Annotated in this window: 50 protein-coding genes (2 of these 50 running past the window's edge); 11 read left to right on the plus strand and 39 right to left on the minus strand. The window is 44.3% G+C overall.

All coding sequences use genetic code 11. The features are described 5' to 3' along the window. From HFA01_RS14205 to pgsB, 8 genes are all read right to left on the minus strand, one after another. On the minus strand, nucleotides 1-72 hold the start of the coding sequence (locus tag HFA01_RS14205) for a tyrosine-protein phosphatase (protein ID WP_146817364.1). Its footprint begins 699 nt before the window's first position; the window shows 72 of its 771 coding nt (coding positions 1-72); its start codon is at nucleotides 70-72; the stop codon falls past the left edge of the window. Nucleotides 73-294: 222 nt separating this feature from the next. After that, on the minus strand, nucleotides 295-993 hold the full coding sequence (locus tag HFA01_RS14210) for a CpsD/CapB family tyrosine-protein kinase (RefSeq protein ID WP_146817366.1): 699 nt from the start codon (nucleotides 991-993) through the stop codon (nucleotides 295-297). Next, nucleotides 983-1,741 carry a YveK family protein gene (locus tag HFA01_RS14215; RefSeq protein WP_146817368.1) on the minus strand — a complete coding sequence of 253 codons (759 nt, stop codon included), beginning with the start codon at nucleotides 1,739-1,741 and terminating at the stop codon, nucleotides 983-985. The genes HFA01_RS14210 and HFA01_RS14215 overlap by 11 nt, the downstream gene beginning before the upstream one ends. A 344-nt stretch (nucleotides 1,742-2,085) precedes the next feature. Continuing rightward, nucleotides 2,086-3,726 carry a gamma-glutamyltransferase gene (gene ggt, locus HFA01_RS14220; protein WP_146817370.1) on the minus strand — a complete coding sequence of 547 codons (1,641 nt, stop codon included), beginning with the start codon at nucleotides 3,724-3,726 and terminating at the stop codon, nucleotides 2,086-2,088. Between the two features lie 234 nt (nucleotides 3,727-3,960). Further along, complete coding sequence (locus tag HFA01_RS14225; protein WP_146817372.1) at nucleotides 3,961-4,344, minus strand: hypothetical protein; 384 nt, start codon at nucleotides 4,342-4,344, stop codon at nucleotides 3,961-3,963. Nucleotides 4,345-4,459: 115 nt separating this feature from the next. After that, nucleotides 4,460-5,605 carry a CapA family protein gene (locus HFA01_RS14230; protein ID WP_146817374.1) on the minus strand — a complete coding sequence of 382 codons (1,146 nt, stop codon included), beginning with the start codon at nucleotides 5,603-5,605 and terminating at the stop codon, nucleotides 4,460-4,462. Between the two features lie 12 nt (nucleotides 5,606-5,617). Then, complete coding sequence (gene pgsC / locus HFA01_RS14235) at nucleotides 5,618-6,067, minus strand: poly-gamma-glutamate biosynthesis protein PgsC (RefSeq protein ID WP_146817376.1); 450 nt, start codon at nucleotides 6,065-6,067, stop codon at nucleotides 5,618-5,620. 14 nt (nucleotides 6,068-6,081) lie between these two features. After that, nucleotides 6,082-7,263 carry a poly-gamma-glutamate synthase PgsB gene (pgsB, locus tag HFA01_RS14240; protein WP_146817378.1) on the minus strand — a complete coding sequence of 394 codons (1,182 nt, stop codon included), beginning with the start codon at nucleotides 7,261-7,263 and terminating at the stop codon, nucleotides 6,082-6,084. 396 nt (nucleotides 7,264-7,659) lie between these two features. On the opposite strand from pgsB, the gene HFA01_RS14245 reads away from it, so the two are divergent. Next, on the plus strand, nucleotides 7,660-9,600 hold the full coding sequence (locus tag HFA01_RS14245) for an InlB B-repeat-containing protein (RefSeq protein WP_146817380.1): 1,941 nt from the start codon (nucleotides 7,660-7,662) through the stop codon (nucleotides 9,598-9,600). A gap of 121 nt (nucleotides 9,601-9,721) precedes the next feature. On the opposite strand, the gene HFA01_RS14250 is transcribed toward HFA01_RS14245, so the two are convergent. The 15 genes from HFA01_RS14250 to HFA01_RS14320 form a co-directional block, all read right to left on the minus strand. Then, nucleotides 9,722-10,177 (minus strand): RDD family protein, encoded by a 456-nt coding sequence (locus tag HFA01_RS14250; protein WP_146817382.1) that lies wholly within the window; start codon nucleotides 10,175-10,177, stop codon nucleotides 9,722-9,724. A 243-nt stretch (nucleotides 10,178-10,420) separates the two neighbouring features. After that, a complete protein-coding gene (gene gnd / locus HFA01_RS14255) occupies nucleotides 10,421-11,833 on the minus strand; it encodes an NADP-dependent phosphogluconate dehydrogenase (protein ID WP_146817384.1) in 1,413 nt (470 codons plus the stop codon). A gap of 39 nt (nucleotides 11,834-11,872) precedes the next feature. Beyond that, nucleotides 11,873-13,318, minus strand: a complete 1,446-nt coding sequence (gene zwf, locus HFA01_RS14260) for a glucose-6-phosphate dehydrogenase (RefSeq protein WP_146817702.1) — start codon at nucleotides 13,316-13,318, stop codon at nucleotides 11,873-11,875. A gap of 719 nt (nucleotides 13,319-14,037) precedes the next feature. Next, entirely contained in the window at nucleotides 14,038-16,062 is a 2,025-nt protein-coding gene (locus HFA01_RS14265; RefSeq protein ID WP_146817386.1) for a sigma-54 interaction domain-containing protein, read from the minus strand. A gap of 91 nt (nucleotides 16,063-16,153) precedes the next feature. After that, a complete protein-coding gene (iadA, locus tag HFA01_RS14270; protein ID WP_246139339.1) occupies nucleotides 16,154-17,314 on the minus strand; it encodes a beta-aspartyl-peptidase in 1,161 nt (386 codons plus the stop codon). 18 nt (nucleotides 17,315-17,332) lie between these two features. Then, nucleotides 17,333-18,790: a Na+/H+ antiporter NhaC gene (gene nhaC, locus HFA01_RS14275; RefSeq protein WP_146817388.1), complete on the minus strand. Its 1,458-nt coding sequence runs from the start codon at nucleotides 18,788-18,790 to the stop codon at nucleotides 17,333-17,335. A gap of 396 nt (nucleotides 18,791-19,186) precedes the next feature. Then, a complete protein-coding gene (locus tag HFA01_RS14280; protein WP_174787835.1) occupies nucleotides 19,187-20,269 on the minus strand; it encodes a glycosyltransferase in 1,083 nt (360 codons plus the stop codon). 11 nt (nucleotides 20,270-20,280) lie between these two features. After that, on the minus strand, nucleotides 20,281-21,723 hold the full coding sequence (locus tag HFA01_RS14285; protein WP_146817390.1) for an O-antigen ligase family protein: 1,443 nt from the start codon (nucleotides 21,721-21,723) through the stop codon (nucleotides 20,281-20,283). Between the two features lie 16 nt (nucleotides 21,724-21,739). After that, nucleotides 21,740-22,636 (minus strand): PIG-L deacetylase family protein, encoded by an 897-nt coding sequence (locus HFA01_RS14290; RefSeq protein WP_146817392.1) that lies wholly within the window; start codon nucleotides 22,634-22,636, stop codon nucleotides 21,740-21,742. Further along, nucleotides 22,633-24,159: a murein biosynthesis integral membrane protein MurJ gene (gene murJ, locus HFA01_RS14295; RefSeq protein WP_146817394.1), complete on the minus strand. Its 1,527-nt coding sequence runs from the start codon at nucleotides 24,157-24,159 to the stop codon at nucleotides 22,633-22,635. Before murJ ends, HFA01_RS14290 begins: the two co-directional genes overlap by 4 nt. Nucleotides 24,160-24,688: 529 nt before the next feature. Next, nucleotides 24,689-27,070, minus strand: coding sequence for a cell wall-binding repeat-containing protein (locus tag HFA01_RS14300; protein ID WP_146817396.1), 2,382 nt, complete (start codon nucleotides 27,068-27,070; stop codon nucleotides 24,689-24,691). Nucleotides 27,071-27,090: 20 nt separating this feature from the next. Then, nucleotides 27,091-27,969: a DUF4050 domain-containing protein gene (locus tag HFA01_RS14305; protein WP_146817398.1), complete on the minus strand. Its 879-nt coding sequence runs from the start codon at nucleotides 27,967-27,969 to the stop codon at nucleotides 27,091-27,093. 35 nt (nucleotides 27,970-28,004) lie between these two features. Continuing rightward, on the minus strand, nucleotides 28,005-30,230 hold the full coding sequence (locus HFA01_RS14310) for a cell wall-binding repeat-containing protein (RefSeq protein WP_146817400.1): 2,226 nt from the start codon (nucleotides 30,228-30,230) through the stop codon (nucleotides 28,005-28,007). Nucleotides 30,231-30,817: 587 nt separating this feature from the next. Further along, nucleotides 30,818-31,528 (minus strand): WecB/TagA/CpsF family glycosyltransferase, encoded by a 711-nt coding sequence (locus tag HFA01_RS14315; protein ID WP_146817402.1) that lies wholly within the window; start codon nucleotides 31,526-31,528, stop codon nucleotides 30,818-30,820. Between the two features lie 12 nt (nucleotides 31,529-31,540). Further along, complete coding sequence (locus tag HFA01_RS14320) at nucleotides 31,541-32,818, minus strand: nucleotide sugar dehydrogenase (RefSeq protein WP_146817404.1); 1,278 nt, start codon at nucleotides 32,816-32,818, stop codon at nucleotides 31,541-31,543. A gap of 502 nt (nucleotides 32,819-33,320) precedes the next feature. Between HFA01_RS14320 and HFA01_RS14325 the strand changes: the two genes are divergently transcribed. Then, a complete protein-coding gene (locus HFA01_RS14325) occupies nucleotides 33,321-34,337 on the plus strand; it encodes a GNAT family N-acetyltransferase (RefSeq protein WP_146817406.1) in 1,017 nt (338 codons plus the stop codon). A gap of 37 nt (nucleotides 34,338-34,374) precedes the next feature. On the opposite strand, the gene HFA01_RS14330 is transcribed toward HFA01_RS14325, so the two are convergent. From HFA01_RS14330 to HFA01_RS14365, 8 genes are all read right to left on the minus strand, one after another. Further along, nucleotides 34,375-35,460, minus strand: a complete 1,086-nt coding sequence (locus HFA01_RS14330; protein ID WP_146817419.1) for a glycosyltransferase family 4 protein — start codon at nucleotides 35,458-35,460, stop codon at nucleotides 34,375-34,377. Nucleotides 35,461-36,046: 586 nt separating this feature from the next. Continuing rightward, a complete protein-coding gene (locus HFA01_RS14335) occupies nucleotides 36,047-36,607 on the minus strand; it encodes a hypothetical protein (protein WP_146817421.1) in 561 nt (186 codons plus the stop codon). Between the two features lie 70 nt (nucleotides 36,608-36,677). Then, nucleotides 36,678-36,917, minus strand: a complete 240-nt coding sequence (locus HFA01_RS14340; protein ID WP_146817424.1) for a helix-turn-helix domain-containing protein — start codon at nucleotides 36,915-36,917, stop codon at nucleotides 36,678-36,680. A gap of 445 nt (nucleotides 36,918-37,362) precedes the next feature. Continuing rightward, the gene (locus tag HFA01_RS14345; RefSeq protein ID WP_146817426.1) at nucleotides 37,363-38,553 is read right to left on the minus strand and encodes an AraC family transcriptional regulator; all 1,191 of its coding nucleotides are present in this window, start codon (nucleotides 38,551-38,553) and stop codon (nucleotides 37,363-37,365) included. A gap of 82 nt (nucleotides 38,554-38,635) precedes the next feature. Beyond that, nucleotides 38,636-38,770 (minus strand): anti-repressor SinI family protein, encoded by a 135-nt coding sequence (locus HFA01_RS14350; protein ID WP_146817428.1) that lies wholly within the window; start codon nucleotides 38,768-38,770, stop codon nucleotides 38,636-38,638. Between the two features lie 253 nt (nucleotides 38,771-39,023). Further along, nucleotides 39,024-39,479 carry an IDEAL domain-containing protein gene (locus HFA01_RS14355; RefSeq protein ID WP_146817430.1) on the minus strand — a complete coding sequence of 152 codons (456 nt, stop codon included), beginning with the start codon at nucleotides 39,477-39,479 and terminating at the stop codon, nucleotides 39,024-39,026. A 297-nt stretch (nucleotides 39,480-39,776) separates the two neighbouring features. After that, a complete protein-coding gene (locus HFA01_RS14360) occupies nucleotides 39,777-41,483 on the minus strand; it encodes a phospho-sugar mutase (RefSeq protein ID WP_146817432.1) in 1,707 nt (568 codons plus the stop codon). Between the two features lie 446 nt (nucleotides 41,484-41,929). Beyond that, the gene (locus HFA01_RS14365; protein WP_146817434.1) at nucleotides 41,930-42,169 is read right to left on the minus strand and encodes a hypothetical protein; all 240 of its coding nucleotides are present in this window, start codon (nucleotides 42,167-42,169) and stop codon (nucleotides 41,930-41,932) included. 451 nt (nucleotides 42,170-42,620) lie between these two features. Between HFA01_RS14365 and HFA01_RS14370 the strand changes: the two genes are divergently transcribed. From HFA01_RS14370 to thrB, 3 genes are read left to right on the plus strand one after another with little or no spacing between them, the layout of a single operon-like run. Then, nucleotides 42,621-43,913: a homoserine dehydrogenase gene (locus tag HFA01_RS14370; protein ID WP_146817436.1), complete on the plus strand. Its 1,293-nt coding sequence runs from the start codon at nucleotides 42,621-42,623 to the stop codon at nucleotides 43,911-43,913. Between the two features lies 1 nt (nucleotide 43,914). Then, entirely contained in the window at nucleotides 43,915-44,970 is a 1,056-nt protein-coding gene (thrC, locus tag HFA01_RS14375; RefSeq protein ID WP_146817438.1) for a threonine synthase, read from the plus strand. Next, nucleotides 44,967-45,878 carry a homoserine kinase gene (thrB, locus tag HFA01_RS14380; RefSeq protein WP_146817440.1) on the plus strand — a complete coding sequence of 304 codons (912 nt, stop codon included), beginning with the start codon at nucleotides 44,967-44,969 and terminating at the stop codon, nucleotides 45,876-45,878. The genes thrC and thrB overlap by 4 nt, the downstream gene beginning before the upstream one ends. Before the next feature lie 88 nt (nucleotides 45,879-45,966). Here thrB and HFA01_RS14385 read toward each other — a convergent pair whose 3' ends face one another. Continuing rightward, nucleotides 45,967-46,413: a VanZ family protein gene (locus tag HFA01_RS14385; protein WP_146817709.1), complete on the minus strand. Its 447-nt coding sequence runs from the start codon at nucleotides 46,411-46,413 to the stop codon at nucleotides 45,967-45,969. Between the two features lie 192 nt (nucleotides 46,414-46,605). Between HFA01_RS14385 and HFA01_RS14390 the strand changes: the two genes are divergently transcribed. Then, nucleotides 46,606-46,986 carry a hypothetical protein gene (locus tag HFA01_RS14390; RefSeq protein ID WP_146817442.1) on the plus strand — a complete coding sequence of 127 codons (381 nt, stop codon included), beginning with the start codon at nucleotides 46,606-46,608 and terminating at the stop codon, nucleotides 46,984-46,986. 32 nt (nucleotides 46,987-47,018) lie between these two features. On the opposite strand, the gene HFA01_RS14395 is transcribed toward HFA01_RS14390, so the two are convergent. Beyond that, nucleotides 47,019-47,513, minus strand: a complete 495-nt coding sequence (locus HFA01_RS14395; RefSeq protein ID WP_146817444.1) for a sigma-70 family RNA polymerase sigma factor — start codon at nucleotides 47,511-47,513, stop codon at nucleotides 47,019-47,021. Between the two features lie 163 nt (nucleotides 47,514-47,676). Here HFA01_RS14395 and HFA01_RS14400 point away from each other — a divergent pair, with 163 nt between their 5' ends. The 3 genes from HFA01_RS14400 (at nucleotide 47,677) to HFA01_RS14415 (ending at nucleotide 49,483) form a co-directional block, all read left to right on the plus strand. After that, nucleotides 47,677-48,153: an RNA polymerase sigma factor gene (locus tag HFA01_RS14400; RefSeq protein ID WP_146817446.1), complete on the plus strand. Its 477-nt coding sequence runs from the start codon at nucleotides 47,677-47,679 to the stop codon at nucleotides 48,151-48,153. A gap of 43 nt (nucleotides 48,154-48,196) precedes the next feature. Next, nucleotides 48,197-48,481 carry a hypothetical protein gene (locus tag HFA01_RS14405; protein WP_089652072.1) on the plus strand — a complete coding sequence of 95 codons (285 nt, stop codon included), beginning with the start codon at nucleotides 48,197-48,199 and terminating at the stop codon, nucleotides 48,479-48,481. Between the two features lie 441 nt (nucleotides 48,482-48,922). After that, on the plus strand, nucleotides 48,923-49,483 hold the full coding sequence (locus tag HFA01_RS14415) for a transposase (protein WP_146817450.1): 561 nt from the start codon (nucleotides 48,923-48,925) through the stop codon (nucleotides 49,481-49,483). A gap of 23 nt (nucleotides 49,484-49,506) precedes the next feature. Here the strand turns inward: HFA01_RS14415 and HFA01_RS14420 are convergent, their stop codons facing one another. The 5 genes from HFA01_RS14420 to HFA01_RS14440 all read right to left on the minus strand — a co-directional run bounded on the left by HFA01_RS14420 (nucleotide 49,507) and on the right by HFA01_RS14440 (nucleotide 53,885). Next, nucleotides 49,507-49,770 carry an HPr family phosphocarrier protein gene (locus HFA01_RS14420; protein ID WP_146817452.1) on the minus strand — a complete coding sequence of 88 codons (264 nt, stop codon included), beginning with the start codon at nucleotides 49,768-49,770 and terminating at the stop codon, nucleotides 49,507-49,509. 15 nt (nucleotides 49,771-49,785) lie between these two features. Then, nucleotides 49,786-50,682 carry an AEC family transporter gene (locus tag HFA01_RS14425; protein ID WP_146817454.1) on the minus strand — a complete coding sequence of 299 codons (897 nt, stop codon included), beginning with the start codon at nucleotides 50,680-50,682 and terminating at the stop codon, nucleotides 49,786-49,788. Nucleotides 50,683-50,943: 261 nt separating this feature from the next. Beyond that, complete coding sequence (locus tag HFA01_RS14430) at nucleotides 50,944-52,224, minus strand: TRAP transporter large permease (RefSeq protein WP_146817456.1); 1,281 nt, start codon at nucleotides 52,222-52,224, stop codon at nucleotides 50,944-50,946. Then, on the minus strand, nucleotides 52,221-52,760 hold the full coding sequence (locus tag HFA01_RS14435) for a TRAP transporter small permease (protein ID WP_146817458.1): 540 nt from the start codon (nucleotides 52,758-52,760) through the stop codon (nucleotides 52,221-52,223). Before HFA01_RS14435 ends, HFA01_RS14430 begins: the two co-directional genes overlap by 4 nt. Before the next feature lie 75 nt (nucleotides 52,761-52,835). Then, nucleotides 52,836-53,885 carry a TRAP transporter substrate-binding protein gene (locus HFA01_RS14440; protein ID WP_146817460.1) on the minus strand — a complete coding sequence of 350 codons (1,050 nt, stop codon included), beginning with the start codon at nucleotides 53,883-53,885 and terminating at the stop codon, nucleotides 52,836-52,838. Nucleotides 53,886-54,232: 347 nt separating this feature from the next. Between HFA01_RS14440 and HFA01_RS14445 the strand changes: the two genes are divergently transcribed. Beyond that, entirely contained in the window at nucleotides 54,233-55,090 is an 858-nt protein-coding gene (locus HFA01_RS14445) for a MurR/RpiR family transcriptional regulator (RefSeq protein WP_146817462.1), read from the plus strand. A 14-nt stretch (nucleotides 55,091-55,104) separates the two neighbouring features. Further along, the gene (locus HFA01_RS14450; protein WP_146817464.1) at nucleotides 55,105-56,586 is read left to right on the plus strand and encodes a gluconokinase; all 1,482 of its coding nucleotides are present in this window, start codon (nucleotides 55,105-55,107) and stop codon (nucleotides 56,584-56,586) included. A 69-nt stretch (nucleotides 56,587-56,655) separates the two neighbouring features. Here HFA01_RS14450 and HFA01_RS14455 read toward each other — a convergent pair whose 3' ends face one another. Next, nucleotides 56,656-57,671 carry the 3' portion of a sodium:solute symporter family protein gene (locus HFA01_RS14455; RefSeq protein WP_146817466.1) on the minus strand. 646 nt of this gene lie beyond the right edge of the window, so the window shows 1,016 of its 1,662 coding nt (coding positions 647-1,662); the start codon falls outside the window, past its right edge; it ends in the stop codon at nucleotides 56,656-56,658.

Consider the following 57,671-nt stretch of genomic DNA (forward strand, 5'->3'; position numbering starts at 1 on the left):
CTGAATGCTTTCTTCAATTGTCTGCGCCCCATCATCGACACCTGGTAGGATGTGACTATGAATATCAATCAAAAGACTTACTCCCCTCTTTATTTTCTACACCTATGGTTAATATTTTCTATCTCTTTATATAATCTGTTTTTGATTATACCAATTTTAGACATTCTTTTGAAGAGGATTTCTCGTTCTTTTTGAAAATAAATAACTATTTTTTAAAATTCTTCATCTCGCTGTATATACACCTATATAGATTCTTATAAAAAAAGAAGAGCTGAACTCAGCTCTTCTTTTAAACTATTGTCCGTAATAGTAGTAATAATTGCTGGATTTCAAGTCTTGATCATTAAGGACAACACCTAGAATATTCGCCTGGGCTTGTTCCAATGATTCTTTCGCTTTCACAGCCGCTTCCTTCTCTGTCTGCTTGCTGCGAACGACAAGTAAGACGCCATCTACAAAGTTTGATAATACTTGAGAGTCTGTTACCGCTAGAACAGGTGGGGTATCAAAAACAATCATATCGTACGATTGTTTCGCTTCTTCAATAAATCGCTGCATTTTCTTCGATCCAAGTAGCTCGGATGGATTCGGAGGAATCGGTCCACATGTCACAACATCCAGGTTATCGATATGTGTCTCACTCGCTAATTTGAAGACTTGCTCATTCCCTACGAGGTAATTGCTCAATCCACTCGTATTAGCTACACGGAAGGTATAATGGATCGTCGGTTTTCTCAAATCCGCATCGACTAACAATGTCTTCTTCCCTTGCTGGGCAAAGACTACAGCCGTATTTGCCGTCGTGATGGATTTTCCTTCTGCAGGGCTTGCCGATGTAACGAGCATGGATTCTAATTCTTGATCAACGGAAGTAAACTGTAAGTTCGTCCGAATGGTCCGGAACTGTTCGGCAATCGGTGATTTCGGATTGTCGCCAGCAACGATGTTTCTAGCTCTTGAATTGACGGTTTGGTGCTTCTTTTTACGTGCCAACGGACTCACCTCTCATTTCTGTAACGTTCGACTTTTTTCTGGAACGGCCTTGGGCGGGAAGGTCATCAATTGTAATCGTTGAAACAACTCCCAGAACGGGCAGACCAAGGTTTTCTTCGATATCTTCCTCGTTTTTAATCGTATTATCTAAGTATTCTAATAAGAAAGCAATTCCGACACCTGCCATAAGGCCGACCACAAGAGCGATGGCAATGTTCAATGCCGGGTTCGGACTGAGAGGAGATGGATTAGGTCCGACTTCCGCATTGGAAAGCACGTTGACGTTATCTACGTTCATCAATTGCGGGACTTCTTCCTTAAATACACGTACGGTTGTATTCGTTAAATCTGCAGCAAGTACCGCATTGCTGTCTGTCGCTGTGACGCTTACCACCTGGGATTGTTCAGAACTGGACACTTGCAGCTTGTTTGCTAGTGTACTTGAGGAGTAATCCACCCCAAGCTCTTCTACGACGATATCTAAGATGCGGGGACTTTTAATAATGTCATTATAAGTATTGATCAATTCCACATTCGTCCGGATGTCATTAATATCGTAAGGGGCGTTTTGCTGTTGATTCTGAGACTGGCTGACAATGAATTGCGAAGATGCTTGATACGTGGGAGTAACAAGAAAAAAGGTGTACGCCGCACTCAGTCCTGCAGCTAGAATGGCTAAGCTGATAATCAGCCCTATACGTTTCTTCAGTACCTCGAAAATCTCTTTCAAGGAAATCGTTTCCTCCATGAATAAACCTCCTGTTGGTTGTCGAATAAACAGATATCGACATTATAGCATAAGATATCTTTCTAGCGACTGTAGATTTAGGAATCTTTAACTATTTCTTTACAATATAATGCTCTTTCTATCCTCAATTATCGGGTTTATTTGAGAAAATTGTAGGGTAATAGAATTGATATTGACAAAACACGACAAATTCCCCAGAACTATTTGCTTTTTATGTATGGAGAATTAATGACAAGAAGTTGCTTAAAAAGCGTACACTTGAGTTTACTATTGATGGCTCAGACGTTATTAGAAGTTTTTCTCAATAAAGAGACCACACAAGATCACTCATGTGGCCTCTGAACTTATTCCTGATTTACCTGCCATGTACCATCACGGCGGCTGTCTGCCCCACCATACATCGTCGTATTGGCTCGATCGACGACCAGCGCCTGGACACCTCCGTAATAAAAAGGAGAATCTTTTAGGTACACATTGTATCCACGCGCTTCCAATTCACGTCGAACCCCCTTATCAAACTCTTTTTCTACGAATATATTATTGTCTTCGATATAAAACCTTGGAGCTTGGATCGCTTCTTCAATTGGTTCATTGAATAAAAGGTTTTGAGTGAGGACTTGGGTCAGCACCATCGGAATTCGTTTTCCGCCTGGAGTACCGATTCCTATGACCTTCTCACCATTGGTTAGAATCGTTGGGGCTGTGAAACTTCTTGGCCTCTTCCCCGGTTCCTGGTTGTTGGGGGGAAGTCCACTAATACTGAAGTTCCTCATCGTATCATTGAGGAAAATGCCTGCAATGTTACGTCCGGATCCGAAGAAGTTACTCAGTGTATGCGTTGCAGAAACCATCATGCCATTTTTATCGACCACTACAAAGTGGGTGGTGTTGTCATGGTCTTCAATGTCAGCCTCTGAATCATTCACTTCGTACTGATCGGAAAGTTTATCCATAGAGATGGTGGAGGCAAGCTCTTCGGAATAAGGTTTAGTCGTCAGTTCTTGAATGTCGTTTTCATAAAAACGCGGATCTCCGATCTCACTTAAACGATCATCATAGGTCCTTTTAGAGATCTCACCAATAAGATGGATGTAATCCGCCGGATGTCCTTTGGTTTGTTCAATATCAAGCATTTCAGCCATTTGCAATGATTGGATCAACGTAACACCGGCTAGAGGCGGAGGAGAAGAATACACCTGGTATCCTGCAAATTCCCCTTGGACCGGTTCATTCTTCACCACTTCATAGCTCTCAAAATCTTCCTTCGTGATGCCTCGGACTTTAGAGACAATTTCATCGGTGATTTCGCCGGAGTAAAGGGCATCCGATCCTTGTTCCTGGATTTTTTTCATGGTACTTGCCAGTTCAGGCTGGCGCAGCTTCTCATTTGGTTCAATCGCCGTTCCGCCTGGATAGAAGTTGTCAAGCTCGTCAATTCTCATCCGATAGGCCGCTCCTTTAAGGCGTCCTGTTAAAAACGCATCGGTTTGGAAACCGTAAGAGGCATACTGAATCGCCGGATCTAATAGTTGCGCCATCTCTACCGTACCAAAATCTTCATGGACGGCTTCCATCCCTTTGACCATTCCTGGAACAGCGAAATTATAAGTTGGGCTGCCACCGGAAGGCGGGGCAATTTCTTTGTATTTATAATTGACTGGTTCTTCGTTACCACTCGGGAGGACAAGCATCTCTCCTCCTCCACCGATACCAGAACCATAAGGCTCAACAACCCCCAGCATATAAGAAACAGCGACAGCCGCATCGACTGCATTCCCACCGTCTTTTAATACTTGCATTCCCACTTTCACTGCAAGCGGGTGGGTGGAACTGACTCCATATCCCTCCGATGTCTCTAAAGGAGGAGTCGCTTCGACTTCATAATCGGGAATGTCCGTTTGAAACGTGCCCTGACTATAGTACACCCAACCGACACCAAGCGTCACTACAATAAACAAAGTGACAAATATACCTTTGTTCTCCATCACAAGCTCACCCTTCTGTCCTCACCATTCCATAGGCATGATGACCTAAGTTATCCGTATGTAATCTATCCATCTCTGACTCTATGTAACTATCCTTTGTAAAAAACGACCGTTATCTATTATAAAGGAATGCCCCGTTGGCTACAACAGAGAGAAAGGAAAGCCTGAAACAAATTCGTTTCTTCCTCCTAAAGAAAGCCACACTGAACGTTTCAGTGTGGCTTCTCCTTTTTATTATGAACCCAGTTGGTATTTCTCGTAATATTTTGTACGGTTTTGTTCCCAATCAGTCAGGGAAGTTTCATAGATCTGTTCCCCTGCTTGGTTATAGACACGTACGACGGTTCCGTCGCTTGTAATAGCAAAGCTCTCTTCCTGATCAGCCTCAGCCGTCGTCATAGAAACCGGTTCAACCACTTCTGTCTCTGCAGAAGCTGTTAAGGTCTCTTCCTTCGTAGTCGTTTCTTCTTCTAATTCCGCTTGAGCCAGAGCTTCTGTGAATAGATCGATTTCGGTCTCCTCAGAAGCCGTCAACGTTTCCAACTGCTTGAATTGAGTCATAAAAACCATCGCTGCCAACAACAGAACAAAAGGAACTACAGATTTTACGATTTTCATCAACAATACACTCCCCAAATTCCAATTTAATAGTATGCAAACCTAGTTTTATGTAAAGAGCTCTCCATTTGGAGAAGCCCTCTTTCAAAAAAACAATCAGTTCTTTGTGCCTAGCTTACTCTTTCTGGTCAAGGATAGAGGAATGATCCACTTCAAAGACCAGTTTTCCATTCTCTTCTTTAAAGGTTTCTTCCGGCATATCACGGGTCAACTGGAAGAAGATTTTCTTCGTGTTATACGGGTTTTCCGTCAGGGAAGGACGAGCTTCACGGATTCTCATCGGCAGAATTTCAAAGCGACCTGTCCCGTCTTCCTGAAGGTCATATTGAACGAGAGCACTGTCCCTCGTTCTAGACCAGCCCTGGTCGAAAATGAAGTTCCCTAAGCTATAGAAAATGACGGAATCCTTATAGACTTCAACAGGAGACAAGACGTGAGGGTGATGCCCGATGATGACATCTGCTCCTGCATCAACAATAGCCTTAGCCATATCACGCTGTCTTGGATGAGGTTCGTTGTCGTACTCGGCTCCCCAGTGAACATGGACCATGACCATATCCGCATTGGACTCTGCTTCTTTAACTAATGGAAGAAAATCTTCAGGGTCCGCTTCCGCCACACCCGCACGATACTTCAATGCAGGCGAACCTGCTACAGGAACATCATTGATCCCAAGCGTTGCGACGGTCAGTCCTTTGACCTCCTGATAATCAATCGTCTGGGCTTCTTCAATGTTCTCCCCGGCCCCTACATAGGAAAGACCTTCGTTTTGCATTGTCTTGATGGTATCCTTCAACCCTTTTTCTCCATAGTCCATCGAGTGGTTGTTCGCCAGGTTGACGTTGGTGAAGTTCATGTTCTTCAACGTTGTTACAGGACTTTCATCCGACTGCAGGTGAATCGATTTATCAAGAAGGGTGTACTCTTCTTCTGAACTGAGGGTCACCGCATTTTCAAAGTTTCCCGTGACATAATCCGAAGACTGGAAGTAAGGAGCTACTTTTTCAAATAAGAAAGGTGTCCCGTTCTTCTCAATCACATCCGTGACGTGCCTGCCGAACATCATATCGCCTACAAACGTAGCTCGGAATTCGGACGTGTTCTCTTCAGCCTCAGGAACCGGCTGTTTGTAAAACGTTTCAAAGCCTGCGATGAAGAGGAATGTAATCAGTAACCCGATCCATACGTGCTTGTTCGTCGACTTCTTATCTTTTTTAATTCTTGTGAGTATCTTTTCTTGAAAAGTTAATTTCTTAGACATTTGTGATCCATCCTAAATGAGGTAGTATAACGTCATAATCAAGAACGTAAGACCACTGAGAAGCAATGTACTTGCGGTTGTGATAACAAGCCCTTGCTTCTGCATCGTATTAGCGATCAAACCAGGTACAATAACACCGATCCCTCTGAATTCCATGATTTCAAATGGAACAATAGGATAAAAGAAATCAAACAGTAGTTTCAATACAATTCCTGTACTGAGCATAGCGGCGAACTTTCTTCGACCGTACAGAATCGTAAACCTTGAAACACCATAGGTTACAATGACATAAGTTAATAAACTTAAGAAAAACACAACAGCCACGAATATCGGCTGGTCAAATACTAATGCCAAGTACCCCGGTACAACGAGACCTGCAGGGAGCACCCCTGTTTTTTCTGCAAATATTAAACTGAGTATAATTCCAAGTACAAGAGAGATATATAAATCAGAACCGAACATTTAATGTTTTCCTCCTAGCTGACATTGGGTTGAATTTTATAATCTTGTAGTCTTTCAATCATCGGTTCCGCAGCTCCGTGAATGTTCCCCACGCCATAAATGACACGGTCTTTCATCATGCCGGACAGCACCTCAATGATTTGATCCGTCGTCTGCCCTTCAAGATCAAGCAGGTTGTCGACTTTAATTTTTCCTTCTTCTACAGCCGTTACAATCGGTTCGGTCGTTTCACCAATCAAAATAAGGGTATCAGTAGGAATATAAGGAAGAACATCTTCTGCGAACTGCTCTGTTCGATCGACCCGGTCTTCCCGGCAGTTCATGATAACGATAGGATTTTCTGTCGGGTAGCCTAAAAATTCGACCCTCTTCCAAATGTTGATCGTTGACACCGCGTCATTGGCTGCAAATCCATTGACGAAATAAGAAGGACGTTCGTAATTCCCCATTGGGAGAATTCTCATAGCTCCCGGGTCGGGCTGTGCATTGAGCATGCCGCGATAAGCTGTGTCTTCATCAATTCCAATCGCCTGGGCAACACCCAAGGCAAGCGACGCATTTTCAGGGAAGACCATGTACTCGAACTTCCTTAAGTAGGAGTCTGGAATTTTACTGTTATCCGCGACAATCACCTCTGTATTTCTCTTCGCTGCTTCCTCTTTATAGAAATCAACGTAAGGGCCTTCCGAAATGATGAGGTGCCCATTATATGGAATCGTTGCCGTAAAGGATTCCGCCACTTCATCCAGTGTCGGTCCCAAAACATCCATATGGTCTTCGAGTACGTTAACGATGACACCAATGTTTGCCTGGAGCATTTTTTCCTGGAAGGTCACTTGATAATCAGGGTTTACCGCCATACATTCACTGACGAGTGCCTCTGCGCCCCGATCGACCGATTCTTTGACGACCATCCGCTGTTCACGGATATTCGGTCCTTCAGGGCGACGTTTAATCGGTAATTCTTCGGGCGTATCCCAAAAGATCATTCTGGCTGATGTTCCTGTTGTTTTGCCTATTGTTTTATAGCCCGCTTCTTTCACAATTCCAGTGGTTAACCGTGTGACCGTGGACTTTCCCCGTACACCGTTAATGTTCACCCGAATAGGAAGAGCTTCTATATTCTTCTTATGCTGGCGCCATTCATAGAGGCCAATCATAAGAATCGTGATCAACACAATAGGAATTAATAGCATGTGTGTTCACTTCCTCTTCTCGTTTTCTATTAAGCTTCACATAGTATAAGTTAGTCGAGTATATTCGACAACCGTATAATCGAATATTTTACAAAAAAAAACATCTGATGATGTCTGAAACTAGTAAAATTTACCCGATTAAAAAAAACACTGGTAATAAAATACCAAACAACCCTGGTAGTGTAAAGCACTTGTAAACGTTTTATTAGAAAAGATATACAATTTTTCGACCTCTACCCCAAGATTACGCTTACAAGTTACATCTCCCTCGTGATTTCCAAATAATCAGAACTATAACTTTATAAAACTACAAAAACCACGAAATTTCTACCATTTTTTTCATAGTTTCATGTATAATACAAGCATATCTGACCCAGGAAGAAAGGCGGGAGCAAAATGAATGTAAAAGTTATGCTTTTACTCGTTGCCGGTGTATTAATTATCGGGGGCGGCACTTTTTTTACATACCAGGCCGTCGGGGCCAACTCGATCGACAGTACGTATCAAAAAGCTGTGGAGGCTTATAAGGAAGAGTCCTACAAAGAAAGCGCTGAACTATTCGAAGCGGTTATAAGGAAAGAACCGGGACATGTCGATGCAAGACTTGGACTTGCAGACGTCTACATCGCCATGGGCGGACATGAGCAGGCTGTTCAGACACTAACAGAGGGTTTTTATGAAACTCCTGATGAGGAGCGCATTTATCTCCGTCTTGCTGATATCCATTTCAGCGAGAACGATGCACGCAAGGGTTACGAAGTACTCCAAAAAGGAATGGAGCTTTCCCCTGGGGAAACTCAGGAGATTCAAAAAGCTATGAAAGAATTTGAGGATAATCTCTCTATCCAAGCTGAGAGGAAACGAGTTCAGAAAGACCATTCCATGGAACTGGCGTTAACATGGGAAAATCCGAAGGGGGAAGCTACCCCATTGGAAGCTGACTGGTCAATCGAGAACGAAAACACTAGCGAGCTCCAAGAGGGAACAAAAGAGGTGTCTCTTCAGGCTGCGCAGCTTGGAGAGGTTGAAGTGTCTGCGGCTTTCGGTTCATATAAGAAGATTGTAACCATCGAGGTCGTTCAACAATTGCTTCACAGCATCGAAGTCACTCCTGAAGAAATTGATCCGTTATCTATTGGAGAGTCCGTGGAGCTGACTGTCAAAGGTTTTGATGCAGATGCTAACGATATGGAAATCAAACCAGAGTGGTCGATTGCGAAAAGCTTATTTGACATCAATATTCGCCCGGACCAAACCGCTGTACTGACAGCACAGGAAGAAGGGAAAGATACACTAACCATTAAGTTTGAAGATTTTGAAGAACAAATGGATGTGTTTGTAGAAGGCGCAAACAAATATATTCAAACAAAAGTGGATGGACAAGGAGTCGTAACTGTTTTTCCGAATAAAGAAAACTACACGCCTGGAGAGGACATCAGCATAGAAGCAAGCCCTGCGACAGGATATGAATTTGTCCGGTGGGAAGGGGATGTATCGGGAGCCAGCAATCCACAACATATGACCATCGAAGATCATATGCGTGTCACGGCCGTGTTCGAACCGATTAAGCATAATCTTGCCCTAAGCAAAGAAGGGCAGGGAGATATTTACAGGGACACTTTAGAAACCACCTTTGCCCATATGGAGAAGGTTTCTCTCCGCGCCCGCCCAAAAGAAGGATGGACATTCGTAGGTTGGGAAGGGGCTCTTAATGACACAAACCCTAACCTTGTCATCGAGATGGATGCCGACAAAAGCCTACACGCTGTATTCAAGAAAAAAGAACAGCCGACAGAAAATGACGCAGATCCCGTTGATGAGTCTCAACCTTCTGAAGAACCGGAAGAGCCGGAAGCACCAGCTACTTACCAGTTGAATATCAAGAAGGATGGAGAGGGACACGTTCAAAAGAATCCTTCCGGAAGTCAGTTCAATAAAGGCACGAAAGTACAATTAACAGCTGTACCGGCAGAAGGATGGGTATTCAATGGTTGGAGTGGATCTGTCACACATTCCAGCACCAATCTATCGGTCACGATGAATGGAAACAAGACTGTCACGGCTCATTTCAAGAAAAAGCCTGAACCAAAACCTGAACCCGTAACCTATATGTTGAACCTTTCCGTGGTTGGAGAAGGAACCGTTCAAACCTCTCAACGTGAATACAAAGCCGGTCAAACGGCTCAAATCCAAGCGGTCCCGGCAGAAGGATGGACGTTTGTACGATGGAAAGGGAGTCATACGAGTACATCTGCCAGTGCTTCCATTCTCATGGATACGAATAAAGATATGATTGCCGTATTTGAAGAACAAAAAGAAGAGACGGCACCTGAATGAAACATTCATTTGAAAGCTCCCGTTTATGAAACGGGAGCTTTTTTTATGAGATTCTGATCTTACGTCAACTAAATCCGCAGCAGACAGACGTCATGATTTGCTTTTTCTACCTCAGGGACCATTACTGAGAAACTTCATTTCCTTGTACATAGGTACTGGTAGACTTCTCGGGAACGTGATGAGTGACATACGTACCTGCGATAAAATCATGAATTGCTCGCTTATCCTCACGAATTCCCACCATACACGCACTGACGATCAGGCCAATTCCTAAAGTAGTCGCATAAACCAGGGTTCCGATAAGCTCTCGCAACAACATCTGCTTGATCCCTACCTCTGAACCATCCTTCTGTACTATACGAATTCCGGTTGCTTTTTTCCCTACCGTATACCCGTACCATACAATCGGCAGAACAATGAAATATACTGTGTTCAAAATATCTAGAGGGCTGTAATCTCTAAAGAACTCTCCATAAATGACATAAGTGAGCAGGGAGAAGATAACACCTAGGATAATCCCATCCAGTAACCGGGCAGCAAAGCGTGCCCAAAACCCTGCAGGTTGTTTGATGTCCATGCTTCCATCTCCTTTTTCGTAGTTAAGGTGTATATACCACATTTTGGAATTTTTAGTCCTTTCCATATGGTCCCCTTATCACGCACCTAGGAAATGTAAAAGTACATATAATAATTCAATCCTGACTTAATATCCGTTATTGTGTGTGACTGACCTCCTGTGTGAGCTTCTTATCCTCTTACGCGCGCGTTTGAAATAAAAAAAGCGCAAGCCCTATTACAGGCTTGCGCTTTTCGATTTGTACTATCCGTTAATCCAATCGGTATGGAATGTACCTTCTTTATCAATACGCTGATATGTGTGCGCACCGAAGTAGTCACGCTGTGCTTGCAGCAAGTTCGCTGGAAGCTTGGCTGTACGGTAGCTGTCGTAGTAAGCTAGGGCACTTGAGAATGCAGGTACCGGTACACCGTTTTGAATCGCAAGAGCGAGTGTTTCACGAAGCTCTTTTTGATAAGAAACAGCGATATCCTGGAAGTAAGGATCGAGAAGCAGGTTCGTCAGGTTCTCGTCTTTATCGTAAGCGTCTTTGATCTTTTGCAGGAACTGGGCACGGATGATACAGCCGCCTCGGAAGTTCATCGCGATGTCTCCGTACTGTAGGTCCCATCCTTTTTCTTCGGACTGTGCACGCATCTGTGCGAAGCCTTGCGCGTAGGAGCAGATCTTGCTCATGTACAACGCTTTGCGAAGAGACTCGATGACTTCTTCTTTGTTTCCGTCAAATGTGACTTCTGGACCCGTCAGGTATTGGCTCGCTTTCTGGCGCTCTTCTTTCATCGCTGAAATGAAGCGTGCGAATACGGACTCTGTGATGATTGGGAGTGGGACACCAAGGTCAAGAGCACTCTTACTTGTCCATTTTCCTGTTCCTTTTTGACCGGCCGTATCAAGGATGACTTCGACAAGCGGCTTACCTGTTTCTTCATCTACTTTTGTGAAAATGTCTGCTGTAATCTCGATCAGGTAGCTGTCGAGTTCTCCTTCGTTCCACTCTTTGAAGACTTCATGAAGCTCTTGAGCAGAGAGACCAAGAACATTTTTCATGATGAAATATGCTTCACAGATCAACTGCATGTCACCATACTCGATGCCGTTGTGAACCATTTTCACGTAGTGGCCGGCACCGCCGCGACCCATGTAAGCTGCACATGGTGTGCCTTCAACGTTGGCTGCGATTGCGTCGAAGATCGGCTTAACCTCTGCATACGCTTCGCTTGGTCCACCTGGCATGATGGATGGTCCTTTACGAGCTCCTTCTTCCCCACCAGAGAATCCTGTTCCGATGAAGTGGATGCCTTTTTCTTCTAAGTAGGATGCACGGCGTTCAGTATCTTCATAGTACGTGTTTCCGCCGTCAATCAGCATGTCGCCTTCTTCTAAGTGAGGGACAAGGCTCTCGATCACTTTATCTGTCGTTTCTCCTGCTTTGACCATCATCAAAATTTTGCGTGGTTTTTCAAGGGAAGCGACGAATTCTTCAGCGCTGTAGGCACCAGAAATGTTCCCTGTATTCTCATCATTTCCGACCAGTTCGTCCACACGGTCTGTCCAGTAATCGTAGACAGACACTGTGTAGCCGTTGTCCTGGATATTAAGGGCAAGGTTCGCCCCCATAACTCCTAAACCGATGACTCCGATGTTCTGCTTATCCATGTTCCGATCAAATCCTTTCCATTCTATCTGTAAAAGTTTTTACCACCATGTATAGCCGTCTTCGTTCAAGAGCTTCTCAGCTGCTTCCGGCCCTTCGGATCCGGCTTGATAACCGTGAAGAGGGAGAGCATCGTTTTCGAACGCCTCCAAGATTGGCTGAACCCACTTCCAGGAAAGCTCCACCTCGCTCCAATGAGCGAAATACGTAGAGTGTCCCTGCATGGCGTCTTCCAATAGGTTTTCATAAGCCTCTGGTTGGGCATCCAGGTTTTTAGAGAAGTTGATGTACGCAGGTTCGAATTTCTCATTCGAATCGTCTTTCAAGTTGATGCGCAGTCCTACACTTTCGTTCGGATTGATTTCAATCATCAACAAGTTGGACACCGCACCAGCTGCATCTTCATCCGCCGCAACTTCGTTCTTAAACTCAATAATAATGCGTGTCGATTTTTTCTCCAGACGTTTCCCTGTACGGATGTAGAAAGGAATGCCTTTCCAATAATCGTTATCGATGTACAAACGAGCAGCGAAATACGTGTCGTTATTGGAGTTTTCCGCTACACCGTCTTCTTCTAAATAACCAGGAATCGGCTCTGCGTTCATTTCACCCGCTTCATACTGTCCACGCACGACATGTTTAGAAATTTCATCTTCCTCTACCGGGCGTAGCGATTCCATAATTGCTTTTTTCTTCTCTTCAATTTGTTTCGGCGTCAGTTTTTCCGGGTGGTGAAGCGCGGTCATCATCACTAGCTGAAGCAAATGATTCTGTACCATATCACGAATGGCCCCAGCCTTATCATAATAACCGGCTCTCGTTCCAACACCGACCGTCTCACTTGCTGTAATCTGAACGTTCGCAATCTGTTCATGGTTCCAGAGTGCCTTCAAAATCGGATTCGGACGAATCAACGATTCAAGGTTCTGCACCATCGGTTTTCCAAGGTAATGGTCAATACGGAAAATCTCTTCTTCTCGGAAAACTTTCGTAAGCTCTGCATTCAAATGACGGGCAGAGTGCAAGTCACTCCCGAATGGCTTCTCAACAATCAGACGCTTCCAACCGCTTGTATCTGTAATTCCATTCTCGTGAAGAGAGGCCGAGATCGGCTCAATCAACTTCGGTGCAACCGAAAGATAGAACAGACGGTTGTCTGGAATGGAGAGCTCACTTTCTCTTTCTTCAATAAAGGCTTTCAATCCCTGATAGGATTCATCCTTCATCGCATCAAAAATGAAATAACGGAAAGAGGATAGGAACTCGTCCAAGTTTGATTCGTCTACATCTCTTCTTGAGAAAGTTTCCAGAGACTCTTTAATGATGTTATGGAAATCTTCCTGCGTGTAAGGTCTACGTCCAAGGCCTACGACGGATAGGGAATTCGGCATTTTCCCCTCGATATATAAATTATAGAGAGCGGGATAGATCTTACGTTTCGCCAAATCACCGCTTGCTCCGAATAAAACAAACGTCATGTCGTCCATCATTTCTGCGGTATCGATTCCATGACTATTCATGTTGTGTTGGTCCATGATTCGTGTTACCTCCTGTACTTTTCAGCTTTTATTAGTATAAAGCATGAGTATCAAATATGTAAGTGAACAGGCTTGCGCCAGGAACACTGTTTTATTGTTTACCTCATTCATGACATTTATGAAATGTGTCTAAAATGTGTAGTTTGCCATGAAAATTATTTTACTGAAAATTCGGCTGTTTTTAAAGAGGCAACAGGAGGCACACAGTCCGCATCAGGCTTAATTTCAGCGATGTGAGAAACGTGACGCTTTGTATGTCGGCTATACTCTTAGTGTGAGCGTTTTCACTCTTATTTGCAATAGATTGAAAAAAATTTTCATATTATATTTGATTTAAACCCGTTCATTACAAAGAATCTGAACTCATAGGTACGCTTTCTTCTTACCAGTGTGAAACATCCTTAAAGTTTTCAATTCCTTTTATTATTTTCTTTTTTGCTCGTGTCTGCTTTCCTAACTAAGTAAATACATCCTTCAGCTAAAAGAATACCTGTGAAAGTGGCTGGAATGGAAAATTGTGCTATAAATACAAAACCATCGATGTGGCCATTTATATTTTCATTTGAATAAGTTAAAAATGCAAAAACACAACAGAGGTTAACACTGTAAATAAAAGAATGGTCTTAATTTTAAAAGCTCGTAAACGTAATAGCACACCCTGATTTTTTTCATACATTTATATTTTCTTTCACATAAATACGCCCTTCTTCTGTAATTGTACAACCCCGAATGCCTTTATTTACATCGATCCATCCTTTGTATTTCAAAGAATGAATGATTGATTTCACTTTCCCTTCTCCGATATGAATGCCTTTTTGCTTCAGTTCCTCCACAATCTTTCTCCTACCAATGCCAAATTTCTGGTAAACCACAAGCAGGACTTCCTCTTCTTCTGATAACATAAAAGAGTTGTCGGCTTTTCTATTTCCCTGATCCGAAGCACCTTCTCTCTTTATATACGCAGGTAGCTCCTCATAAGTTAGTTTCCCACTGACGGAACGCATGTTCACGATAAATTCCACCACGTTCATTAACTCCCGCACATTCCCCGGCCAAGGATGACTCTCAAGAAAAGAAATCGCCCCTTCATCTATGTACTGACTCAATCCATATACTTGTTCTTGTGCAAAATGATTCAAATAGTATTGAACAAGAGGAAGAATGTCTTCACGTCGTTCTCTAAGAGGAAGAGTTTCTATCGGCAGAATGTTGAGACGATAATAAAGATCTCTTCGAAATGTCCCTTCGCGTACCCGTTGTTCGAGGTCTTTATTTGTTGCGGCAATAATTCTTATATCGACTGGGACTTGTTCTGTTCCCCCAACTTTACGAACAGCTCCTTCCTGAAGAACCCGCAATAATTTCACTTGTAGCTCAAGAGGAGCATCACCAATCTCATCCATAAAAATCGTCCCTGTATGCGCCTCTTCAAACAAGCCTTTCCTTCCCCTTTTATGTGCTCCTGTGAACGCTCCACTTTCATATCCAAACAGTTCACTTTCTAAAATCGAAGAAGACAAGGCTGCGAGGTTCACAGCTACAAAGGGGCGCTTTGAACGAGCGGATTCGTTATGAATCGATTGAGCCAGGATTTCTTTCCCTGTTCCACTTTCCCCTTGTATAAGAATGGTTGAATGCCCCCGCGCCATTGTCTTGGCGAGGCCAATCATTTCTTTCATCGCTGGATTTCGCGTGTGGAGGTGCTCGAATTTATACTGCGCTGTGTAAGCATGTGATTTCAACTTCTTTCGCAACTCTCGATCCACCTGTTGGAACGTATCATAGTTTTCGACCTCTAATAAATACGTGATCACTTCGTCATGGTCTTCAATCTTCTCAACAGATGTAATTAACGTCATATCGCGCACATGTACAATATGATCTCTTTCTGAATAGGCTTCCGTTAACACAAAGTCATCACCGAATAAATCTTGTACACCAAACTCCTGCATCTCCCGCTCCTGAAAGATGTGTGTCATTTTTTCATTAAAATAAGTAATCTCCCCTGCTTCATTACAGAATAGAAGTGCTTTTGGGAACTTATCCAGGATGGTCGTAGTAAGGAAATTTGAGTAATCCAATCGCTGGTTCAGCGTTGATAGGTGTTTCGTCACGTTCATGATATCTTTCACATATTCAGCTGAAGCGAGCGAACCAGACGTCTCAAGCACCCCTAGCTCCACCAGCACCTCGGTGATTGTTGTGATATCCATCTGTCTCGTACCAATATCAATCACTTCCTGCACACGCTTTGGAATAAGGTGAGGCTCACCTGGAGTGATGGCGACCGGGCAGGGTGTGTACTCTTTCATCCCTGGAAAATAAGGATGATACGTGAATGAATCAAACCCATGCCGTTTCAGCTGATCAATGGCTTCCGTACAGCTCTCTTCTGTATCGTTCACAAGCAGGACGTTTTCGTTTTCTTTAATGGATAAAAGTGGCTCGATAAACTCGTATCGAAGCGCTCTTCTTGCGATGATGACTTTCTTAGCCGTTTGAACCTTCTCATAAACAAGCCGGTAAACCGTGACCCCGGTCAATACCACGACTTCATCGTCAAGCGTTTGTTCCATCCCTCTCTCTAAAGAGAAACCACGCACCTCCACTTCTTCCCCTAAATACCGGCGTAATTGTTCAACGACACTATGTAATGTATTCTCCCCTAATGAAATCACGCTGATTGTTCTCATAAGGTGCCTGCTCCTTCATGTGTTTTTCTTTAAGTATGAAAGAGCTCCCGAGCTTTGTCTAGTTTCCTAAACAAGGCTCGGGAGCTCTGATTTACTCAAACATTCCTTTTCTAACAATCTCTCCTTTATGAACGAACGATGTCCCGTTGATCAGGACATCAGATATGGATAGGTCTTCTTCATTCAACACCAACAAGTCCGCATAACTTCCCTGCTTGAAGTGACCGCGCTCTTTCAGTCCAAGACCTTGAGCCGGATTGGTTGTAAATGGCTTGATTGCGTCTTCAACGGATATCCTCTCGTCTTTTATAAGACTACGAAGTGCTTTTAATGTTGGTTGGAAGCCGGCTACCTTCATCCCTGTCAACTGTCCATCATCATTAAACACAGGCAAACTTCCATTTGCATCTGAACTGACGGTGATTTGGTCAATTTTCACTCCCTGATCTAATAAATGAAGCAGACTTTCAGCCGGAGTCAGGCTCTTCCCTTCGCCCTTCATTCCAACGTTCGAGGTGATATCCACAAGACCGCCCCGCTTGGCAAATTCTACAGAAGCCTCCAGCAGACCAGCTGTCCTATTCACGTGTGTGGGGCTGAATAAACTGATAGGCAGATCGGTTTCCTCAAGTATCCGATACAGCTGCTCATAATGCCCTTTTCCACTTCCCATGTGTAAATGGATAAAGCCTTTCTTTTTGGCAAGCATGGAAGACACACGCACATAGGATGCAAGCCGTTTCAATTCTTCCGACGTAATATAGGAAGAACGATGGTCTTCGATGGCGAGCTTTAACCCTAGAACCTCTTCTATAAATAAAAGATCTTCCCGAACTTCCCCTGTAATGGTGTTTGAAGGGTACCCATAGCCTCCGGTAAGCATATAAGCATTTAACCCTTCTTCCCGTAGGGCCTTGGTTTTCGCTAACAGGTTCTTTGGCGTTCTCCCAACATCGTTCGTACCGAGCAGCCCCACAACGGTGGTGATTCCACTTTCGACCACGTGACTTAACTGAACCTCCGGTGTACTCGAGGCGAATCCTCCTTCACCTCCGCCACCGGTTATGTGCACATGACGATCGACGATGCCGGGCATAACGATCGTATTTGAACGATCGAGAACGTCCACCTCCACGCCTGTTACTTGGATGGAGTCATTGATTTCTACGATTTTGCCACCAGCAAGAAGAATGTCCTTCTGGCCAATGGATTGTGGTGTATAGACTTGAGCATTTTTCAATAAACGAAGCACGATAGGTCCCTCCAGCATCTATTTAACTTTGTATAGTGGTTGATCATGGTAGTCTTCTACAGGATTTTGTTTAGACGGAGTAGTACGTTCAATGGAGAACCCTGTAAACCCGAAGATAATGGCAAAAATAAATCCGACGTAACACATGATTGCCCAAGGTAAATATTCCATGACCGGCACGCCTAGTGTCGTGGACATGTAAACTCCGGCTAATGACCAAGGTACGATTGGAACGACCACTGTTCCTGAATCTTCTAGTGTACGAGATAAGTTCTTCGCATGAAGGCCACGTTCCTGGTACACCTTCTGGAACAACTCACCCGGAACCAGGATGGACAAGTAAGAGCTTCCTGTCGTAATCGCCATCGTTAAACAAGAGAGAACCGTTGATAGAATAAGACTACCCGTTGATTTCGCAACATCATTTACTTTTTCAAGAACCACTTCAAGAGACCCTGTCTTACTTAAAACCCCAGCAAAAGAAAACGCACAAAAAGCAATCAGCGTCGTACCCATCATTGATTCCATTCCCCCGCGGTTTAATAGCCCGGAAACATCCTCGGAGATAGTAGACAGAGAAGATGCGCCACCCATCATCGTCACATCAAACCCACTCACACTTGCTACGAAAGCACTCTCAAGCGTTACGCCCTGCATCGTCACACCAATGACAATAGCCGTTACTACGGAAGCTAACATAACAGGAATGGTAGGAAACTTCATGATCGACCCAGCAAGAACGATAATCACCGGAAGAATCAAAAGAAGGTTCCAGTCATATAAAGCATTCAGCGTCTCCGTCATCATCGCTAGTTTCTCATCAGCGTCAGCTCCACCTCCAGCAGCTCCGCTGCCAGCGATAACGTAAATGATCAATCCGACCACAGCAGCTGGGATCGTTGTATAGAGCATATGTTTGATATGTTCATATAAATTGCTCCCAGCAGCCGCTGGAGCTAGATTCGTTGTATCTGATAATGGAGACAGTTTATCGCCAAAGTAAGCACCAGCCACAACAGCACCAGCTGTCATCGGAAGGGAAACGTCTTGCACGAGGGCAATCCCCATAATCGCAACACCCATGGTACCTGCTGAGCCCCAGGAAGTACCTGTAAAGACAGAAACAACAGCGGTAACGACGAACGCCGTGACAACTAAAAATTCAGGATTAATTAATTTCATTCCGTAATAAATCATGACAGGAATAGTCCCGGAGACCATCCACGTCCCGATTAGAATTCCAACTGTAATCAAAATCAAAATCGACGGCAAGGCTTTTGCTGTGGTTTCGACAATGCCCTGCTGCATTTCTTCCCATTTCACTCCAACTTTCAGGCCTACGAGAGCTGCAATAATCGCTGCAATAATAAGAAGCGGCTCTGCCTCCATATGGAATACCCCATATCCGATACCTAACAGAAGCAGCATCGATACGATTGGCGTAATGGCTAATAAGAAACTCGGTTTTTGTTTCATCCCTTTTCCCCCTCAAAATTTTTTAACGCATATCTACATACATGCAATTTTTATGCCAACTTAAAAATAACAGAATTTTTCGACGTAAATAGAGTTTATCAGATTTTCCTCTTCATATTTATAGGGACAGAACGGGATACAATTGGGATCTATATCACTTATATCCCACCAAAATCAGACACACAGGAATAGACTTTATGCATCTTTAATTTCTCATGAATGGAAGGAAACTAATTTTTGGATGACCAGGTCTTACATTTTTATCCATAAATCCACTCTGAAAACTTGATGGTATTTTCTCATAAGAAAACACCTTCACAATTGTCAGTACAACTGTAAAGGTGTTCCATTAAAGGTTATTGTCCCATGTATTTACACGAGAACTTTCTCTCACATTTACGTTTCATAAAGGGTAACAATGCGCTCTAGGAGAACGTTGCTATCATTCTCTTTTGCTGCGGCTTCCCCTTTTTCAATCATCGATTCTCGTAAATCCGGCTCTGTGAGAACACGCTGAATTCCATCTCTCAATGAATCTGCATCTTTCGGCTCAACAAGAACACCGGTCCCATCGCGTAGCAGATAGGAAAGCCCACCTACATCTGACCCGACGACTGGTGTATGGCAGGACATCGCCTCAAGAGCGACGAGTCCGAATCCTTCAATATGAGAGGGCAGGACGAAAACGTCAGCCGCTGCCATCCATTTAGCCAGCTGTGCTTGATCTTTCGTACCATGGAAATGAACGGCTTCCTTGTACTCAGGACGTATCGATTGCTTCAATTCTTGGAGAAAGCTTTCATCTTTCACACTGCCAATGAAATGAAGCTCGGCTTTCTCTACATTCAAGTCTTGAAACGCTTGTAAGAGTTCCTGAAGTCCTTTTGCTTTAATATGGTTGCCGACGAAAAGGATGTGCTTCTTGTCTGTGGAGAGCTGCAACTCTTTTTTCGCTTCATTCGCATTGCGCGGTTGGAAGACATCACGGTCGACTCCCATATTGATAACCGATACTTTCTCTGCCGGGACTCCGAATTCACCCGTCACTTCCGACTTTAAAGCTTCTCCGACCACAATGACAGCGTCCGCTTCAAGTAGAATCTTTTCTGTCGCTTTGCGGATCAACCCGCCCTTTTTCGCCATTTGGTCCAAATCACCGCCATGGGATGTGACGATCAGCTTGGTTCCGAACAACTTTTTGAAAAAGAGAGCGGGGAGACCGCTCGGGAAAATATAATGTGCATGAACGACGTCATATTTTCTACCTTTCGTAAGAAGGGCGAATAGGATTTTCACAAACCACAAGGCATATTTTCTTAAAAGGTTCAGCTTTCCGGAACGATTGTCCTTATTTACAGCGGTATCGATGTGAAGGCCTTTCTGTTTTAGAGCTTCGACTTGGTTCTTCACGAAGATGCCGTAGGTCGGTGTTTTCCGGCTTGGATACATATTGCTGATGACCAGCACGCGTTTACTCATCTTCCTCCCCCTTACATGTCGTGTTCATGCTCGGACCTCATATTCAAGAGATACCCAAGCATCGCGAAGTAGAAGATCGTAAAGGAATCGCCTTCCCAAATGTTATACACCATTCCAGCTGCATACGCTCCAATCAGGACAGCAAGTAGGAATGGAGCAAGCAGGGTTACGTTTCTGCGTTTCCAAATCAAATACAACATATTCAATAGGAAGATGGCGAACAGAACGACACCCACGATTCCTGTCTGGGTGATCACCTGGATATATTGATTATCTGAATAAAATTCCCTGTCGATGTTGTAGTCATCGTAGATCGGGGATCCAAAACTTAACGTCGCCCCATCACCGAAGGTCGCAAATCCGGTTCCGATAATCGGGTGATCAAGGAAGATTTCAAATCCTTTATTAACAATCCATAATCGGCCGGACTGACTGCTCTGTTCACGGGTTTCTTTATCGAACGTCGATCCCATGCGATCACGGAAACTTCCTTCACTGTCGTCATACTGCGACTGGCGTTCTTTGCTTTCCTGTCCGAAATTCGTATTTTCGACAATGGATGTGCCGACACTGACTGGAACGGCAACCAGCACGATACCAGCTACAAGAGCAAGGAGCATCGGTTTCAGGAAATTCCATGTCCTTGTCACCAACAAATAGATGAGCAAAGCGACACCGAAGGCAATCCATGTTCCTCGTGAGTACGTGAGAGACCATACGCCAAACATGAGCGCAATGCTTACATAAAGGAATGTGCGCCATTTTCCTGTGAAGATCTCTCGGAAGTAAAGCACGAGAACAACGGCAAAACTCAAGTAATAAGAAAGAACATTGGGGTTTCCGATCATGCCGTAGATGCGGATTCTATTTTTCGAAGACAGCGGCATGTTCTCCCAGCTCTCTGGAAGCAGCCAGCTTCTTAATGAAAGCTTCTCAATGATTCCGTGAATACTGACCATAAGAGCTACAATCAGCGTCGTGAAGATGAACTTACGAATATCTTCTCTTGTGATGTGCAGCCTTCTGACAATATAGAAAACGAGATAGAATAGAAGAATTCCACGAATCTGGAAAATGATTGCGACAGGAGATACGCCTGTAATCAATGCAGAGACGGCTCCAACACCACAAAACGCGAAAAAGGCATATTCAAACCAGTAAAAGTCGAACAGCTTCTTCCAGTCTTTCCGGTACATGATTAATATCCGGAATAATAGAGCGAAGATAATGATGTCCCCGATCCCTTTCAATGTCGGGTTGAATTCCAATAAGAACGGACGGACCGGGAAATACATGAATAAAATGATCAATGAATTCTTCGGCTTAAATATCGCATAGGCGGCAAAAGCCAGCATAATCGCTAGATCGAGAATCGTCACATCCACGTAGGCGCCTCCGATAAGGAGCAGGAGCGTCAATGGAACGAAGTAAAGTTTTTTGATATCAATTGGCATGCGGTGCACCTCTTTTCTATGTTGAAGGGTTTGACGTTTTTCGGTACAAATCTTTCTTCATGGCGTAATTCTTAAAAATCGCCCATAATAATGTATCGGTCCTGTTGACCTGTTTGAAGCTTCGTGGGAAATTGTATTCCATCTTCTCCAACGTTTCGCAGTGGTTAATGAAACCACGGCGGTCCCATTGGACAAAACCTTCTGCTGTTTGAACATTCGGTTCAGCCAGCTTCCCTTTGTATTGATTCAGTCTGAGAAAACCATCGAAAGCGATCGCCTGAGAGTCAAACACCTCTGTCGCTTCGACTTTTTTCGCATGTTGGGCCGATGTATCGACAAGAACATTAATGGCACTCGGTGGGAACGCACAGTTGATTTCGTACATGCGAATGTTCCCTTTGAAGTTTTCCATCTCCTTAAGCGTATCGCTCAGAAGTTTCGCTGTAGCCGTATGATCTACATGCGCATCGATATACGGTGTACAGTAGATAAGTTCAGGCTGGATCGTGTTGATTTTCTCTTTCAACAGTTCCATGCTTTCTCTTGTACTCTTCACTTGTCCATCCGGCTGGTTCATGTACGTGACACTCGCCAAACCAAGGATTTCCTGGACCTTGTCAATCTCATTGCGACGGAGAGCCATCAGCTCTTCCGCACTACGGTCGGAAACACTGCTGCCCCCGTCTGTGATGAACAGGCAATGGATGTTCGCGCCTTGTTCCGCATGCTGTCTCAGCGTCCCTCCTGGCCCGATCGTCTCATCATCCATATGAGGAGCGAGGACAAGCACATTATTTACTTTCTCATTTTTGACTGCTTCCATGTCCCCGCTGTAATGCCGGCCCAGAATTACGTTCGTGACCGGCGCATTGACGGGTCTTACAGCGTTCATGAGTAGTTCTTTTTTATTCATGAGACTCCTCCTTTCTTTTTGCGTCTTCGCACTTGATTCAATAAGAACAGAAAGGCATCCGCTTTTAATAGGAAAGCCGTTGTTGCAAAAGCGATTGCACCTACAATGGCTACGAGGATGATCTGGACAAGGTTCGGGAAGTTGCCGATTCCCTGCTGCAGCCCAAGAACCGCTCCACTCATGACGAGTGCTGCTGCTGTAATTTTGGTATAATCGATCGTGATGTACTTAAAGTCTAGTCCACCCACGAGTTTCACAAATACAATCAGGCAGGCCCCTGTATAGAAGAGAGCCATCAGAGATGCGGCAAGCGGGATCCCTAAGTACCCAAGCCATTCTGCGAAAATAAAGTTGAACACGATGTTTAATAGAATGGAACCGAGGCTGATGATCAAAATCAGGTGACCTTTTTTCATCGTATAAAAACCTTTGTTGATGATGTTATTCAAGCTGAAAAACAACACCGAACCAAAGTAAAAGTAGGCAACCTGAGATGTAGCAGCTGTCGCTGAATTGTTAAAGGCTCCTCGTTCATAAAAAAGCTCAATCAGATTCGGCATCAAAAGCATCATGCCGATGATCGCAGGCAGGAGGACGAGGTACATGGTTGTGAGGCCTTTCTCGATCCCTTTTTTAAACTGCCCTGTATCGTTTGTCGTAATCGCTTTGGATAACATCGGGAAGATGATGGTGGCAATGGTCACACCAAAAATCCCCTGAGGCATATGCACAAGGTTCTTCGCATAGTTGATATACGTGACGGCCCCTTCGCCTTGGTAACTGGCGAATATAGATCCGACCATCAGGTTCACCTGGCCAACCGCTACTGTCAATCCAACGGGCAGGAACACCCAGTAAAACTTCCTGACCTCAGGCCAATCCATCTTTTGTTTCAGTGACAGCGCCCTTTGCGGGATGACAATGAAGGACTTGAAGATCAAAGAGAAGATTGTTCCGGCCAGGTACCCGAAGGCCAGCGAATAGGCTCCGATTTGATTGGCAAACAGAAAAGCTCCGAGAATGGAACTTAAAATAACGATAATCTGGGAGACAATCGATAAGGCAAATTTGTTCTCCGCATCGAAAAAAGCTTCTAAAACGGAATTCATTCCGACAAATGCGATACAGGAGAAGAAAATCACCGTTACCCATGTCGCGATTTCTGTCGCTGGTTCACTAAAGTCCGGGTAGAATAGCCGGATCATCAGCGGGGCAAGGAGCATTCCGAGAATGGAAAAGACGAATGCTAATCCTGCTGTCCCTTTAAACACTTGTCCCAAATGGGATTTGCCGCGCTTTTCTTCTTTGGCATCGATATAACTGGGCACGAGTGCATTCTTCATCCCGTTCTGCATGAACAAAATCAGCATGTTCGGAATGATGAAGGCAGCCAGGTACGCATCGGCGATGTAACTGTCACCGAAGTAGTAGGCGATGACCATGTCACGGAGCAGTCCGGACACTTTAAGGATCAAGGTCGCGCCGATAAATAGTATACTTGCTAAGCCTAATTTAGATTTCAATTTCTAACCCTCTCTTATTGCAAAACCACTGGAGTAGAATGCTATGTATAACTATAGTCCATACTTTTCGATTTTACCATAACCTTAATGGAATCGTAATCGTTCGGTCATATCTTTTCCATTATCATACAAAACCACCACAACCATGCACCCACTCCGTATTCCCACGCCGCTCTAGTCTAAACCTTCTATTTACTATCTCCCCTGTAGTTTTTGAGAGTCTCTCTGTTATAGAGGACCTTGTTTCAAGACTTTTAATGAGTAGATAGGGCTTCGGGGAATGACTCGCTTCCCGCAGGAGTCTCGCCATTCCCCTCCGTCCTTTTGCCATATAAGCCCCTCGAAACCACTGACTGATAAGCCGTTTTCCAGCTTGAGATAGGTGCTGGAATTCAAACAACCAAACCAGGAGTATCGGTTGTGAGAGCTTTATAATCACGTCTATTACTTACCAAAGCCAGTTTATAAATCTGAAGATTAATAGTAGATAGAAAAAACGACCTTCGTGAGGAAGGCCGTTCTTGGGTGGTTAGCGGATTTTTAGGAGCTCATAAGCTGTGTCATCAGAAATGGCTGCGTCTCCGCCTAAGTAATATTGTTTCGGACTGATTGGCAGCCCCTGGATATACTTTCTAACACTTGATGGGACATTGTCCGTTCTTGTCAGAATGATTGGTGACTCATAGGAAGCTGCCATTGGAGAAGCTGCCAGGGCGTCTACAATCACTTGACCTCTTGCGAAAAATACATCTTCAATTCTTCGATCGTTGAAATAGCGATCGGCAATTTCAACACTTGTGCTGTAGCGATCGTCGCCGGATACACGCTCGACTTCACTCACTACAGATTTCAACTCTTCTTCCACCTTCTTGTGAACAGCTCCTGTTCCACCGATAATCGTTGCTTTTTCAACGCCATTTTCTTCGATGAACTTCACGATCTGGTCTTCCAGTCGATAAGGAAGTGTTATAAGAATCGGTGTGTTTTCCTGTCCTGCATACGATGCGATGGACAAAGCATCTGGAGAGGTCTCATCAGATGTCGTGATGAAAATTTCATCCACATTGATATTGCTGCTCAACTCATCAGCGACTTCATACGCCGTTTCAAATCGAGTTTTACCAGACAGACGGACGACATTGCCAGCGCCATATTCATTCTTCAATTGGGTTTCGACAGTAGAAGAAACTGCTGCTTCGCTTCCAAGCAGGTAAATCTTCGAAGGACCTATCCGCTTCAATTCTTTGTTCACCGTCTCAGGCAGTTCGTTCGTCTGAGTAAGAAGGAGCGGAGCATCGTAATAAGAAGCAAGCACGCTTCCTGTCAATGAATCAATTGGCAGGTCTCCGCGGCCGATCACGGCTACATCAGGGTTGTTCCAGTGCCACCCAAAGTTTGAAAGGGCTGCACTTGTTTCATATCGATTGATGCCTGAGAGGCGGTAAGCGTTCGGTTCGCGCTTTTTGGATAAATAGCTTGATGCCACATACCCTTTTACGCCACCCGCTGTTTCAACCGGGTACCACATCCAGTGCTGGGTATTGCTGTCTGATCCTACTGGAACATCTGTGATCGTCAACGCGTCCCCTTGGGACAGTCCGGTAACGACCAGACCATTCGGAGATTGACGGAGATTTAAACTTCCTGCTGTTACATAAACCTTCTCCCCTGGCAGGAAGTAATGCTTGGACTCGTGCACTGGTCCCTCTGTGTCTACATTATCGACACCGAAAGAAAGCAGACTATCTGAATCCGGGTTCAGTTTGTGTGTCGGGAATGGAGTCAGATTAAGCAAACCATAGCTCTTAATCCGGCTGAAAATTTTCTCCTGATATGCGATATATCCGTTCGCAATCGGGTCGTTCCTTTGAGATAAACCATTATAAGCGAGGATAGCAAAGTACCAGTTCTCAATCGCCTCTCTATCCCCACTGTTTACAGTTGGAATTAAGTCATGGTCAGCATAATTCCACTTCGTCTCAAGAATTTTCAATCCTTCACGGATATTGTAACGAATGTCTGTCGCCAGTTTCGTAATTTCTTCCTGACGCTCTTGATCATCCGTGATGAATCGATAGTCAGACACCTGCATGATGCCGATCCCGATACAATCATAGCCAAGTTTCAGGTTGGTTCCATCCCATGACATTCCACGGGTTTTCTCTTCTGTACATTGGCTTTCGTAATGTTCGACAGGCGTTCGATCCGGCCCCCAGTATTGCTGCCAGCCGCTTTCCTGGAAAGCGATCGCTTTGACAATTTCAGGAGGGATGTTGAAGTTCTTGGCTTCTTCTGTGAGCATGCGGTTAATCTCTGCATAGCTCGGGTTTTCATACTTCTCATCGACTTCTGTGCTGCTTTGGGTCGTGACAAGACTTTGAGCAGAAAACTTCTCCTGCCCTTCTTTTTTCGTCACTTCTCCTGTTCCAATGGTGTAGACATCATTCAACATCGCCGATGGCTCTGTACTGACGTCATCCTGATCATATTCAGGATAGGAGATTTCTAGTTGAGCTTCGTTAAAATCAATCGTAGCTCGATCATAACTTTGAGATTCATAGACTTTTTCTATTCCAGCCTGAGTGATGTCGTAAACATCAAAATACAAGCTGCTCGCCGATCCTCCGGCTCTATAAACGACAACGAGAGCTTCTTCACCGACATAATAGACATCCGTGACTTCAGCCAGTTGTTCTGTTTCTTCTATAACGGTTTGTCCATTTTGTTCAATCTGAATCGTCGTCTCCAGTTCATTCCTAACGACATTTACATCCGTCGTTTCATTCAACTGGATCGATTCTTTGCTCTCCTCTACGACCCATGATTCCGATTGTTCGGCATTGATCGCTGCAGGAAGCAAAAGACTTGTGGCTACTAACACGGAAGTTGAAGTAATCAATTTTCTTAACATTCATACCGTCCTTTTCATAGTTACTTAATATCTATCAATTCGGAGTTCATGGTGTACCCATTCTCGCCTTTGTCCTCGACTTTTTCTTTAATCAATCCATAGTCAGGGGCATAGTGGAACGTAGACCGGACTTCAGCTCCGGATGAATCCGCTTTTTCTATCTTCTGTACAACCAACACGTTTTCAAATTCACGTACGGGTGTAGACGTTGTCTGATTTTCATCTATGAGCTTAAATGAACTATCGGATTGGCTTGATTGCGTCACATCCATCAGCACATTTACCGTCTCCACCGGCTCGAATCCATCCAGCATGCTCGCTGTATCTTCCGGGTTGTACTCTTCATAGACAACGGAAACGGTACCTTCTGTCCACTCCAGGACTTGAAGGGTGACCATATCTCCGAATGTGATGACCTGTTGAACATAATTACCTTGGATGTCTACAATTTCGTAAACCGCTTCATATTCATCATTCTGCATAAACGTCTTCGTCATGGGCTCTTTTGGCATGTAGGCTTTCATACCAACGTTTGACGTCTGCTCTTCTTTTGTTTCTTCTTCAGAAGAAGTTTCATCCCCTGAAGCTTCGACCGTGTCTTCCTCTGGTTCTTCTGTTCCTTCGTCTGAATCTTCACTCGCTGCTGCTTCTCCGGAATCTGTGTTTTTTTCTTCCTCTGGCTCAGTAGAAGCTGTGCTTTCTTCCTGTTCCTTGGCTTCGTTTTCCTCTTCTGCTTTTTCAGTCTGCTGTGTTTCCTCAGCCTCTGCAGGTTCTTCTTCAAATTCTACAGCTGCTCCTTGGTCGGCCTGGTCAGTTTCCAGGCTTTCGGGATCCACCTCTGCTGCACAGGCGCTTAAAATAAAAGCGACGGACAGCATGATGGTTAACAGTTTCTTCATCGACACCTCTCCTTTGCTGTATCCAAGATGCTTTCTTATTTGAGGTAACCAGCGATTTCATCACGTTGAGCGTTGTCCACGACTCCGCCGATCACTTGGAGGTTTTGAACAACATTTTCAGCTCCATACCAGTTCAACGTTTTTTGAAGTTCTGGATTCAAGTCGTCTCCTACTAAAACGAGTGGCGCTTTCGTGCGGGCTGAAATGGCAGATGCCGTCAATGCATCCGGATAATTACGGCCGGTCGCTACAAGCATCGTGTTCGAACGCATGTCGTCTTTGAAATAGTCGATGGTAGCTGCTACAGTTTCGTAACGATTTATGCCAGACAAACGGACCACACGATCCCCACCGTTACGTTCAATCAATGTCTCTTCCACTTCTTCAGAAACTACCGCTGTTCCTCCAAGAATGGCTACTTCCTTGCCATGAAGAAACTGCAGACTTTCTTCCGTCATTTTCTCCTGGTCTGTCAAAACAATGGCCCATCCGTTAGCCGCTGCTACAGAAGATGCCTCTAGTGCATCAGGGAAACTCGTACTTGAGGCAACAAATACGCCCTCCACATCAGACAAACGTTGGTTAATTTCTAGATTGGATTGAATGCGATCTTTACCGGAAATACGTTCAACAGAAACGTGACTGCTTAGTTCATTTTGAACTTTTTCTGAGATGGCATTGGTTCCACCGAGAATGACAACTTTATTTGCCTTCAGTCTTTTCAGTTCTTCCACTACAGCAGGATCAAGACGGTCATCACGATTTAGTAGAATCGGTGCATTGCCGAGTTCAGCTGCCAATGGTCCTGCAGAAAGGGCATCTGCAAATTCAAACGCTGTCGCTAGAACAACGGTACGTTCGTCATCTCCATCAAAACCGTTCGGGTATAGACTCTTGGAGACTTCAATAGCCGTCTTGATTCGATCTTTCCCGGCTAGTTCAGATGTGTTGAATAGATACTGATAGTCAGAAGAGGTATTATCCCACAGGATTTCTTCAGTTGTACGGTTTCTGACCTTCGTATTCTTCCATTCTTCCGCATAGGCAATCGCTTTTTCCTCACGGTAGAACGTGTTCAATATACCTTTTTCTGAATGAACGACTTCGAAGTCTTCACTTAAATAATTGCTCCAGATCACTTCATCTTTTTCTTTGTCGAGGACAGCGGTATTTTTCCAATCTCCCGCGTAATCCAAGGCTTCTTCTAAACTATGGGTCTCCTTCAAGACGCCATGAGAAGGGTGACTTACTTCGTAAGCTTTGGCTAAGTAATCTGACCAGATCACTTCTCCCTGCTCGTTATCTACGACTCTTACATCATTGGAATTCTGCGCAAAGTCGACCGCTTCATCACGGGACATAAACAGGCGGTCCTTCGATTGATCCGTTTTATGATAAACGCCATATCGTTCACTCATATTTTCATAGATGATTTCCTGCTCGTACTTATCAAAAACATACGCATTTCCCATGCTTTCGGCATGGTTGATCGCTTCTTCTTTTTCAGCAGTCAGCTTGACTTTGCTGCCTTCGTGGTCGAATACTTCATAGACGCTGAAATAGCTGTCGACCGCTTCGGTCACGGATTGTACCGCTTTTTCCTGGAAGCTGTCCGTTTTAATAAGCTTTTCTTCCGTCGGGTTCGACATGTAACCGAACTCCAGCAAAGCTGCCGGCATGACAGCCTTTCTTGTTACATATAAATTACTCGGAACCATCCCTCGTCCTTCTCCAAGCGGTGTTCCATCGAGAATATGACGATGCATCGTTTGTGCGAGACGCTTACTTTCAGGAGCATATTCTATCTGTTCTGGAGACGGCGGATAGACCGAGTCCCTATTACTCATATCAAAATAATAGGTTTCATAGCCACTCATGTAAGGGTTCGATGGCAGTGCATTGGAGTGAAGGGAAAGGAAGATCGCATTATCATGATCGTTATTCGCTGATTGATCTGAAAAGTCGACCCTCGCCTGCAAATCTTCATGTAAACTATAGGCAAAATGGCTGTCTGTGGTGCGTGTCATATGTACGTTGTAACCTTTTGCTTTCAAAGCATCGTATAGTTTCTTTCCGACTTCCAAGTTAAAATGCTTTTCATAATAACCTGTAGATCCTCCAGAGTAACCAGTCGTACCTGAAAACCTTCCGCCGTGACCCGGGTCAATAACAACAGTCTTCTCTGCACTCGCTTCCGCAGCAGGATAAAGTACAAAGAGAGAAAAGAGCGCAAAGAACAACAACATATACAGTCTTCTCATAATAGCCTCCTAATAGGGTTATAAATTCTTAGTTTTCATGTAAGATCATCCAGTTGAAAAATGTTTCTCTCTTTTGCTTACCACCTCATATGTTTTATTGAATGCGCACGATGTTCTACTCGGGTTGTTTATGTATGTTTCAGTTTATTTTAGATCGGGTAGTGTAATTATAGGGTAGGAATGGACAGGTATGAATTAAAGGTAAAATTGAACAAGCACCCAATGGAAACATCACAAATTCTATCTAGTTTTTCAAAGATTATAAGAATCTCTTCCTATATGTAATATCGGACGATTCAAGTCGAATGTTGAACACACCCGGAAATTTTTATCATTTTATTAATGATGTGGTATGAATATGTCGAATTTAGTCAAACGAATTACAATATGTAATTATATATAACGAAAATGTAACTAACAACCGTTCCTTTGCTAACTTTTATTCATTTTCATGAATCCGTCCAAAAGTATCATGCCATTTCTGGAAAGATTGTACTAGATTCTCGTTGGTTGGGAATAAAGTAGATGGTTGGAATAAAGCACATACATACACAAAAAAGAGCAGCTGCTTGATGCAGCTGCTCTTTTTATTTATCTCTCCATACTTTCAACAGGAAGGCAGGGAGTTTGATCTGTCTTTTGATCCGCCAGGGTTCAGCAATGAGCCTGTACAACCACTCTAAACCGAAACGAAGGAAGAAGTCGGGCGCTCTCTTGATTCTCCCTGATATGACATCAAACGATCCACCTACGCCTTGAAAGATGCTCACATTCAATTCATCCATATGATCAACAATCCAGTATTCCTGCTTCGGACTGCCGAGGGCCACGAAAAGAATGTCGGCCTGAGATTCGTTGATGGTCTGGATGACTTTTTGTTCATCTTTTTCATAGCCGTCTAAAACACCGGCAATCTTCAACCCGGGATATTTTCGTACCAGTTCCTCTTTCGCCTCTTCTGCAATCCCTGGCTTCGCTCCGTAAAGAAAGACCGATTTGCCATGCTCTTCCGCCTGTTCACAAAGGGTCAACAGCATATCGATTCCGGTTACGCGTTCCTTGATGTTTCCTTTCTTCAAGCGGGAAGCGACCAGGACACCAACGCCATCAGGAATTTGATAGGTGGCTTTGTTTAAGAGATTCCTCAAATTCTCATCCTGCTGGGCTTTCAAAATCTTCTCCGGATTGATCGCCACGATGAATGACTGTTTCTTATGATTGATGTCGTCTATGACATTCTTCTTTAACTGTTCGTATGAATGACTACTGACATCCACACCTAAAAACCGTTCTTTCATATCGTCACCTTTTTATACATTCTTGGAATCGCCGAGGCGCTTCGTTACGAACCCGGCTTCTTTCCAGTCATCGAGATTCAGGCAGTTTTTCGTATCAAGAACAACACGGTTGCTCATATTTTCTTTAATAGAGGCTGGGGCTAGAGCTTTGAATTCATCATGATCTGTCAATACAACAAGAATGTCGGCTCCTTCCAAAGCTTCTTCCATATCCTGCGTCTGGTTGGAAGCGATGTTTTCCTTAATATGAGGATCATAGGTCGTAAAGCTGATCCCCCGCTCCACGAGCTCTAAAATGACCTTCAAGGAAGGACTCTCACGATGGTCATCAATGTTCGCTTTGAAAGATAGTCCGAAAAGGGCCACCTTTGGATCCTGGATAAACTGATCTTTCATCAATTTCTCCACTTGGTTTGCTGTGTACACAGGCATGTTGTCGTTCGTGTTGCGGGACAATTGGATAATCTGTGCAAGATCTGGTTGAAGCTCTGCAAGGAACCAAGGATCTACAGCAATACAATGTCCCCCTACACCTGGACCAGGCGTATGAATGTTGACGCGCGGGTGATAATTGGCAAGCTTGATCGCTTCCCAGGAGTTCACGCCGATGCGGTCGCTGATCATAGCGAGTTCATTGGCGAAAGCAATGTTCACATCACGGTATGTGTTTTCGATGACCTTAGCCATTTCAGCCGTCGTAGCGTCCGTCAGGTGAATCTCACCCTTAACAAAGGACTCGTACAACTCTTTCGTCATTTGAGAAGACGCCTCATTGATCCCGCCGACGATTCGGTCGTTATCCACGAGCTCCTGAAAAACCTTCCCTGGAATCACGCGTTCCGGTGAATGAGAGACGAAGAGCTCTTCCCCGATTTCAAGACCGGTTTTCTCAAGTACAGGCAGCATCACGTCTTCCACTGTCCGTGGAGGCACGGTCGATTCAAGGATCACCAGGTTTCCTTCTTTAACGAAAGGAACAATGGCTTCGGTCGCTTTGCGGACATAATCCAGGTTGGCTGTTTTGTCTTCCCTGATCGGGGATGGAACAGCAATAACGAAAACATCTGCTTCCGTCGGTTCCATAGATGCTTTAAAGTTCCCGGCATCAACCGCTTCTTCTAACCGTTCCTGCAGTCCGTTCTCTTCTATATGAAGCTGTTTGGCGTTGATCATTTCAACAGCTTTCTGATTGACATCCACCCCATGGACTTTATGGCCGTGAATTGCAAACATGACGGAAGTCGGAAGACCGATATAGCCTAAACCAACCACACACAGTGACTTTTTCATACAACAAATACTCCCTTTCTCTTGCACCTACACTCCGTAGACATATATTTTCATATAAAATTTATTTATTCATCTTTCCGTTCTTACTGTTCTTTATAGCATTCGTTAAACTTGGAACTTTATGACGTTTTCTGTCATTAATGACACATTTATGGATTGAACTCGACATTTTTCATCCACTTCCCTCTTCCCGTCCTGGTTGTTTCTTTAAACGTCATTTAATGCGAAAAGGCAAACCTTGTAGAAAGTCATTAGACTTTCATGCAGGCGCGGAAAGGGTGTCGACCATGGATTCATAGAACGGAATTTTATAAATGTATGGCCAATAAAAAAAGTCGATACTTTCCACTTTTCATTATATCTGATTCATTTCAAGTGCGCTATTCTTCCTTCCAATCTTAAATGAAAAGTCAAAAACTTGTAATGAAGTGGTCATGCGCGGAGGAGAATTTTTTTGATATACTCTTATGAAGTATGCTTTACAAAGAAAGGACGACAAATGATGACAGTTCGACGGTACCATAAGGGAGACGAAGACCAGATCCAATCCCTTTTTAAGAAAACATTCAACCATACACGTCCACTTGCTACGTGGAAGTGGAAATTCATAGATAACCCTAAACAGGAACGCCCCTTCATTCTAGTATTCGAGGAAGAGAATCAAATTCTCGGTCATATCAGCCTGTGGGTGACAGATGCCTATTTGAACGGAGAAAGGAAAAAAGTAGGCCTTCGTGTTGATACAATGGTCGATCCGGATGCGCGTGGAAAAGGGGTTTATAAAAAGCTGAATGATGCGCTGATCACGGAAGCCCAAGAGGATGGCATCGACTATCTGTATGGATTCCCCGCACCCAAAGCGAAAGAGCTGTTTTTACGTTACACAGGAGCCAGTCATCTGACAGACATGCCTCGCTGGATGTTGATCCAGAAACCAGTCCATCTGCTGGCTGCCAAATTCTCACCACTTGCCCTTTTCAAACCATTGGATCGAATCCTTCAATCGTTTAGAAAATCGAACTTTCATACCGATGGATATGAAGTGAAAGAAGTGAAGCGGTGTGAGGAAGAGTTTGATCAATTGGCTAAAAGATCAAAACAAGTGGCCCAGGGGGTGGTCGTGCGGGACGCCGCTTATTTAAACTACCGTTACTTTGACCATCCTGAAAACAAATATAAAGTGATTGGGATTTACAAGGAAAGCCGCTTACTCGGGTATGTGGTCACTCATCAAAAATCCGGTTCCTTTATGAACGGTATGGTGGTGGATTGGCTTGCCGAAGATGAGCAGTTATGGCCGGTGCTGTTAGCGGCTGCCCGTACTGAATTGAAAGATACAGATGTGATTCAATCCTGGGCTTTGCCCCACACGCTTGCCGCCAACACTTTAAAACAAGATGGATTCATCCATAAAGACAGTCCCATGCCACTCGTCGGAAAAGCCATTGACCCCTCACTAAGTACGATGGACAATGCCGACCAATGGTTTATCACTCCTGGAGATGTGGACTCCTATTAAAAAAAGCTCGTTGACGCCGTCCGTCAACGAGCTTCTTTTATGATTTATCCCGGTCTTTTTCTCTTTGTGTCTTAGAAAATAGCCCGATCACTGGACGTTTTCCTCGATACACTACTCCTGTCATCTCTGCAAACAGATGGAGTAAGAATAATATGATAAAAGTAATCATTAATGAGATCCCAAAAGATGTGAGAGAGAACAGCAACGCAAGCAAGCCGAAAACGGCACTGAACGCATAGATAATCAAGACTGTAGCTCTATGGCTGAACCCTGCTTCCAGGATTTGATAATGGATGTGTTTATTATCCGGCATCATAATCTTCTGTTTATTGATCAGTCTCCGTACAATCGAGAACAACGTATCAAAAACGGGAATGGCTAACACGATGATTGGAATGACAAAGCTGAACAATGTGACATTCTTAAACAAGCCGACCATAGAAATGACGGCCATGGAATAACCGAGAAACAATGAACCCGTATCTCCCATATAGATGGAGGCAGGGTGAAAATTATGAAATAAGAAACCAATATTGCTTCCGATCAAGACGACACACAAGTACACGATCGCCACCTGAGGCTCGATTGCGAGTGCCATTACGGCAATGCTGATCAATGAGATGGTTGAAACACCAGCGGCCAGCCCGTCCAATCCATCAATCAAGTTAATCGCATTGGTAATTCCAATAATCCAAACGAACGTAAAGATAATACTGATAGGATCACTTAACGACACCATCCCAATGAATGGAACACTCAAGACATCAATCTTCAACCCAGCAAAGATGAGAACGCCTGCCGCCGCCACTTGGCCTAATAGCTTGAATAAAGGTCGAATCTGGTAGCGATCATCCAGGAGACCTGTAAGAACGATAATAAATGCCCCTATACAAATAGGAATGAGATAAGGAAGATCTGGGCGAATGTAAAGCATACCAGCCACAGCCCCTCCAAAGATGGCCAGTCCACCCATCCTCGGTGTGATTTCCTTATGAATTTTCCTCATTTCGGGGTAATCCATCATTTTCCACTTCACTGCAAGTTTCATAACAGGAAAAACAAGAATGAAACTAACAGCCATTGACAAAACTATAGCAATCATAATGTCTACATAGATATTCATAATAATCCTCACTTACATCTTAAGTTTCCTCTGAGCGGTTAAAATTATAACATAGATAGGTGGAGGTATAGAGCTCTGTTATGTACATCAACGCACAAAAAACATCGCACACCTTGTCCACTGTGGCGATGCTTGTTTCTTCATTATTGTTGAAGTTGTTCGATTAAATGATCGATGACATCTTTAGAAGTTAGCAACTCAGCGTCTTCCGTCTTCTGAATAATGTTTTGCAGTACATCTTTTAAATTATCCATGCTCCCCACCTTTTCTTTAATGTCCTTTATGTCTTCTATTTACTTAAACGTTCGTCACTAAACGACTTTTTCTGTCTGTTGTTCTATGTATCTCTTATCCTATTAGACGTAACAGCACACAAAAAGTTTCAAAAAATGATTATTTCCGGGGAAATATGTTAAATCATTCTCTTATCTTATACTATTTCTCTACATATTTAAATAAAAATGTCAGAATATAATATGAACTCCCGAATTCATTCGTGTGGGTTTTCATTGAAAAGTCTGAATGAAAAAGCAAAGAACCTGACAGGCCAAACATGGCGTCGTCAGGTTCTTTCTGGTGATGCTAATCAAGCATCCGTCCACGCTCTTCTCAGGGTCTTCAGATTGTAACTTTTTGTGCTGAACCTGTGAACATGTTTCTGGATTACTTCCACGCCTTCTTGATGGAAAGTGAAAAAGATGACCGCCGGATGATGGAGGGAATCATAAAAGAAGATAGGATTGAAGCTTCTTTTCACTTTTCCGAACATCCATTGGTTGAACAAATCCAGTTCCCTCACGTATGCGTCATCTATGATTGCCTGCTGGATAACATCCGTCTTTTGGTCACTGTATTCTTTTACATGATGGTAACAAACCGCTGCCTGTAAATAAGAAAGAGGCGATTCATCCCCGATAATTCCATCCATCCAATCCGGTTCCTCAACTTCTACACCCTTATTTTCAGCATAAATTTGCCCATCCCGTCGAAACAAGTTCCAACCTGCCTTCAAACGTAACTGAGAATAGTGGGAAACGATTGAATTCAGCTTTAGTGATTCCTCGGATGGATCCAACAAAAATGGAGGATGAGTTGAACAAACATTTCTCCGTGCTGCTTCTCTAGTGAATATGGTCTTGTTCCTCAAACTCCCCCTCCTTCCTTGGAAAAGAATGTTTTAGCCGGCGACCGCGGGTTCTCATCTCTTCCATAGAGATTCACTTTGCATCCTTATTTTCTTCTTCCGCGTGTGCATACTTGTGTGTCAACAACTCTTCCAAGGGAACACCAAGCGTTTTGGCCAACTTTCCCATAACAATAAGAGAAGGGTTCGCCTGGACCCCACGCTCGATATTGCTGATATAGGATTTTGACACTCCAGACTGTTTTGCAAATTCATTGACTGATAGATTTTTCCCCACTCTAAGTACTCGTATTTTTTCACCGATAGGGGTCATAACCGTTCCTCACTTTCTTGATCATAGGTTTGACTTTTATTAACGACATACCATTGTTCTTTATTAAGAATATTATAATACTATTTTTCGCTAAAAGAAACAGTCAATTCTCATTATTTCGAACAATTTCCAGTTGATTCCCTTCTGTTAGCTCTCTCATCCTCCTTTATTATTTCTTTTTTAAGAACAAAGGCGGTGACATGAAAGAAACGCTTCTGGCATTAAGGGTGTTCTCTTCCTCTAGGAGGATTTCTCATAAAGATATTCAGGTGCCAGTTGGACGACATGTGCACTAGAACTCTTAAAGACACGTTAAGAAAAACAACTGGAGAGCTATCTGGAAAACAGTGTAGGGTTAAGGATGGAGGTTGCTTCGCAGGGGGATTTGTATATTTATCGTTTCTTAGACAACAAAAAAAGACGAACGGTGATCGTTCGTCCATCTTTACTCTTCGTGCACTCTGTATTTTTGGCGGAATTCTTTCGGCCCCACACCGACTATACTTTTAAACACTCTCGTAAAATAACTTTGGCTGTTATATCCAAGCAGGATACTAATATCCATTAGAGAATGGTGGGTGATACATAACAATTCTTTTGCTTCTTTTATTCGCTGCTGATTGATGAATTGCGTGATCGAGACCCCTTTTTCCTTCGTGAAAACGCCTGATAGATAGTTAGGGTTTACATTGAGGGTTTCAGCAATACCCTTTAAGTTCAGATCTTTAGTTAAGTTTTGAAAAATATACCGCTGTGTTCTCTCAACCAAAGGGGAGTGCATACGGCGGTTCTTACTGTTCCTGATTCGTTCCAGAAACGATTGAAGGATGTTCATTTCCAAGAATTTCAGATCCTCTGATGTTTCTCTGGCTTCTAAGAAATTAATATAAAAATCGCACAGCGAATCGATTTCATCCTGCTGGGCTCCTTTTTCCATGCATAAATAGCTTAATTCAGAAATCCAGCGAATCAGTTGATTTTTATGTTGACGAACATCCTTGGCGGCCATGATTTTTTCTCTAAGTCCTTGATACTCTTCAATCGCTTCTTCGTCACCATTTTTAAATAGTTCGGTAAATCTTTGTTTAGATGCCACAGTTTCGTGGTAAGAAGGAAGTGTTTGGGCATAGGACTGGTATTCCTTTCGCATTCTATCTTGCGAAAAACCTTGGCTCGAGATTTTCTTCCGCTTCGGTAATAGTTGGTTTAGCAACCGTTTTAGGGCACTAACCTCAACCTGGTTGATCATCGAAAGTTGAGCAAAATACTCAACGAATTGTTCTTCCAAATCAGAGTCCAAATCGTTCATGACAAGATTCATCCTGACATGCTTTCTAAGCACTTCTTGTTGGACAAACGGCCCTATCCCTACCACGAAATCCTTCCCATCATCATCCATGCACGGGTATAAGAGTAGGTGTTGGTGGTAGTGATCGGTGTACAACTGCATCGTGAACGGTTGTTTTCTACTTTCATCGATGTAGCTTCTATGTATATCTCTCAGCACTTTAGGCGGTTTCTGAAAACTATCCGGGAAACAATAGACCATTTTATTGCGTTCATTGAACAATAAAACGGGGGTATTCATAGCGATCGAACAATCTTTTAATAAGTTTATCAGCTCATATTTGGTCATAAGGACCCCTCTTTCTGCCCCTTCTTTTTACTCAGTACTTCTATCATGTCAAAAAAAGAACACCCTTTCAAGTTAAAGGGTGTCAGACCGTTTTCGCTGATTTCGTATGATTTCTCAAATAATCTCTTACCTCTTCCGTACTCAACCCCAAGGCTTTCGCTTCTTTTAATAAAGAAACCCACTCTTTATCCAACTTCTCTCTAGGTACCGTTTCCATCCACTTAACCTCCCCTAATGGTCATTCGATGAGTTAAACTTTGTGAACGGTGAAATCCGTATCACTGAGCTCTTCTTGTCCTTGTCTTAGTACCATTATAATGGATGGATAGAAATGGAATTTTAACAATATTCACTTATTTTTAAAATTTTTCAGATAACTTTTGAATATTCAATTAAAGATGTTGTATTTTTTTGACGAATAAAGTATAGACAATAAACAACCAGGTGGGACGAACCACACCTGGTTGTAATCATTGGTACATGTTATTCCATTTTTCAGTGAGAAGACGGAAGGCGTCTTCATCATTTTGATCGATCGCCTTGTCGATGAGGCGTCGAAGGTTGTTTTTTTCTAATTCACGGATGATTTCCTTCACTTCTTTAGATGATTGCTGACTGATTTCGATCCCCTCTTCATAATACGGCGACACAATCGAATGAAGGTGCTTTAGAAACTCAGGCAGTTGCAGTAAATCGGAGACAGAAACATAGACCATTTTCTTGCCCCGTTGAAAGACGAATATATCGAAAACGTTATGCACCCGCTGGCGATTGCGGTCGATTATAATTTCTCTTGATTCCATCGGGATGAACTGATACAACTCGTTATCAATGAATAGCGAAAAGTACTGGTAGGCTAGAACGACTCGAATGAAGCGTTTGTCTTCTTTAACATAGTATGGCTTAAGCATTTTTATGTTCAACATGGGCCCACCCCTTTTTCATTAAATCTGAATTTTCAGTATTTTATTCTATTATCGCGCATTTGTCAACAAAATGAAAGCGATTTATCTGGAATGGGCTTGGGGGGATGGCGTTTCATGGAGGAGAAGTTATGAGGAGTGAGAAGGATATGATGGACACTTCCTGACTCCTATGTAAAGCTGGGGGGGATCACGCCATGACTAAGTGGAATAGCTTAATGTAAGTTCCATATCGACTTCACTCAAATTCATTATGAAAAAACCTCGGTCCCGTAAGAAGCGGGGTCGAGGTTTTTTGATTTAGATAAGCGCATGCAAGCGTTCGTTAACGGTTGCTTTTACTGCAGCTAGTAGTTCTTCACTTTCTTTTCTTGAGCCGGATTTCACGCCGTAATAAAACTTGATCTTCGGTTCTGTACCCGATGGGCGCAGGCAGAACCAGCAATCGTCTTCAAGGATGAATTTGACGACATTGGATGTCGGAAGGTCAATTTCCTCTTCCGTTCCATCCTGGACATGTTTCCGAATGGTCGTCGCGTAATCTTCGATGGCAATGACTTTCTTACCACCCGCTTCTTTGATATCTGCGTTACGGAAGTCGTCCATGATGGCTTTAATTTGTTCGGTTCCTGATTTTCCTTCGAGTTTCATGGACTGAAGGTCTTCAAGGAAGTAGCCGTGTTTTTCATACAACTCATCAAGCGCATGGAGCAATGTCTTGCCCTGGTTCTTCCAGTACGCCCCGACTTCTGCTGCAAGGACAGCCGCCTGGACAGCGTCTTTGTCACGAGCAAAGTCTTTTACAAGATAGCCGTAGCTTTCCTCGTACCCGAACATAAATGTATGCTCACCGGTCTGCTCATATTCACGGATCTTTTCGCCGATGAACTTAAAGCCTGTCAGCGTATCAAGCGAACGGATGCCGTATGCGTTTGCGATGACGCGTCCGAACTCAGACGTTACGATCGTTTTAATCAGTAGACCGTTTTTCGGTAACTGTTCAGATTGACCGAGAATGTAATCCAATAGAAGCGCGCCGGTCTGGTTCCCTGTAAGGACGACATACTCTCCATTTTCATTCGGGACAGCAATTCCAAGGCGGTCGGCATCCGGATCTGTCGCCATCAACAGGTCAGCATCGATCGCTTTTCCTTGTTCAATCGCCATTTCGAAGGCCTGATGTTCTTCAGGATTCGGAGATGCTACAGTAGTAAATTCAGGATCCGGCTTTGCTTGTTCCTCTACAATATGGATGGAAGTGAATCCACTTTGCTGCAGACCTTTTTCTACAAGATCACGGGCCGTACCGTGCAGAGGTGTGAATACAAGGGATAGATCCTTTTTGATATCCGGCTGGACAGTAACGCCTTTCAGTGCTTCCAGATAAGCAGCATCTACCTCATCATCGATCCAGCGAAGCAGCCCTTTTTCTTCAAGCTCTAGCTGATCAGCCGCTTCAACTTTCAATTCATTTTCCACTTTGTTGACAAAATCGATCATGATTTCCGCCTGCTCTGGAGGAAGTTGGCCGCCATCTTCGTTATAGGCTTTGAAGCCATTGTATTCCGGAGGGTTGTGGCTTGCTGTTACGACTACACCTGCCGCTGCGTTCAAGTGACGGACAGCGAATGATAGTTCCGGTGTCGGTCTTAAGGATGTGAACACGTAAGAAGGAATGCCGTGGTGACCAAGGACACGAGCGGTTTCTACCGCGAACTCCTTGGACATATAACGGGAGTCATAGGCGATAGCTACGCCCCGGTTGGACAAGCCCTGGTCGTTGACATACGTAGCCAGGCCTTCGGCGGCTTTTCTCACCGTGTAGATGTTCATGCGGTTCGTACCTGGTCCGAGCTTTCCGCGCATTCCACCAGTTCCGAATTCCAGGTTCTTGTAGAAAGCATCTTCCAATGATTGTTCATCTGATGTAAGTTCTTCTAGCTTTGATGCAAGATCAGCATCAAGTTCGGTAAATTCTTTCCAACGGTTGTAATCATTTTTCCACATGCACAACACTCCTTCGTGTTTATTTTTCTTTAACTATTAGGGAAGTGATTTTTTAAGAGCGGAAATTCTTCTAGTGACAGGGAATGAGCCCGACATGATTCCTACTCGTTCTTCTCTAGTCTTTTCATTCGCCATTATTTGGTCGAATTCCTGTTTTTTCGGCGCATTTAGATAGAAATCTTTTCAATTTCTTTACCTTTTACACCAGGGGCTAGTAAACTATGTATCCGCTTATATTATTGTAACATTTCCATAAGACGGTTCTCTTATGGAAATATCTGTATGACCTGGTACACCATTAGAATGCACCCTGGTTAGGCGTTGCTAGTAGGCGAATGATAGGTGGTAATATTTGTATGACCTGGTCACCCTATCATTTCCATAAAAAAAGAAGGCCGCTATGGTTGGCTAGCGGCCTTCTTTCCTTTGTTACTCCATGTGTGATGTTAATCTGCGGGGAAAAAATTGAGTAGAGATTTGTGGATTTCACCACAAACTTCCATATGCATCGTATCCTGATTACAGCTATTCTCTTTTTCTCTGTGTACTCGATAGGCCGTCCTCATGCCTTCTCGAATAAATTCGTCTTTTCTCGTATATACGCCCCATTTCTGCACGAGATCATTAATGTAACGATCGTAAAGCATTAATGAATATGGCAGCATTGGGGGACCCCCGTAGTTCATCTATATCACCTCCTGGAATATATTTTCATATTAGTTATAAAGTACCTCGCATAAATAGTCAATATCTCCTAATTCTCACCTTTATTCGACCTTACAAAATTTACAATAAATTATTCTAAGAAAATGTGTTTTTCCCTCACTATATTATCGAAATTTAGTTTCTTCAGAGACAATATTGGTGTAAAAATCTTTTTTTAGTTGTTTGTTAACTAATTGTAAATGTTACGTAAATTCCTCTCACATCTTATCTTCCAAAATATGTATGACCAGGTCACCATTAAAGTCACTATAGTAGAAAGTTCAAACTACCATTTAATGGTGTACCAGGTCTTACATATTATGGTTAATTAAATCGTCGGATAATTCGGTCTTGTGCTTCAATTTCCTTTCCGTTACAATGTCCTTTATACAAAGAATAATGTTTATTTCAAGTAGACAAGGAGTGTGAACGATGAATAAAGCCATTACCGTAGGACTACTAGGACTTGGAACGGTCGGAAGTGGAGTGATTGAGATCCTCCGCGATCATAAAGAACGCATTGAACATAAGACAGGGTGTGATGTCACGATTAAGTCTGTGCTTGTCAGTGACATGTCCAAACCCCGCGAGGTTCCGGCTGAGACCCAGTTGACGGATCAGTACCAGGATATTACGAGAGATCCGGAGATTGATGTCATCGTAGAGGTGATGGGTGGGATCGATCACACGCTTACTATATTATTAGAAGCCATTGAACACGGAAAACACATCGTGACTGCGAACAAGGATCTTGTCGCCCAGCACGGAGAGCAGCTTTTCGAGGCCTGCCAGAAGCATAACTGTGACTTGTATTATGAAGCGAGTGTAGCCGGTGGAATTCCGATCATCCGTTCCATTATGGATGGCCTTTCCTCCGATCGCATTACAAAGATGATGGGGATCGTGAACGGAACGACGAACTATATCATGACGAAGATGGCGCAGGACGGCGTTGATTTTGACAGCGTCTTAAAGGAAGCTCAGGATCTAGGGTTTGCGGAGGCGGACCCGACGGCTGACGTGGACGGTCTGGATGCGGCGAGGAAGATGACGATTCTATCAATCTTAGGTTTCTCTATGCCTTACAGTTTAGAAGATGTAGATATCAAAGGAATCCGCGGCATTTCTTCGGATGATATTACCTACGCGGAAGAGCTTGGGTATCGCATCAAACTGATCGGGATTGCTGAGAATGACCACAATGGAGTTTCTGTTAGTGTCGAGCCGACATTGCTTCCTATTCAACATCCGCTCTCTTCTGTTAATGATGAATTCAATGCGGTTTATGTATACGGGGATGCCGTTGGCGAAACGATGTTCTACGGACCAGGTGCCGGTAAACTTCCGACAGCCACAGCTGTTGTTGCCGACTTGATCGCTGTATTGAAAAACATCCGCCTCGGGACAACAGGTACAGCCTATGTGCAGCCACAGTTTCCTAAGCAGGTGAAAACGAAGAAGGAACAGCTGACGAAGAAATATATTCGTCTTCACGTTGACGATAAAGCAGGCATGTTGAACGATTTGACGAACATTTTCGCTCAATATGATCTCTCCTTTGATCAGTTCACTCAACGTTCAACCGATCAGGATGGAGAGCGTGAATTGATGATGGTGACCCATCAGGTGAGCGAGGAAGATTTTGAAAAAGCCATTCAGGATATTGAGACGCTTGATTCTGTAAGAAGCGTTGACAGCATATTCCGTGTAGAAGGAGGAAACTGACATGTGGCGTGGATTGATTCATGAGTATGGCGAGTTTTTACCTGTATCCGAAAAGACACCAAAGCTGACGTTGCATGAAGGGAATACCCCGCTTCTTCCGATTCCGTCCATCTCTCAGGACCTCGGAATCGAGGGTTATGTAAAAATTGAAGGAGCGAACCCGACGGGCTCCTTCAAAGACCGCGGCATGGTTATGGCGATGGCCAAAGCGATTGAGGAAGGTTCAGAGGCTGTCATTTGTGCCTCTACCGGGAACACTTCCGCTTCAGCGGCTGCATTCGCTGCCCGGGCAGGCCTTCGCTGCATCGTCGTCATTCCTGATGGGAAGATTGCAGAAGGAAAACTGGCGCAGGCCGTCATGTACGGGGCGGAGATTTTTGCTATCAAAGGAAATTTTGATGACGCTCTTCGTATGGTCCGGAAAATGGCGGAGCATGAGCCGGTCACACTCGTGAACTCTGTGAACCCTTACCGCATTGAAGGTCAGAAAACGGCCGCATTCGAAGTCTGTGATGCTCTTGGCTCTGCACCGGATATCTTGAGTATCCCCGTCGGTAATGCCGGAAACATTACGGCCTACTGGAAAGGATTCAAGGAATACAACGAGCGCCATGGTTCCGGTCTGCCTCAGATGATGGGCTTTGAGGCGAGTGGTTCTGCCGCCATCGTCCGCAATCAAATCATCGAGGATCCGGAAACGCTGGCGACAGCGATCCGGATCGGTAACCCGGCAAGCTGGGATAAAGCGTTGAGCGCACGTGATGAATCGAATGGTCTGATCGACGAAGTAACAGATGAAGAAATCGTTGAAGCGTATCAATATTTAGCAGAAAAAGAAGGTGTGTTCGCTGAACCGGCGTCCTGTGCTTCCATCGCAGGCATGATCAAAAAAGTGAAGGACGGCACGATTCCACAAGGTTCGAAAATCGTTCATGTGTTGACAGGAAATGGTTTGAAAGATCCGAATACAGCCATTGATAAGAGTCCGGTCAAGCCGACACGGATTGAGAATGATTACAATATGTTCGCTTCTGCTGTTACAGGTGTCCAAACATGAGCCGCTTTCAAATCCGAGTGCCTGCGACATCCGCGAACCTCGGCCCGGGATTTGATTCCATCGGCATTGCGTTGTCGAAGTACGTGACGCTTGATTGTCAGCCTGCCGATGAGTGGTTTTTTTCAGTACCTGAAGAAGACCAGCCCTATATTCCTTCGGGCAAAAGCAATCTGATTTATAAAACGGCATTGTTTACAGCAGAAGCCATGGGGTATGAAGAGCTTCCAGCGACCCATGTAGAGCTTACCAATGATGTGCCGATTGCCCGTGGGCTCGGCAGCTCATCCACCGCCGTCGTGGGTGGCATCGAACTCGCTGATCACCTTCTTGGTCTTGGCTTGAGCCGTTATGAGAAATTCAAAATCGCCTGCGAAATCGAGGGACATCCTGACAATGTCGGTCCCGCGATTTTCGGCGGTATTATGGTATCGAATTACGATGGCGAGCATTTGGACTATGTCCATTTCACAGAAGGAATGGATGATTTGACCTGGCTTGCCATTATTCCGGACTATCATTTGGAAACGGAAAAAGCACGTGGATTGCTGCCTTTGGAAATAGACTATAAACAGGCAGTCAATAATAGTGGCAGCGCCAATGTCCTCGTTGCCGCATTAGCTACGAAAAATTGGCCGCTTGCCGGAAAAATGATGCAGAGCGACCGCTGGCATCAGCCTTACCGGCAGGTTCTCATCCCCGGCTTTTCTTCTTTTAAGGAGATCCTGGAAAAAGAACAATCGCTCGGCCACTACATCAGTGGAGCCGGACCGACCACTGTCGCCCTTTTTAATCAATGGGATGACAGTAAACGGCAGCGACTTGACGCTGCTTTGGAAGATTACCAAGTCGAACCGCTTCAAGTAAATTTGAGTGGTGCAGAAACATTCGTATTAGCTCCTGAAAAATGACGAAGAGAACCAGTACATAAAGTGCTGGTTCTCTTTTTTCATCAACGAGGGATTCCTCTTTTGATATTTTATTGGGTGAAGGTGCGTTTTATCCTTTTTTTCTCCTAACAAAGAAGAGAAAAATCAACACAACCCCTACCAAACCTCCTACACTGTCTAAGACGACATCTCCTGCATAGGGCGTGCGGTTTGGAGTGAGCGACTGGTGAAACTCGTCAAAACAAGCATACAGAACAGTAATGACGTACGACGTGATCAGCTTCCCTTTTAACCCCCAACCCGTGTTGTGATGGAGAGCGAGAAATGTCGTGACCATAAGGAGGAAGAACACAGTGAGGTGTGCCGCTTTCCGAATGAGAAACTCAAGCATGCCGTCAACGCCACGGTTCGCTACATTGATCGTCTCCCCGTAGTACGTGAATTCGATTGGAGATAACACCGGTTTCAGCAGGTCTAAATTCAAATAAAAGTTCATAGTTGGACGAAGGTCCTGTTGTTCATAAGGTTGTGAAGAAAAGTAAAAAATTAACCCCATTACGCCCAGGGGTAATAAACCATAAATATATCTTTTATACAAAACAAGTCACACTTTCCTATTATCTATACCAAATAGTTTACAACAACTGTAATTAAATTTAAAAGATTTAAAGAATTACTAACTACGACTATTATTATGGGTGAAACTTGTATACAATGTTACTAGAAAATGAAAAAAGGGGGATTCGAAATGGCGAAGAAGAGCAAACAATACGACTATGACCTCAGCGAAGTCAAGCGTCTGATCGGAGAGACAGATAAAAACTACCGAGAGATCGCTGCTGAGACAGGATGTCCGTACGCGAGCGTTGTCTATCACGGTCGCAAGATTCGCGGACGTGTCAATCGTATGCGTCAGGAAGATATGATAGAAGAACAACCACAATCGTTTTTACCGGTTAAAGAGGATCAACCTACATCAGAGGAAGCGACGATGTTGTCTGGCGGGACGACGTTGAGCATTTCCAGAAATGACGTTCAAATCCAGGATGCCGAGCAAGAAGCTGCTAAAATGATTAAAGCTGCACGCGCTCTTGGATTGAGTAAAATAAACATAACTATTAACAAGTAAGCGAACAGTCTCGGGGGCCTCTCCGGGGCTTTTTACATGTTCGTTCCTAAATCCTTCAGTTTTTTCCTTGCGTGTCTGCCCCAGTTCTTCACGGCATCCTGCGTTACTTTTTCCAAACGAGCAATCTGTGCAATGGACCGGTCCATAATAATAGAATGATAGACCCACTTCCACTGGTTGGGAGTGAGGCTTGCCTTCACTTGGTTCCAAAGGTGTTCATCTGTAATCTCATCCTCCCACTTGTCCCACCCTTCCTGCACCATCCGCTCAGCAATCCCTTCCTCCTGCTCATAGGTTCTTGAATCTTTGCGAATCTTATCAATCAAGGCGTTGCGGACTTTCCAGTGCATGTAAGACTTCAATGTTCCCGCCTCAGGGTCATATGTACGGTAGGCGTTCCACAAGGCGAAAAGACCTTCCGCATAGAAATCTCCGTTTCTATCTCTGATATTCAGCTTATGAATGTGATAGTGGATCAAGTCTTCACTTTCTGCTACTACTCTTTCAAACCTTTCATCAGTGATCATGAGACACCCTCCCTAAATGATCTTTCATACTATAATCGATAGAAAATGGGATTTTGGTGTCATGTTTTTGCAAATTTTTCAATTTTATCTAGGCAAAAATTGATTTTTTGCTTCCTATCTGTTGGGAAATACAGGATAATAGCTATATAGAAAGGAGAGTGTCATGAAAGATCCTATTCTCGATTTCCACGCTTATCAACGTCTCATCCATTCCCACCTCCGTCGTTGGAACCTCCCTGAGCCTTATGAGGACTGCCTGCAGGAGAGCTATCTCATTTACTCCCGCTGTGTAGAAAGGTATGACCCCGAACGAAGTAAGTTTTCCACGTTTTTCATTCAATCTTTGTACAGACACTTTCAAACGATGAACCGGAAAAATCACCGGGGCAGGGAAGCTGTTCGTTTTTTCTCCATACACCTACACCCTCTTGAAAAAGATCCTCTGCAGGAACCTCTTCTGCTTTTTGATCTCCACCATTACTCTTCACTCACCCTTATGGAACAGGTCATTTTTGAACAAAGCTATGCGGGTTACACAGTGAACCAAATCGCTCAATTGACCGGAGTCAGTCCTTCCACCATTAAAAGAGCACGGAAACAGATGAAAAGGAAAGTGTCCAGCTGTTTATCAGTGGAATAAATAGGGAAAGTACTATTATCCTAATAAAAACGGAGGAATCTCTTTGGAACAAACGTCCCGATCCTTGTTCCCTCTTGCGAATATTTGGCTCGATGATGCACCAACAACCTTTACCCATGCATTCCTTGAGCGTCTGGCTTACGAATGGATGGTTGAAATCGTCAACCCTTTCCCTCTGCCACTGTTAGAAGATCGAGAACTTGTACTCGATATCTCCATCGAACAAACCGACGGCACACTATTTGCCCATCTCCCCATTCAGTCCTACAGCATCGAAGCCGGCAATGAATTCACCGTCTATCGGTTTCACATGTACCCACCGGAGTGACCGTGATTTTCCTCCACGTTCCATAGAATGTTATAATGGATGTGACGTTCTATGGAAAGGAAGAGACGATGCTTTATCTCGGTTTTGCCGGATTTTTTCTCATTTATTTAATTCTGGGATGGTTCACGGACGTCGTTGAAATGTCAACGTTAAGCGCCATCTTCAGTGTTGCGTTTCTATGTCTGAATCTTTATATGTTCTGGAAAGATAAGAAAAAACAAAGCTCCACATAAAAAAGATCCGTCTAAAAGACGGATCTTTTTTTGTTGAGATACTGTAGCATTGGTTTTTACTGGGAATATTTGTATGACCTGGTACACCATAAATTGCAAGACCTGGTACGACAATAGGTACGACAATATTTGGAAATAGTGCAGGAATTTGAGTGGTTTTGTCGAATAAAGGATAGGTGTGATATTTGAATAAGGAAGGATTGAGGTTATGCGTAAACGTCCATGGTTTCCTAAGGCCTGGTACCATATTACGGCTAGAGGAAACCGAAAAACAGATATCTTTTATGATGAGAAAGACAGGTATAAGTATTTAACCCTGTTGCAAGAAGCAAAGCTTTCCCACCCGTTTCATCTCCACTCTTTCTGCCTCATGTCCAACCACGTTCATCTCCTTATTGAAACCATTGAACTCCCACCAGGCACTTTTATGAAAGATCTCCACTCCCAATATGCCATGTACTTTAATAAAAAGTATGGCTATGTTGGTCATCTTTTCGAAGGACCCTATAAAGCGAAACTAGAGAATGATGTGAACGCTGTGCTTCAAGTCAGCCGCTATATCCATCTAAACCCATGCCGGGCACTCCTCACCTTACAGCCTGAAGAATATAAGTGGAGCAGTTACGCCCACTATTTATCCCCTTCTCCTTATTACTCCGAGTTCGTTACCACCTCAACGATCCTCTCTTACTTCAAAGATGTAAAACAGTACGAGTTCTTCGTCCAACTGGCAAATAAAGTAAGACCTGGTCACCCAAATCATGGGTGACCAGGTCTTACACAAAATCCCAATTAAGGCTGGAGGAAGGTTTCTACTTCTTTGAGGGCTTGGGCGGCGTCTGGGCCGATGCAGGTGACTTCGATTTCGTCGCCTTCTTGTAGTCTCAAGTTGATCAGTCCCAGGAAGCTTTTCAAGTTAGCTTCGTGCACGCTTCCCTGGACAACTTTCTTCAATATAATTTCTGAATCATAACTCTGGATAATCTGGGACAGCTCCATAATTGTTTGGGTTTCTTTCATGTGGACTTTCACATCTTTAGATACTTTTTCGCTCATTACTTTATTCCTCCCTTATATGAATAGGTTCAATAGTATAGGAATGGTGACGATACTGAATAACGTCGTCACTAAGGTGATGCTTGAAACAAGGTCCGGCTTCGAATTGAACTGGACGGCATAAATCGTTGTCGTTGCCGCTGATGGCATCGCAGCGGAAACAATCAGCACGGCCGCCATCATGTCACTCATCGGCAATACTAATGTGAGAACGAAAGCAATCAGCGGTGAGCCGATCAAACGAAGCGTCGTTGCATAGGAGACTTTCGGCCATTCCAGGTTTCTCAAAGGAATCCCTGCGAGCTGCATGCCCAGTACGACCATCACCATCGGAACTGTTGCAGCTGCAAGCAGGTCGATGCTGTTCATCAGATTCTCAGGCACGGGTACTCCTCCAAGGTTCATCGGAAGTGCCACAAGTACTGCGTACGTCGGTGGCATTTTCAAAACAGAAAGCAGCGCCATTTTCAGGCCGGAGGTACCTTTAGCTGCATAATAAACCCCGAAAAAGTTCATGATGATCGCTTGAAGGACCATAAAGGAAACGGAGTACACAAATCCTTCTTCACCGAAAGCAAACAGAATGATCGGCACACCGTAGTTCCCGGAATTCATGAACGCCGTCGATAAAATCAACCCGCTCTCCATGCTCTGGTCGTAGTTCTTCACCTTACTGACAATCTTGTTGATTCCAAGAATGCTGAAAAGCAGCAGTCCCGAGAAGACGAGCATCATCAAATATTCTCCATTCAAATCCGCTTCGTAAAAGGTTTGGAAAACCAAGCAAGGGAGCATCACATACAGAGCGATCGTCGATACAGATTTCACATCTAATTTAGCGATTTTTTGGATCGTATAGCCAGCTCCAAAAATGAGAATGACCGGCAATACAACTTGGATGAACACACTCATAACAAAATTACCGTTCGGCTGCGTGCCGCCATCAAAGAGACAGCACCCGCACCGCCTTTCCTTTTAAACTGAGGGGGGCATTTTCTGTAAGCTTGAGCCTTCCCCGTAAAAAATAATGGCGGATGAGAAGGCGATTCATTTGTCTTTCTCCCCAACTCGCCAAAATCGCTCCTTCCAAACAACTACTCTAAAACCGAAAAACCCCTTGCCTAAAAGCAAGGGATCTCGGGTGACGTGCAAGGAGGGTCAGTCCTTTTTTCATCATTCAGCGAAGCTGATCAACCATAGGGATAATTCTGGAATAAACGTAATCATTAGTAACGAGAAGATCATCGCGAAAAAGTATGGGATGATCGCTCGTGACAACTGCTCGATCGAGAGTCCTGATATTCCGGAGCCGACGAACAAGTTTACGCCAAGTGGTGGTGTAATGAAACCAATCGCTAGGTTCACGACCATGATGATACCGAAGTGGATCGGGTCGTAACCAAGGTTTACGGCAATCGGAAGCAGGATTGGCGTCAAAATGATGATCGCTGCCAGTGTATCCATGAAACATCCGACAATAAGTAGAAGCAATGTGATCAATAGAATCAGAATGATCTCATTTTCTGAAATGGACAACATGAAGTTGGCCACTTGTGTTGGGATCTGCTCAATTGTAAGTAAACGACCGAAGGCTGTTGCGGATCCAACGATGATCAGGACAGTCGCTGTCGTCAAAGCAGAATCTGCGAAAATTTTCGGCATGTCTTTGATGCTGAGTTCCCTGTATAGGAACAAGCCGGCGATCATTCCGTACACAACGGCAATGACGGCCGCTTCTGTTGGTGTGAAAATTCCGCCGTAAATTCCACCCAGGATGATGACTGGAATGACAAGCGCCCATTTGGCTTCCCAGAATGTTTTTCCGATGGTTGCGAGGGACGTTTTTTCTGCCAGACCTTTATACCCTTGTTGTCTTGAATAAATGTACGCCCAAGCAAGTAGTGCTCCACCGACGATGAATCCTGGGATGATCCCTGCGATGAACATGTCACCGATAGAAGCTCCACCCACGACTCCGTAGATGACCATCGGAATACTTGGTGGGATGATGACACCAATAGAACCCGCTGCAGCTACAGTAGCCGTCGCGAACTTTTTGTCATACCCTTGTCTCACCATGGCTGGAATCATAATTCCACCGATGGCTGCAACCGTTGCTGGTCCCGAACCGGAAATCGCAGCAAAGAACATACATGTAACGATGGTAGCCATCGCAAATCCGCCCGTTTTGTTACCAACAAGAGCGTTTGCGAAGTTGAACAGTCTCTCGGATATGCCACCTTTCCCCATAATTTCACCGGCTAGGATGAAAAAGGGAACGGCCATCAATGGGAATGAGTCGACAGATGTGACGAGTTCCTTCATTAAAAACTGGACCGGAATGGCGCCAGTATAGAAGATTGTCGCAAGTGTCGATAATCCGAGAGCGATTCCAATCGGTACACTAAGCAATAGGAAGAGGGCGAATGTCCCGAATAATACGATTGTTGTCATGATTCATCCTCTCCTTCCTGCTGCTGCATACGATCACGTTCATCGTCGACATCGAGTTCTTTTTTACCCATCAACATCTTGAATTGAACAATCAAGTTTTGTATGAGACGGATCGTTGTCAAAGCAAATCCGACTGGTGTCGCCATGTAAACGAGTCCCATCGGTATATGTAAGGCCGGTGACTGCTGGCCGAACGATAGTAGCTGGGAAGCGATGCTGTATCCATTGACGACAACATACAAACTGAAAACTAAGAATAATAGATTCGCAATGATGGCGAGCATCAATTTTGCTTTTCCTTTAAGTAAAAGCAGCATGACGTCCACTTTGATGTGACGCTGCTTTTTCACTCCGTAACTGATTCCGATATACACTAACCAAATGAAGCAGTACCGTCCGAGTTCCTCTGACCAGGACAATGAATTCCCTGACACACGCATCGCGACTTGCAGGAAAATCACACTGACCATGATGGTCGAGAAAATGACGAGCAATACTTCTTCCAATCTGCGGTCGATCGCTCGAATGATGTTCATTTTCTTCACCTCAACTGACCCTGAATGGCGAAGAATACGCTGCAGTCTCGCTACAGCGTACCTTCAGTCATTCTATTATTTTTGCGCGTCTTCAATCGCTTGATAAACTTTGTCTACGGTTTCTTCACCGATCTTGCTCTTGTAATCTTCGATGACAGGAGCTACCGCATCGACCATTTCCTGGCGAGCTTCATCAGAGATTTCTGTGTACTCCATGCCTTCTTCTTGAAGCTGTTTCAAATACTTTTCGTTCGCTTCACGGTTCAACTTACGTTCATGCTTACCTGCTTCAACTGCTGCATCTTTCACAATCTTCTGCTGATCTTCAGTCAATCCATCATAGAAAGATTTGCTCATCAAGAATACGAATGGGCTGTAGATGTGGTGCGTGTTCGAAACGTGATCTTGAACTTCATAGAACTTTTGAAGATAGATCGTTGCATAAGGGTTTTCCTGACCGTCAACTGTACCTTGTTGCATCGCTGTGAACAATTCTGTAAATGCCATTGGTGTAGGGTTCGCTCCTAGTGCTTTGAAGGCATCCAGGTGCAGGTCGTTTTCCATTGTACGGATTTTCAGACCATCGAAGTCGTCAATGGACGCAACCGCACGCTCACTGTTCGTAAGGTCACGGAAACCATTTTCCCAATACGATAGACCGACAAGGTTCTGTTCTTCTAGTTTTCCAAGCAATTCTTGTCCAACTTCACCATCTAATACTTCGTCCGCTACTTGTTCGTTAGGGAAAAGGAACGGAATGTCGAAGACGCTGAATTCTGGTACGAAGTTCGCTAGTGGTGCTGTGGAAGGAATAACTACTTCCTGTGTACCAAGCTGAAGCGCTTCCGTCATGGAACGGTCGTCACCAAGCTGACCACTGTGATAGGTATCCACTTTAATCGCGCCGTCTGTTTTCTCTTCAACGATTTCTTTAAACTTCAATAGACCTTTGTACTGAGGGTGATCACTGTTCAGACCGATTCCGGCTTTAATCGTTTTTGCTTCGCCACTATCACCTGAAGCGCTTTCACCTTCGCCACTGCTAGACTCTGCACCGCTATTGCCACAAGCGGCTAGGACCGTAATCAATAGAACCATAGACAATAAACCAAATAATTTCTTCATGTTCAACCTCTCTCCTTGTATGTAAAATTTTTTCACAAAGCTTACGTGCTACACCTGAATCAGTAACCGCTTTCAATAAACAGCCAGCAAAACAGGAATCGATTCCATAGAAAATAGTTTTTCTTTGTCCTTCCTCTAACCCCCCTATATTAGAAGCGCTTTCAAAGAAATTCTAAAAAAAGGGAACAGAGGAAAACTCTGAAATTTATTTTCTGTAATTCCGATTATACAATAAATCTTTTTTAGTTCAATAGTTTTTTAGAAAAAAATTTCACCCACCCAAACTTTCTTTTGAAATAAATTTCATATACAATAAAAGAAAGTTGAGATTCGAAGGAGGAATCCCTATGATTGAGGCTCCCACGAAACACGTCATCAGCAGAATTCGTTCTTCTTATTCACAATTCAGTGAAAAGGAAAAGCTGATCGCTGATTACATTTTGGAAAATACAGAAGAAATCGTTCACTCTACCATTAACCAGGTCGCGGATAATCTTATGGTCGCTGATGCAACCGTTTTCAGATTTTGTAAGCGCTTAGGTTTTAAAGGGTACCAGGCGATGAAAATTGCTTTAGCATCAGAAATCGTCAATCCAATTCAGGATATCCATGAAAAAATATCGGAAGAAGACACCGATTTCGAAATTACGGAAAAAGTATTTCAGGCAAATATCCGGGCCCTTGAGACGTCCCGGGATGTGCAAAACCCACTTTCCTTAAAAAAAGCAATGGAGTATTTGATTGAAGCTGATCGGGTGTTCTTTTTCGGAAGTGGTGGGTCGAACATCCTCGCTATGGATGCTCAGCACAAGTTTATGCGAACAGGAATGGAAGCGTATGCATACCCAGACACGCACGTGCAGCTGATGTCTGCCTCTCAAATGAGAGAAACGGATGTGGCGGTCGTCATTTCCCATACCGGATCAAACCAGGATATCTTAGATATTGTGGATGTCGCAAAAGAAAACAAAGTGAAGATTATCGCCATTACGAACTTCGCAAAATCTCCACTGACAAAAGTGGTCGATCTGTCTTTATACACGGTCGCAGAGGAAACTGAATTCCGTTCAGAAGCCCTCGCTTCAAGGATCGCCGGCCTCTCGCTGATCGACTCCCTTTTTGTCAATTATAGTGTGAAAAACAAGGAACAAGCGCAGACCGCTACGCAGCGCATGCGTGATGCCATTTCAAGGAAGCGTGTGTAGAAAGGAAGTTTGACATGAGTTATGTGATTGGATTAGATCTTGGAACGACGAGTGCCAAATCCGTCGTCTTTCATAAGAATGGAGAAGTTGCTGCGGAGTACGAAGTGGCCTATCCTCTCTCCCACCCTGTCGTTGGCCACGCCGAACAGGATCCGCTTCAAATGGAAGAAGCCGCACTTGAAGCGTTGAATTTAAGTACTCGATCCATCGAGCGGAAGGACATTGTCGGCGTCGGGATCTCTGCCGCTATGCATTCTCTCATTTGTATGGATGAAAAAGGCGCGCCTTTTTCCCCGTCGATGATTTGGGCGGATGCGCGGAGTGCTGGTGAAGCGTCCACATTGAAGGAAGGCCATCCTGATGTGTATATGCGCACAGGAACTCCCCTTCATCCGATGTCTCCGTTCTCGAAACTGTTATGGATGAAAAACAACGACTACGAACCATGGCACAAGGCGGACTATTTTGTTTCAGTGAAAGAATTTTTGCTGTATCGCTGGTTCGGGGAAAAAGTGGTCGATTATTCGATTGCTGCCGCCACCGGTCTTTTCAACATCCACGAACACACCTGGGATGAAGAAACGCTAGCCCTTGCAGGAATTGGTCGTGAACAACTTTTCCAACCGGTTGAGCCTACGTACGCCATGAAAGGCATGAGTGCAGAGGCCGCTGAAAAGTCCGGTCTCGATGCGGAAACGGCCTTTGTCATCGGGGGTAGTGACGGACCGCTTGCGAACCTTGGCATTGGTGCGATTCAACCTGGTGAGACTGCGATTACCATTGGTACGAGTGGAGCGATCCGGCAATTTTCCAGTGAACCGCTGCTTGATGACCAGCAGGAAGTGTTCTCTTACAGCTTTACCGATGATTTGTGGATTACTGGCGGACCGTCCAATAACGGTGGTCTAGTGCTGAAATGGATCCAGCAGCTATTTTCAAATGAGGATGAAATTCCAGTTGAAGAGCTGACGAAGCTTGCGAGCGAAGTGGAAGCTGGTGCAGGGAATTTGATTTTCCTTCCCTATTTGAACGGGGAGCGTGCGCCGTTCTGGAACGCGGAAGCGAAGGGATCGTTCATCGGACTGACTCCAGTTCACGGCAAGGGACATATGACAAGAGCGGCAATGGAAGGCGTGCTGTTTTCCATTTTACATATCGGAAGTGCCCTGGAGCGTCTCGGTAATAAGCATGACAAAATTTATGCGAGCGGCGGATTTGCACGTTCAGAGACGTGGGTTCAGATGCTTGCAGACATTTTCAACAAGCGCATTGATATTCCGGTAAGCCATCAGAGTTCCGCCTGGGGCGCGGCCTGGGTTGCGTTGTACAGTCTCGGTCATGTCGACAGTTTGGCCTCCATTAAATCTTCCATTCCAATGAAGGAACATTATGAACCAAACGCTGAAAATCATGTGAAATACAAAGCCCTCTTTGACGTGTACGAGTCCGTCTCAGGCAAACTGCAAACCGACTTCGAAAAACTGCATCGTATGTAATGTGTAAATAAATGGTGTACCAGGTCATCCAAATATTGGATGACCTGGTACACCTATTTTTTCCATTTTTTATTTGACGTTTTCTTTGAGCCAGTATTCTCCGTCTTTGTATTCGATTTGTTCCGGGTAGCGAAGGTCTGTGACTTCGTCCTGGGTTTGTTTGGATGGTGGTGCGGTCATGAGAGAGACAACGACGTTCGCTATGATAGCGGCTGTTGCTCCGAAGACTCCAGCACCGGTATCGATGATTCCAAGGATAGTGAATCCGCCGTATTTTGCTGCGAAAATGTATCCAAGTGTCACGGAAAGTCCGACAACCAAACCGGCAATAACCCCCGGTCCATTGGCTCGCTTCCACCATACCCCAAGAAGGAGCGCCGGGAAGAACGATCCGGATGCTAAGGCGAAAGCCCATGCGACGATCTGTGTAATCGCACCTGGCGGGTTCAATGCAATCAAACCTGCGGCTACGGTAGCAAGGACGATCGACCAGCGTCCGACAGCGAGACGTTTCTTCTCACTCGCATTCGGATTGATGGAACGGTAATAAATGTCGTGGGACAAGGCTGCGGAAATCGCAATCATCAAACCACCGGCTGTCGATAAGGCAGCGGCCATCGCACCGGCAGCCATCAAACCGATGACGAAGATGCCAAGGTTTGCAATCTCAGGTGTCGCCATAACGACGATGTCATTACTAATGACAAGTTCCGACCACTGAAGTACGCCGTCACTATTATTGTCGGCAAGGGAAAGCCGGCCGGTATCCACCCACGCTTGTGTCCATGCGGGCAGGTTGTTTAATTGGGAACCTGCTACTTCTGTCATCAAGATGAAACGGGAGAAAGCGGCGTAAGCTGGAGCAGATAAATAGAGTAATCCGATGAATAATAGAGCCCAGGCTCCACTCCAGCGGGCAGCTTTCATTGTCGCTACGGTATAGAAGCGGACGATGACGTGTGGCAGACCGGCTGTTCCCGCCGTCAGTGTGAACATCAGAGCGATGAACTGCCATTTCGACCCTTCCGTAAATGGAACGATGTATTCAGAAATGCCCAACTCCTGATCGATCGTACGCATCTCTG

It is taken from the genome of Halobacillus faecis (assembly GCF_007991335.1).
Classification (GTDB): domain Bacteria; phylum Bacillota; class Bacilli; order Bacillales; family Halobacillaceae; genus Halobacillus; species Halobacillus faecis.

Coding starts and splice junctions, on each gene's coding strand:
- HFA01_RS14330 (WP_146817419.1), bottom strand. CDS start 35,460: ATGAATATCTATGTAGACATTATGATTGCTATAGTTTTGTCAATGGCT.
- HFA01_RS14230 (WP_146817374.1), bottom strand. CDS start 5,605: ATGTCTAAGAAATTAACTTTTCAAGAAAAGATACTCACAAGAATTAAA.
- HFA01_RS14415 (WP_146817450.1), top strand. CDS start 48,923: ATGCGTAAACGTCCATGGTTTCCTAAGGCCTGGTACCATATTACGGCT.
- HFA01_RS14280 (WP_174787835.1), bottom strand. CDS start 20,269: ATGAGTAAACGCGTGCTGGTCATCAGCAATATGTATCCAAGCCGGAAA.
- HFA01_RS14305 (WP_146817398.1), bottom strand. CDS start 27,969: ATGAAGAAACTGTTAACCATCATGCTGTCCGTCGCTTTTATTTTAAGC.
- gnd (WP_146817384.1), bottom strand. CDS start 11,833: ATGGATAAGCAGAACATCGGAGTCATCGGTTTAGGAGTTATGGGGGCG.
- HFA01_RS14315 (WP_146817402.1), bottom strand. CDS start 31,528: ATGAAAGAACGGTTTTTAGGTGTGGATGTCAGTAGTCATTCATACGAA.
- HFA01_RS14360 (WP_146817432.1), bottom strand. CDS start 41,483: ATGTGGAAAAATGATTACAACCGTTGGAAAGAATTTACCGAACTTGAT.
- nhaC (WP_146817388.1), bottom strand. CDS start 18,790: ATGAAACAAAAACCGAGTTTCTTATTAGCCATTACGCCAATCGTATCG.
- zwf (WP_146817702.1), bottom strand. CDS start 13,318: ATGGACGACATGACGTTTGTTTTATTCGGAGCAAGCGGTGATTTGGCG.
- HFA01_RS14250 (WP_146817382.1), bottom strand. CDS start 10,177: ATGGACATCAAACAACCTGCAGGGTTTTGGGCACGCTTTGCTGCCCGG.
- HFA01_RS14440 (WP_146817460.1), bottom strand. CDS start 53,885: ATGAAGAAATTATTTGGTTTATTGTCTATGGTTCTATTGATTACGGTC.
- HFA01_RS14420 (WP_146817452.1), bottom strand. CDS start 49,770: ATGAGCGAAAAAGTATCTAAAGATGTGAAAGTCCACATGAAAGAAACC.
- HFA01_RS14365 (WP_146817434.1), bottom strand. CDS start 42,169: ATGAACTACGGGGGTCCCCCAATGCTGCCATATTCATTAATGCTTTAC.
- HFA01_RS14290 (WP_146817392.1), bottom strand. CDS start 22,636: ATGAATAAAAAAGAACTACTCATGAACGCTGTAAGACCCGTCAATGCG.
- HFA01_RS14435 (WP_146817458.1), bottom strand. CDS start 52,760: ATGAACATCATTCGAGCGATCGACCGCAGATTGGAAGAAGTATTGCTC.
- HFA01_RS14285 (WP_146817390.1), bottom strand. CDS start 21,723: ATGCCAATTGATATCAAAAAACTTTACTTCGTTCCATTGACGCTCCTG.
- HFA01_RS14445 (WP_146817462.1), top strand. CDS start 54,233: ATGATTGAGGCTCCCACGAAACACGTCATCAGCAGAATTCGTTCTTCT.
- pgsB (WP_146817378.1), bottom strand. CDS start 7,263: ATGCTATTAATTCCTATTGTGTTGATCACGATTCTTATGATTGGCCTC.
- HFA01_RS14430 (WP_146817456.1), bottom strand. CDS start 52,224: ATGACAACAATCGTATTATTCGGGACATTCGCCCTCTTCCTATTGCTT.
- HFA01_RS14225 (WP_146817372.1), bottom strand. CDS start 4,344: ATGAAAATCGTAAAATCTGTAGTTCCTTTTGTTCTGTTGTTGGCAGCG.
- HFA01_RS14345 (WP_146817426.1), bottom strand. CDS start 38,553: ATGACCAAATATGAGCTGATAAACTTATTAAAAGATTGTTCGATCGCT.
- HFA01_RS14265 (WP_146817386.1), bottom strand. CDS start 16,062: ATGAGAACAATCAGCGTGATTTCATTAGGGGAGAATACATTACATAGT.
- HFA01_RS14310 (WP_146817400.1), bottom strand. CDS start 30,230: ATGAGAAGACTGTATATGTTGTTGTTCTTTGCGCTCTTTTCTCTCTTT.
- HFA01_RS14320 (WP_146817404.1), bottom strand. CDS start 32,818: ATGAAAAAGTCACTGTGTGTGGTTGGTTTAGGCTATATCGGTCTTCCG.
- thrC (WP_146817438.1), top strand. CDS start 43,915: ATGTGGCGTGGATTGATTCATGAGTATGGCGAGTTTTTACCTGTATCC.
- HFA01_RS14395 (WP_146817444.1), bottom strand. CDS start 47,513: ATGATCACTGATGAAAGGTTTGAAAGAGTAGTAGCAGAAAGTGAAGAC.
- HFA01_RS14370 (WP_146817436.1), top strand. CDS start 42,621: ATGAATAAAGCCATTACCGTAGGACTACTAGGACTTGGAACGGTCGGA.
- HFA01_RS14355 (WP_146817430.1), bottom strand. CDS start 39,479: ATGTTGAACATAAAAATGCTTAAGCCATACTATGTTAAAGAAGACAAA.
- HFA01_RS14300 (WP_146817396.1), bottom strand. CDS start 27,070: ATGTTAAGAAAATTGATTACTTCAACTTCCGTGTTAGTAGCCACAAGT.
- HFA01_RS14400 (WP_146817446.1), top strand. CDS start 47,677: ATGAAAGATCCTATTCTCGATTTCCACGCTTATCAACGTCTCATCCAT.
- HFA01_RS14340 (WP_146817424.1), bottom strand. CDS start 36,917: ATGACCCCTATCGGTGAAAAAATACGAGTACTTAGAGTGGGGAAAAAT.
- pgsC (WP_146817376.1), bottom strand. CDS start 6,067: ATGTTCGGTTCTGATTTATATATCTCTCTTGTACTTGGAATTATACTC.
- HFA01_RS14350 (WP_146817428.1), bottom strand. CDS start 38,770: ATGGAAACGGTACCTAGAGAGAAGTTGGATAAAGAGTGGGTTTCTTTA.
- HFA01_RS14215 (WP_146817368.1), bottom strand. CDS start 1,741: ATGGAGGAAACGATTTCCTTGAAAGAGATTTTCGAGGTACTGAAGAAA.
- HFA01_RS14425 (WP_146817454.1), bottom strand. CDS start 50,682: ATGAGTGTGTTCATCCAAGTTGTATTGCCGGTCATTCTCATTTTTGGA.
- HFA01_RS14390 (WP_146817442.1), top strand. CDS start 46,606: ATGGCGAAGAAGAGCAAACAATACGACTATGACCTCAGCGAAGTCAAG.
- HFA01_RS14450 (WP_146817464.1), top strand. CDS start 55,105: ATGAGTTATGTGATTGGATTAGATCTTGGAACGACGAGTGCCAAATCC.
- HFA01_RS14325 (WP_146817406.1), top strand. CDS start 33,321: ATGACAGTTCGACGGTACCATAAGGGAGACGAAGACCAGATCCAATCC.
- HFA01_RS14245 (WP_146817380.1), top strand. CDS start 7,660: ATGAATGTAAAAGTTATGCTTTTACTCGTTGCCGGTGTATTAATTATC.
- thrB (WP_146817440.1), top strand. CDS start 44,967: ATGAGCCGCTTTCAAATCCGAGTGCCTGCGACATCCGCGAACCTCGGC.
- HFA01_RS14385 (WP_146817709.1), bottom strand. CDS start 46,413: ATGGGGTTAATTTTTTACTTTTCTTCACAACCTTATGAACAACAGGAC.
- ggt (WP_146817370.1), bottom strand. CDS start 3,726: ATGGAGAACAAAGGTATATTTGTCACTTTGTTTATTGTAGTGACGCTT.